General features: G+C 42.7%; 59 protein-coding genes and 2 tRNA genes (1 of these 61 running past the window's edge). 5 read left to right on the plus strand and 56 right to left on the minus strand.

Translation table 11 applies throughout. The features are described 5' to 3' along the window. The 9 genes from AC5FEC_RS03500 to AC5FEC_RS03540 form a co-directional block, all read right to left on the minus strand. Positions 1–852, minus strand: an 852-nt coding sequence (locus tag AC5FEC_RS03500; RefSeq protein ID WP_493661318.1) for an ISL3 family transposase, incomplete at its 3' end; no start/stop codon positions are given. 152 nt (positions 853–1004) lie between these two features. Then, positions 1005–1090 (minus strand) — tRNA-Leu (locus AC5FEC_RS03505). Between the two features lie 145 nt (positions 1091–1235). Further along, the gene (locus tag AC5FEC_RS03510) at positions 1236–1721 is read right to left on the minus strand and encodes a sigma-70 family RNA polymerase sigma factor (RefSeq protein WP_217472211.1); all 486 of its coding nucleotides are present in this window, start codon (positions 1719–1721) and stop codon (positions 1236–1238) included. Positions 1722–1961: 240 nt separating this feature from the next. Then, positions 1962–2888 carry an ATP-binding cassette domain-containing protein gene (locus AC5FEC_RS03515; protein ID WP_037616160.1) on the minus strand — a complete coding sequence of 309 codons (927 nt, stop codon included), beginning with the start codon at positions 2886–2888 and terminating at the stop codon, positions 1962–1964. 10 nt (positions 2889–2898) lie between these two features. Beyond that, complete coding sequence (locus AC5FEC_RS03520) at positions 2899–3966, minus strand: ABC transporter ATP-binding protein (RefSeq protein WP_493661319.1); 1068 nt, start codon at positions 3964–3966, stop codon at positions 2899–2901. Between the two features lie 8 nt (positions 3967–3974). Beyond that, positions 3975–4901, minus strand: a complete 927-nt coding sequence (oppC, locus tag AC5FEC_RS03525; RefSeq protein WP_037616155.1) for an oligopeptide ABC transporter permease OppC — start codon at positions 4899–4901, stop codon at positions 3975–3977. Beyond that, entirely contained in the window at positions 4901–6397 is a 1497-nt protein-coding gene (locus AC5FEC_RS03530) for an ABC transporter permease (protein ID WP_037616153.1), read from the minus strand. The genes oppC and AC5FEC_RS03530 overlap by 1 nt, the downstream gene beginning before the upstream one ends. 65 nt (positions 6398–6462) lie before the next feature. Then, a complete protein-coding gene (locus AC5FEC_RS03535) occupies positions 6463–8439 on the minus strand; it encodes a peptide ABC transporter substrate-binding protein (RefSeq protein WP_037616151.1) in 1977 nt (658 codons plus the stop codon). 173 nt (positions 8440–8612) lie between these two features. Further along, entirely contained in the window at positions 8613–10571 is a 1959-nt protein-coding gene (locus AC5FEC_RS03540) for a peptide ABC transporter substrate-binding protein (protein WP_493661320.1), read from the minus strand. A 279-nt stretch (positions 10572–10850) separates the two neighbouring features. On the opposite strand from AC5FEC_RS03540, the gene pbp3 reads away from it, so the two are divergent. Beyond that, positions 10851–12155, plus strand: coding sequence for a D-alanyl-D-alanine carboxypeptidase PBP3 (gene pbp3, locus AC5FEC_RS03545; protein WP_493661321.1), 1305 nt, complete (start codon positions 10851–10853; stop codon positions 12153–12155). A gap of 193 nt (positions 12156–12348) precedes the next feature. Here pbp3 and sufB read toward each other — a convergent pair whose 3' ends face one another. From sufB to AC5FEC_RS03590, 9 genes are all read right to left on the minus strand, one after another. Continuing rightward, entirely contained in the window at positions 12349–13761 is a 1413-nt protein-coding gene (sufB, locus tag AC5FEC_RS03550) for a Fe-S cluster assembly protein SufB (RefSeq protein WP_493661322.1), read from the minus strand. Between the two features lie 17 nt (positions 13762–13778). Further along, on the minus strand, positions 13779–14216 hold the full coding sequence (gene sufU, locus AC5FEC_RS03555; RefSeq protein WP_493661323.1) for a Fe-S cluster assembly sulfur transfer protein SufU: 438 nt from the start codon (positions 14214–14216) through the stop codon (positions 13779–13781). Then, complete coding sequence (locus tag AC5FEC_RS03560; RefSeq protein ID WP_493661324.1) at positions 14203–15435, minus strand: cysteine desulfurase; 1233 nt, start codon at positions 15433–15435, stop codon at positions 14203–14205. Before AC5FEC_RS03560 ends, sufU begins: the two co-directional genes overlap by 14 nt. 40 nt (positions 15436–15475) lie before the next feature. Further along, on the minus strand, positions 15476–16738 hold the full coding sequence (gene sufD / locus AC5FEC_RS03565; protein ID WP_493661325.1) for a Fe-S cluster assembly protein SufD: 1263 nt from the start codon (positions 16736–16738) through the stop codon (positions 15476–15478). A 41-nt stretch (positions 16739–16779) separates the two neighbouring features. Then, positions 16780–17550, minus strand: a complete 771-nt coding sequence (sufC, locus tag AC5FEC_RS03570; RefSeq protein ID WP_234549838.1) for a Fe-S cluster assembly ATPase SufC — start codon at positions 17548–17550, stop codon at positions 16780–16782. A 223-nt stretch (positions 17551–17773) separates the two neighbouring features. Next, positions 17774–18940: a glycosyltransferase family 4 protein gene (locus AC5FEC_RS03575; protein ID WP_037616137.1), complete on the minus strand. Its 1167-nt coding sequence runs from the start codon at positions 18938–18940 to the stop codon at positions 17774–17776. Next, complete coding sequence (gene mecA / locus AC5FEC_RS03580; RefSeq protein WP_234549837.1) at positions 18931–19680, minus strand: adaptor protein MecA; 750 nt, start codon at positions 19678–19680, stop codon at positions 18931–18933. The genes AC5FEC_RS03575 and mecA overlap by 10 nt, the downstream gene beginning before the upstream one ends. Before the next feature lie 113 nt (positions 19681–19793). After that, positions 19794–20636: an undecaprenyl-diphosphate phosphatase gene (locus AC5FEC_RS03585; RefSeq protein WP_037616134.1), complete on the minus strand. Its 843-nt coding sequence runs from the start codon at positions 20634–20636 to the stop codon at positions 19794–19796. Positions 20637–20724: 88 nt separating this feature from the next. Beyond that, complete coding sequence (locus AC5FEC_RS03590; protein WP_493661326.1) at positions 20725–22620, minus strand: DUF2207 family protein; 1896 nt, start codon at positions 22618–22620, stop codon at positions 20725–20727. A 127-nt stretch (positions 22621–22747) separates the two neighbouring features. Between AC5FEC_RS03590 and AC5FEC_RS03595 the strand changes: the two genes are divergently transcribed. Together AC5FEC_RS03595 and AC5FEC_RS03600 are read left to right on the plus strand one after the other, a co-directional pair. Further along, the gene (locus AC5FEC_RS03595; RefSeq protein ID WP_493661327.1) at positions 22748–24313 is read left to right on the plus strand and encodes an ABC transporter substrate-binding protein/permease; all 1566 of its coding nucleotides are present in this window, start codon (positions 22748–22750) and stop codon (positions 24311–24313) included. Further along, a complete protein-coding gene (locus AC5FEC_RS03600; RefSeq protein ID WP_037616127.1) occupies positions 24310–25050 on the plus strand; it encodes an amino acid ABC transporter ATP-binding protein in 741 nt (246 codons plus the stop codon). The genes AC5FEC_RS03595 and AC5FEC_RS03600 overlap by 4 nt, the downstream gene beginning before the upstream one ends. A 90-nt stretch (positions 25051–25140) precedes the next feature. Here the strand turns inward: AC5FEC_RS03600 and AC5FEC_RS03605 are convergent, their stop codons facing one another. The 32 genes from AC5FEC_RS03605 to AC5FEC_RS03760 all read right to left on the minus strand — a co-directional run bounded on the left by AC5FEC_RS03605 (position 25141) and on the right by AC5FEC_RS03760 (position 50466). Further along, positions 25141–25356, minus strand: a complete 216-nt coding sequence (locus AC5FEC_RS03605; RefSeq protein ID WP_001130035.1) for a capsule biosynthesis transcriptional regulator — start codon at positions 25354–25356, stop codon at positions 25141–25143. A 105-nt stretch (positions 25357–25461) separates the two neighbouring features. Beyond that, positions 25462–26361 carry an SPFH domain-containing protein gene (locus AC5FEC_RS03610; RefSeq protein ID WP_037616125.1) on the minus strand — a complete coding sequence of 300 codons (900 nt, stop codon included), beginning with the start codon at positions 26359–26361 and terminating at the stop codon, positions 25462–25464. A 93-nt stretch (positions 26362–26454) separates the two neighbouring features. Continuing rightward, positions 26455–27705 (minus strand): threonine ammonia-lyase IlvA, encoded by a 1251-nt coding sequence (ilvA, locus tag AC5FEC_RS03615; RefSeq protein WP_493661328.1) that lies wholly within the window; start codon positions 27703–27705, stop codon positions 26455–26457. A gap of 66 nt (positions 27706–27771) precedes the next feature. Continuing rightward, a complete protein-coding gene (gene ilvC / locus AC5FEC_RS03620; protein WP_037616121.1) occupies positions 27772–28794 on the minus strand; it encodes a ketol-acid reductoisomerase in 1023 nt (340 codons plus the stop codon). Between the two features lie 65 nt (positions 28795–28859). Continuing rightward, positions 28860–29336 carry an acetolactate synthase small subunit gene (gene ilvN, locus AC5FEC_RS03625; protein WP_037616118.1) on the minus strand — a complete coding sequence of 159 codons (477 nt, stop codon included), beginning with the start codon at positions 29334–29336 and terminating at the stop codon, positions 28860–28862. Further along, a complete protein-coding gene (locus tag AC5FEC_RS03630; protein WP_493661329.1) occupies positions 29329–31029 on the minus strand; it encodes an acetolactate synthase large subunit in 1701 nt (566 codons plus the stop codon). Before AC5FEC_RS03630 ends, ilvN begins: the two co-directional genes overlap by 8 nt. A gap of 277 nt (positions 31030–31306) precedes the next feature. Then, on the minus strand, positions 31307–31906 hold the full coding sequence (locus AC5FEC_RS03635) for a response regulator (protein WP_493661330.1): 600 nt from the start codon (positions 31904–31906) through the stop codon (positions 31307–31309). Further along, entirely contained in the window at positions 31903–33009 is a 1107-nt protein-coding gene (locus AC5FEC_RS03640; RefSeq protein WP_493661364.1) for a sensor histidine kinase, read from the minus strand. The genes AC5FEC_RS03635 and AC5FEC_RS03640 overlap by 4 nt, the downstream gene beginning before the upstream one ends. Positions 33010–33013: 4 nt before the next feature. Continuing rightward, entirely contained in the window at positions 33014–33748 is a 735-nt protein-coding gene (locus AC5FEC_RS03645) for an ABC transporter permease (protein WP_037616110.1), read from the minus strand. Positions 33749–33760: 12 nt separating this feature from the next. Further along, a complete protein-coding gene (locus AC5FEC_RS03650) occupies positions 33761–34636 on the minus strand; it encodes an ABC transporter ATP-binding protein (protein ID WP_493661331.1) in 876 nt (291 codons plus the stop codon). Next, positions 34623–34817 (minus strand): hypothetical protein, encoded by a 195-nt coding sequence (locus AC5FEC_RS03655; protein WP_493661332.1) that lies wholly within the window; start codon positions 34815–34817, stop codon positions 34623–34625. The genes AC5FEC_RS03650 and AC5FEC_RS03655 overlap by 14 nt, the downstream gene beginning before the upstream one ends. Further along, positions 34814–34996 (minus strand): hypothetical protein, encoded by a 183-nt coding sequence (locus AC5FEC_RS03660; protein WP_493661333.1) that lies wholly within the window; start codon positions 34994–34996, stop codon positions 34814–34816. Before AC5FEC_RS03660 ends, AC5FEC_RS03655 begins: the two co-directional genes overlap by 4 nt. A 147-nt stretch (positions 34997–35143) precedes the next feature. After that, positions 35144–35695 carry an SP0191 family lipoprotein gene (locus AC5FEC_RS03665; protein ID WP_037616101.1) on the minus strand — a complete coding sequence of 184 codons (552 nt, stop codon included), beginning with the start codon at positions 35693–35695 and terminating at the stop codon, positions 35144–35146. Between the two features lie 104 nt (positions 35696–35799). Further along, the gene (locus tag AC5FEC_RS03670; protein ID WP_493661334.1) at positions 35800–37464 is read right to left on the minus strand and encodes a DAK2 domain-containing protein; all 1665 of its coding nucleotides are present in this window, start codon (positions 37462–37464) and stop codon (positions 35800–35802) included. Between the two features lie 2 nt (positions 37465–37466). Continuing rightward, a complete protein-coding gene (locus tag AC5FEC_RS03675; RefSeq protein ID WP_037616174.1) occupies positions 37467–37832 on the minus strand; it encodes an Asp23/Gls24 family envelope stress response protein in 366 nt (121 codons plus the stop codon). A 147-nt stretch (positions 37833–37979) separates the two neighbouring features. Beyond that, on the minus strand, positions 37980–38168 hold the full coding sequence (rpmB, locus tag AC5FEC_RS03680; RefSeq protein WP_001140948.1) for a 50S ribosomal protein L28: 189 nt from the start codon (positions 38166–38168) through the stop codon (positions 37980–37982). A gap of 132 nt (positions 38169–38300) precedes the next feature. Next, positions 38301–38966 (minus strand): LiaF transmembrane domain-containing protein, encoded by a 666-nt coding sequence (locus AC5FEC_RS03685; protein ID WP_493661335.1) that lies wholly within the window; start codon positions 38964–38966, stop codon positions 38301–38303. Between the two features lie 5 nt (positions 38967–38971). Further along, positions 38972–39418 (minus strand): LytTR family DNA-binding domain-containing protein, encoded by a 447-nt coding sequence (locus AC5FEC_RS03690; protein ID WP_493661336.1) that lies wholly within the window; start codon positions 39416–39418, stop codon positions 38972–38974. Between the two features lie 175 nt (positions 39419–39593). Further along, positions 39594–39666 (minus strand) — tRNA-Thr (locus AC5FEC_RS03695). A 100-nt stretch (positions 39667–39766) separates the two neighbouring features. Beyond that, positions 39767–40552, minus strand: coding sequence for an ABC transporter permease (locus AC5FEC_RS03700; RefSeq protein ID WP_493661337.1), 786 nt, complete (start codon positions 40550–40552; stop codon positions 39767–39769). Position 40553: 1 nt separating this feature from the next. Continuing rightward, a complete protein-coding gene (locus AC5FEC_RS03705) occupies positions 40554–41372 on the minus strand; it encodes an ABC transporter permease (RefSeq protein ID WP_037616089.1) in 819 nt (272 codons plus the stop codon). A gap of 1 nt (position 41373) precedes the next feature. After that, complete coding sequence (locus AC5FEC_RS03710; RefSeq protein WP_493661338.1) at positions 41374–42366, minus strand: ABC transporter ATP-binding protein; 993 nt, start codon at positions 42364–42366, stop codon at positions 41374–41376. Positions 42367–42567: 201 nt separating this feature from the next. Continuing rightward, positions 42568–43449: a class II fructose-bisphosphate aldolase gene (locus AC5FEC_RS03715; RefSeq protein ID WP_037616086.1), complete on the minus strand. Its 882-nt coding sequence runs from the start codon at positions 43447–43449 to the stop codon at positions 42568–42570. 138 nt (positions 43450–43587) lie between these two features. Beyond that, positions 43588–44679 (minus strand): nucleotidyltransferase, encoded by a 1092-nt coding sequence (locus AC5FEC_RS03720; RefSeq protein WP_493661339.1) that lies wholly within the window; start codon positions 44677–44679, stop codon positions 43588–43590. Position 44680: 1 nt separating this feature from the next. Further along, positions 44681–45415, minus strand: a complete 735-nt coding sequence (locus AC5FEC_RS03725) for a class I SAM-dependent DNA methyltransferase (protein ID WP_493661340.1) — start codon at positions 45413–45415, stop codon at positions 44681–44683. A gap of 74 nt (positions 45416–45489) precedes the next feature. Next, positions 45490–45855, minus strand: a complete 366-nt coding sequence (gene rsfS, locus AC5FEC_RS03730) for a ribosome silencing factor (RefSeq protein ID WP_493661341.1) — start codon at positions 45853–45855, stop codon at positions 45490–45492. 9 nt (positions 45856–45864) lie between these two features. Next, positions 45865–46467 (minus strand): bis(5'-nucleosyl)-tetraphosphatase (symmetrical) YqeK, encoded by a 603-nt coding sequence (yqeK, locus tag AC5FEC_RS03735; RefSeq protein WP_493661342.1) that lies wholly within the window; start codon positions 46465–46467, stop codon positions 45865–45867. Next, positions 46464–47096: a nicotinate-nucleotide adenylyltransferase gene (locus AC5FEC_RS03740; RefSeq protein ID WP_037616072.1), complete on the minus strand. Its 633-nt coding sequence runs from the start codon at positions 47094–47096 to the stop codon at positions 46464–46466. Before AC5FEC_RS03740 ends, yqeK begins: the two co-directional genes overlap by 4 nt. A 28-nt stretch (positions 47097–47124) precedes the next feature. After that, positions 47125–47436 carry a ribosome assembly RNA-binding protein YhbY gene (gene yhbY / locus AC5FEC_RS03745; protein ID WP_002896287.1) on the minus strand — a complete coding sequence of 104 codons (312 nt, stop codon included), beginning with the start codon at positions 47434–47436 and terminating at the stop codon, positions 47125–47127. Positions 47437–47543: 107 nt separating this feature from the next. Then, on the minus strand, positions 47544–48650 hold the full coding sequence (gene yqeH, locus AC5FEC_RS03750; protein WP_493661343.1) for a ribosome biogenesis GTPase YqeH: 1107 nt from the start codon (positions 48648–48650) through the stop codon (positions 47544–47546). Between the two features lie 2 nt (positions 48651–48652). After that, positions 48653–49180 (minus strand): YqeG family HAD IIIA-type phosphatase, encoded by a 528-nt coding sequence (locus AC5FEC_RS03755; RefSeq protein WP_185780854.1) that lies wholly within the window; start codon positions 49178–49180, stop codon positions 48653–48655. 155 nt (positions 49181–49335) lie between these two features. After that, positions 49336–50466, minus strand: a complete 1131-nt coding sequence (locus tag AC5FEC_RS03760) for an ABC transporter ATP-binding protein (protein WP_037616069.1) — start codon at positions 50464–50466, stop codon at positions 49336–49338. A gap of 414 nt (positions 50467–50880) precedes the next feature. Between AC5FEC_RS03760 and AC5FEC_RS03765 the strand changes: the two genes are divergently transcribed. After that, positions 50881–51507, plus strand: coding sequence for a TVP38/TMEM64 family protein (locus AC5FEC_RS03765; RefSeq protein WP_493661344.1), 627 nt, complete (start codon positions 50881–50883; stop codon positions 51505–51507). 112 nt (positions 51508–51619) lie between these two features. Here AC5FEC_RS03765 and AC5FEC_RS03770 read toward each other — a convergent pair whose 3' ends face one another. From AC5FEC_RS03770 to hutI, 6 genes are all read right to left on the minus strand, one after another. Beyond that, on the minus strand, positions 51620–52531 hold the full coding sequence (locus tag AC5FEC_RS03770) for a DMT family transporter (RefSeq protein ID WP_493661345.1): 912 nt from the start codon (positions 52529–52531) through the stop codon (positions 51620–51622). A gap of 87 nt (positions 52532–52618) precedes the next feature. After that, positions 52619–53458 (minus strand): class I SAM-dependent methyltransferase, encoded by an 840-nt coding sequence (locus AC5FEC_RS03775; RefSeq protein ID WP_493661346.1) that lies wholly within the window; start codon positions 53456–53458, stop codon positions 52619–52621. A 297-nt stretch (positions 53459–53755) separates the two neighbouring features. After that, positions 53756–53995 carry a 30S ribosomal protein S18 gene (gene rpsR, locus AC5FEC_RS03780; protein WP_000068664.1) on the minus strand — a complete coding sequence of 80 codons (240 nt, stop codon included), beginning with the start codon at positions 53993–53995 and terminating at the stop codon, positions 53756–53758. 32 nt (positions 53996–54027) lie between these two features. Beyond that, entirely contained in the window at positions 54028–54525 is a 498-nt protein-coding gene (locus AC5FEC_RS03785; RefSeq protein WP_037616061.1) for a single-stranded DNA-binding protein, read from the minus strand. A gap of 12 nt (positions 54526–54537) precedes the next feature. Next, the gene (gene rpsF / locus AC5FEC_RS03790) at positions 54538–54828 is read right to left on the minus strand and encodes a 30S ribosomal protein S6 (protein WP_037616059.1); all 291 of its coding nucleotides are present in this window, start codon (positions 54826–54828) and stop codon (positions 54538–54540) included. Between the two features lie 178 nt (positions 54829–55006). Next, positions 55007–56272 carry an imidazolonepropionase gene (hutI, locus tag AC5FEC_RS03795; protein WP_234550319.1) on the minus strand — a complete coding sequence of 422 codons (1266 nt, stop codon included), beginning with the start codon at positions 56270–56272 and terminating at the stop codon, positions 55007–55009. A gap of 201 nt (positions 56273–56473) precedes the next feature. On the opposite strand from hutI, the gene hutU reads away from it, so the two are divergent. Beyond that, positions 56474–57416 carry the 5' end (the start) of a urocanate hydratase gene (gene hutU, locus AC5FEC_RS03800; protein WP_493661347.1) on the plus strand. The gene runs 1088 nt beyond the window's last position, so the window shows 943 of its 2031 coding nt (coding positions 1–943); its start codon is at positions 56474–56476; its stop codon lies off the right edge, out of view.

Below are 57416 nucleotides of genomic sequence, written 5' to 3' on the forward strand. Positions count from 1 at the left end.
AAAACGTTTATCGCTGAGTTTCCGGCTGTCTTGTTGGATCAGTTTCCAGTAGCGTTTCAGCGCTTTATATTCGTGCGATTTTCGATCCAATTGATTCATGATTTGAACACGAACACGACTCATAGCCTGACTGAGATGTTGTACAATATGAAAGCGATCGAGGACGATTTTAGCGCATGGAAAAAGTTGTCTAGCCAAGTCATAGTAGGGACTAAACATATCCATTGTAATGACTTTAACGCGGTTTCGGACCTGCCTGGAATAGCGCAGAAAGTGATTGCGAATCGTTACTTGTGTCCGTCCATCTAAGATAGCTAGGATCTTTCTTGAATCGAAATCCTGTGCAATGAAGCTCATTTTGCCCTTCTTGAAGCTGTATTCATCCCAGCTCATGTATTCTGGAAGGTAGTTAAGGTCAGTCTTGAACTTGAATTCTTTCAATTTACGAATGACGGTGGAAGTAGAGACAGCCAAGTTTTCAGCGATGTCGGTCATAGAAAGCCTCTCCATCAGTTTTTGAGCGTTTTTCTTCTTGACGATGGTTGCGATTTGGTGGTTCTTCTTGACTAAGGAAGTTTCTGCGACAGCTACTTTCCCGCAATCCTGACAGCGGAAGCGCCGTTTTCTCAACCGAATCAGCGTTTTGTATCCCGCGCACTCTAAATAGGGAATTTTCGATTCTTTTTGGAAGTCATATTTAGCCATTTTTCCTTGGCAGTGAGGGCATTTAGGTGCAGGATAATCTAGCTTGGCGATGATTTCTTTATGGTTTCCAGCATCTAGAACATCCAAAATCGTAATGTTAGAGTCTTTAATTCCCAGTAAGTTTGTGATAAAATTTAATTGTTCCATAAGATTCTTTCTAATGATGGTTTGCTCACTTTTCATTATAGGTCTTATGGGACTTTTTTTACAACAAAAGAGACTCCATAATCCCTGCGGTGGATTTACCCACTACAGAAATTATAGAGCCACAAAAAGCCAGCCGAAGCCAGCTAATCTGATGCGGAGAGAGGGACTTGAACCCTCACGACCTAAAGCGGTCACAGGATCCTTAGTCCTGCGCGTCTGCCAATTCCGCCATCCCCGCGATTGAGTACCTTACTAGTATAACAGGATGACTCTCCCTTGTCAAGAAAATTTTCTTAATTTTTCAAAAATCTTTATCTTTTCTTGGGTTTTTGATATTTTTGAATGGTTTAACTAGAAAATAACTTCTCTAACTCTGGACAGAGCTAGAGAATCGCATTGTTTCTGAACTCTTTCAAATGCTCTTTTAAATCTCGAAGCATAGCTTTTCTTCCTTGAAAGCGTTCATTTCCTATTAATCGTTGATAATTGTTTAAACCTAACGGATCTAGTCCTGCCTTAAATCCTGCTATTAATTCTCTGAAAGCGACTAGTTCATCCAGGAACATTTCACGTGCCTTCAGTTTATGGCCAATCTCACTGACTTCCTCATAACTCTGTTTGTCAAGTTTGCGTTTTTGACTCTCTTGTTTGCGGATAAGATCATGGATATGATTTCGAAATTTAGTTTTGAAATAGCGATAAAGTTTTTCTTCATCATGCTCAATTCCTTCTTGGCTCAGTTGTAACTCATACAAGACCAGCATTCCTTCTTGCTCCCAGTCGCTGGATTCCCAGAGATGAAGGTAATATTCTTTTTGGCACTTGCGAACAATCCACTTTACTTTCTCATAGCTACTTTTAAAATTCATAGCTCCTCCTAAAATTATATTTTGTTGACTCTAGTCTATAGCAAATTTTAGGAGAATGCTTGAACTTATTTTGAAATGCTACTTTTTATCCTCTTTATGTCATGCCATCCTCTCTTTCTGACATCAAAGGGACTGATGTGAGCCTGCTAATCTGACAGATTGCATTATTAAAAGGCAAGCTAGAAAAATAACAAACCCGTCAGGGAGTCTTTCCTAACGGGCTTTAGTGGGTTAAAAGATTTATTTAAACTCTCTCTTATATTTTTCAGCTTCGGCCTTATTTGCCCATACATAATGACCTGGGCGAATCTCAACCATCTGAGGCGCATCTACCGAGTAATCATGCTGATCTGGATCGTAAACTTTCAATACCTTTTTACGTTCCAAAATTGGATCTGGAATCGGAACGGCAGACAAAAGCGATTGAGTATAAGGATGGATTGGATTGTTGAACAGTTCTTCTGTTTCTGCAACCTCAACGATAACACCTTTGTAGATTACAGCAATCCTATCTGAAATAAAGCGAACCACTGATAAGTCGTGAGCGATAAATAGATAGGTCAAGCCAAGTTCTTTTTGGAATTTTTTCAAAAGGTTCAAGACTTGCGCCCGTACAGAAACATCCAGAGCGGAAATCGGCTCGTCTGCAATCACGAAATCAGGTTGCATAACCAAGGCGCGGGCAATACCAATCCGTTGACGCTGACCACCAGAAAATTCGTGGGGATAGCGTGTTAAATGCTCTGCTAAAAGTCCCACTTCATTGATGATTTCTTTAACTTTCTTTTGGCGTTCTTCTTCATTCTCAAACAAATGATAATTGTAAAGACCTTCTGAAATGATATAGTCAACAGTTGCGCGCTCATTCAAACTAGCAGCTGGGTCTTGGAAAATCATTTGAATCTTACGAATCAGTTCTGCTTCTTCTGATTTAGATTTCTTTCCATTGATTTTTTTACCTTCATAGTAAATATCCCCAGCACTTGTATCATTCAAGCCGATAATGGCACGGCCAATCGTTGTCTTACCAGAACCGGATTCTCCTACCAGCGAAAAAGTTTCTCCCTTGTTAATAAAGAAATTTGCATTTTTTACTGCGACAAATTTCTTACTTCCTTCTCCGAAGGAAATTTCTAAATCTTTAATTTCAACTAATTTTTCAGTCATTTCCTTCCTCCTAAGCTTCTAAGTGATTGAAGCCCATTTTTGAACGAATTTTATCATGCAAGTTATTGATAACTTCTGGTTTTTCAACTTTTGGTGCATTCTCATGCAAGAGCCAAGTCTTGGCCCAGTGGGTCTCTGATACCTTGAACTCAGGTGCCTGTTCCTCAAAATCAATTTCCATTGCATAATCAGAACGCAAGGCAAATGCATCACCTTTAATGGTTGAATAAAGAGATGGAGGGGTACCTGGAATGGAATAAAGTTCTCCATCTGCTGAAGCTAATTGCGGTAAGCTTGATAGCAGGCTCCATGTGTAAGGATGTTTTGGATCATAGAAGACTTCCTCGACCATTCCGTACTCAACGATTTCCCCAGCATACATAACCGCAACTTTATCTGCAATACTTGCCACAACACCAAGGTCGTGAGTGATAAAGATGGTTGTAAAATGATACTCTTGCTGAAGTGATTTGAGCAGGTCAATGATCTGCGCTTGAATGGTCACATCCAGAGCCGTTGTAGGCTCATCACAGATTAGAATATCTGGACGACAAGCTAAAGCGATAGCGATAACAATCCGTTGACGCATCCCGCCAGAATATTGAAACGGATACTCTTCAAAACGTTTTTCAGCATCCGGAATCCCAACTTTCGTCATGTAGTCGATAGCCATTTCTTTGGCTTCTTTACTTGTTTTTCCTTGGTGTTTGACGATGACTTCTGTGATCTGACTTCCGATTGTATTGATCGGATCCAAACTAGTCATAGGATCTTGGAAAATAGTCGCGATTTTAGCACCACGGATGGATTCCCAATCTTTATTGCTCTTTAGGGACGTTAAATCGGTTCCTCTATAATCAATGGTTCCTTGTGCTACACGGCCGTTTTCTTCTAACATTCCAGTAAATGTTTTTGTCAAAACAGATTTACCTGAGCCAGATTCACCAACTAGGGCAAGAACTTCCCCTTCAACCAAATCAAGGGAAACGCCTCGAATGGCTGTCAATACTCTGTCACGAACGTCAAATTCCACGACAATATCGCGAGCAGTCAATATTACATTTTTATTTTTTGTCATGTCTACTCCTATCTATGTGTCCGTGGATCACTTGCGTCGGCTAAGTTTTGACCAACTACGAAGAAGGTCAGGGATACCAAAATCAATGTTGTCAATGGAATCCAGAAAAGGTAAGCATTGGTGGTTACGTTTTGTGAATAGTCAGAAATCAAGCGTCCCAAACTTGGTACTGTTACAGGAAGACCAAGTCCAAAGAAGGACAGGAAGGCTTCGTAAGAGATAAAGCTTGGAAGCATTTGAGAAGTCGTGGTCACGATAACAGACACCAACTGTGGCATGATATTCTTGGTAACAATTTTAAGAGTTGGTGTTCCCAAAGTCCGGGAAGCCAAATTGTACTCCAAATCACGGTAACGCATAATCTGAATACGAATTGTATAAGCAATCCCTACCCAACCAGTGATAGTCATAGCGAAGATTAAGTTCCAGAAACCGGCACCAATTGAGTAGGTCAGGACAATAACAATCAGGAGAGCTGGAATATTTGAAATGATATTGTAGACTTCCATCATGACACGGTCAACTGCTTTGGAAATTCCCCAGATCGCACCGACGATAATTCCGATAATTAAATTGATAACTGTTGCGATAATAGAAATCAGGATGGAATTCCGCGCACCAAACCAAACTCCGTCAAACAAAGATTTACCATTGCTGTCTGTACCGAACCAGTACTCCCCGCTGGGCTTGATATAACGCATGCTAAAGTCATTTACCTTGCTCACATCATTGAAATCGAAATCTGAAAACATTGGATAAATGAAACTCATCAGAACAATGGCTATCAGAATGCCTAGCATCACAATCGTTGATTTCTTCTTAAGGAATTGACGCATAACTGAGCGCCAATATGAATAAGCCGGTGCATCAATCGTTTCAGAGGCAAAATCGTCACGTTTGACAAATTGGAATTTACTTTTATCAATTGTAGCCATTATTTACCTCCTTTAGATGTTAATTTAATACGTGGGTCAAGTACTGTCATCAAGATATCACCTAATAAGAGGGCAAAGATTGAAAGACATGTAAAAATAAATACGAGACCGACTACCATGGAGTTATTAGATGCTTTAACGGAGTCAATCAACATTTTCCCCATACCAGGAAAGGCAAAGACTGTTTCCGTCAGGGTAGCACCTGCAATGACACCAACGATAGAAGCTGGAATACTAGATACCAATGGTACCATAGCATTTTTGAAAATATGTTTGTTAGAAATTTCTTTTTCAGAAAGACCTTTGGCACGCGCAAAACGAACAAAGTCTTGAGACTGCAAGTCAATCATATAACGACGGATCCAGACCGCAGTCCATGGTGCACTCAAAAGACCAAGGATAACAGCTGGAAGAACATAAGAGCGCCAATCGCTTGCTCCCAAAATAGGGAAGGAATCGGGAAGACCGACCGTAGAACCAGCTAAGCGAACAATGTAAACAAGCGCGATAGTTGGCAGTGACATCATGAAAGTCAGGCCCCCAGTAGATATACTGTCAAACCAAGTGTTTTTCAAGCGCGCCATATAAGAACCAAGCGGAACAGCAATCAAATAAGAAATCGCCACACCAATCAGACCGATAATCGCCGAGCTGACAATCATTGATGGATTTTGATAGTTGCTTTGAGTCGCTGTATAGGCATCACCTTCACCGTATTTCGCAATATCTTGTGAATCCGCTTTGCTCGGTGTTTTATACGTCCGAGAATAGATATTAACGGATGAAGTTTTCTTACCTGTTGGAAATTGAACCTCGGAAGATTTTGTTTGTCCTTGACCTTGTGTGATAACCTGAAGCACAGGAATATTAGCATAGGTAGGATAAGAATTTCCTAAATTAAAAGTAATGAAATTCTGGTGAATATATGGGAATTGTCCGTTGAAGTAGAGCAGGTATTTATGTTTCGTACCTGAACCAACTACAGACCAGCCTACTGCTGGGTCATTTTCAAAGCGAATATAACGTTCTAGATTTGGATTGTCTTTATCTTGAACAACATTAGGATGATCAATTTGGATCAGATTAGCATAAAATTCAAATACGCGTTCATAAACTGGAACTTCACGTACTGCATAGAATTCCTTGCTTTCAGAGAATTGATACAGTTTCCAACCATTTCCAATTTTTGCAATATAGTCTTCGTAAATCTTTTTATTTGCATCTGTTCCTTCAGTAGTAACTGCTGGATTCTCTTTACTTGCTTTTTCTTGTAATTCCTTAGTATCGTAATAATCAACATAGCCCATGCGTTCAAAGATGGTATTTTCATAGTTTGCCTTCTTATCTTTCGTAGTAGCTATCTTGTTATAATTGGGGTCTTGTCTAAAAATCAACCTTCTTGGAACCATGGTATAGATGATGGTATAGGTCAGGGTCGTTACCAAGAAAATCGACACGATTGAGCGTAAAATACGCATTAAAATGTATTTTTTCATTTATCGTTTCCTTTAAATTTCAAAAGAACTTTCTCTCGCTATCAGAGAAAGTTCTAGTGAACGATTTATTCTACATGACTTTCGAGATCTTTTTGTGCTTTCGCATTTGACTCTTCTTTTTCTTTCAGCCATTTTTCACGAGCTGAATCATAGTCTTTCTTAGTAACAGCATCTGACTTCAGTTTCATATACTTAAAGTATGTGGAAGACGTCTTGTTACCAGTTTGCGCATAGGCACCAGAGAATGGCTCAACACGTGATAGGAATGGTGCTGCTCCAGGATTTGCCATCAACGGAACAACCAGAGAATTATCTGTCAGCCATGCTTGAGCTGCTGCATATTTTTCGTAGCGAGTTGCAACATCTGATGTTTCTTTGCCGGCTTCATCCACCAAGCGGTCAAATTCTTCCATACCGACTTGTTTAGCTGCCGCATTGTCAGCTCCTTCAAAACCAAGGTAGGTCTTTGTCGTTTCAGCTGCTGTAGTTTTCAAAATGTCCAAATAAGTTGATGGATCTTGATAGTCAGGATTCCAACCAACTGCCGTTGAGATATCCCAGTCTTCGCCAGCAGCATTTGGCGCGTAATAAGTAATGTTATAGAGATCATCTTCTGACATTTGTTGAATATCTACAACAACATTCTCAGCTCCCAAAGTCTTTTCAACAGATTGTTTGAGTGACTGCGCACGGTTAACCATTGGTTTAGAAGTCTGAGCCACTGGAAGATCCAGATGGATTGGGAATTCTACTCCCTCTGCTTGCAGGGCAGCTTTTGCTTTTGCAAACTCTGCTTTTGCCTTCTCAGCATTAAAGAGACCATCTTGGCCGTCGTCTAAGTTAACACCTTTCCACTCATCCCCCAAGGCTGCAACTTTTTCTTCAACAACATCACCAAAGGATTTTTCTCCGACTTGGACAAATGTAGGTGGTACATAAGTATTGCGGACGGCATAAGGAGCACCCTCTTCACCATTGATTTGTGCTGAGTATGATGTACGGTCGATGGCAAAGTTCAAGGCTTGACGGAAGTCTTTATTGAGGATAGCTTTCTTGGTAGCAGCTTTCTGCGCATCTGATGTCTTGCTAGTATGGTTGTAGCTTTGACGGTCAATATTGACACCCATAACTGCTACACCAGCACTTGGTGGCGTGAAGAAGATATTGTCTTTGAATTCTTTTTCCACACCTGCATAGTTTGAGCTGGTCGGATAGAGACGTGCTACTGTATAGACACTGTCTTTGAAACTGCGAGCTAAAGAATCTTGGTCCTGTCCATCAAAATAAGACAATTTGATGGTATCGATATGGACATTTTCCTTATCCCAGTAGTTTTCGTTCTTTTGGTACTCAACTGCTGACTTAGCCGTGACAGACTTCATCAAGAATGGTCCGTTATAGAGAATAGAAGTTGGGTCAGTTGATTGACCAAATTTATCACCTTGTTTTGTCAGGAATTCTTCATTAATTGGCCACATGATTTGTGACGTTGTTTTTGAATTCCACTGTGGTTCAGGTTGATTAAGAGTATATTGAAGGGTATGATCGTCAACTGCTTTGACTCCAACAGTAGAGAAGTCCGTTGTTTTGCCATTCACATAGTCATCCAAACCTTTTACAGATTGTTGAACGAGATAAAGAGCTTCGGATTTCTTGTCAGCAGCGTGTTTCAAACCAGTCACAAAGTCCTGAGCTGTTACATTTGCGTATTCTTCTCCTTCTGAAGTATACCATTTAGCATCTTTACGGATTTTATAAGTATAAGTCAAGCCATCTTTAGACACAGTCCATGACTCAGCAACAGAAGGAACAAAGTTTCCATACTGGTCATTTTCTAGCAGACCGTCCACGCCATTTGTCACGAAGTCAGCTGTAGATGCTTTACCAGATGTCACATAATCCAGTGTTTCTGGGTCCGCAGTATATACATAGTTATAGGCAGTTGATGCACCTTTTGATGAATTTGAACTTGAACAAGCAGCCAAGACTCCTACTGCAAGAAGACTTACTCCAGCTAATGCCAGAACTCTACTTTTACGCATAATCGCTCTCCTTTAGTGAGTGTTTTTTAGATTTATTTAAGATTATATCATATCTAAATTCAAAAGTAAACTTAATTTTCTGAACATTCACGCCAAATGCGTTGAGTTCACTTTCTCTATTGCCACAAAAAGAACCTCATCATTGCATTGCGAATGATGAGATTCTGGAGGCTTTATTTCACATGGTCTTCTAATTCTTTTTGGGCTTTAAGATTAGATTCTTCTTTTTCTTTTTCCCATTTTTCCAAAGCTTTTTGATAATCTGTTACCGTCAAGATCTTATCTTGAAGCTCCATTCCCTTAAATACATAGATATCCCCTTTAATACCTACATAAGAGTAAGCTTTAGTAAACGGCATAACTTTTTGAACCATTGGAGAACCACCGCCAGAGATGGATGGAATCACAACTGAGCTGTCGGTCAACCAAGCTTGAGCAGCTGCATATTTGGTGTAACGAGCATTGGTGTCTTGCTTTTCTGCATCCGCTTGATCCAAAAGGGTCTTGTACTCATTCAAGCCAACTTTAGAAGCGATATCTTGACTTTGACCTTTTGTCAGACCAATGTTATCCAAGATATCCCCTGTTTCTGGGTTAAAGATATTGAGATAAGTAGATGGATCTTGGTAATCTGCTGACCAGCCAGACATGTTTAGATCGTAGTCTTTTTGAGCAGCTGTTTCAGCGAAATAAGTTGAGTTATCAAAATCATCTGTTGACATCTGGTGCACATCGATCACAACATTTTCTTGGCCAAGAGATGCTTCGACAGATTGTTTGAAGGAATTGGTCCGCTGCACCATGATTTTATCTGTCTGATCGACTGGTACATCTAGGTGAATTGGGAATTCAACTCCTTGGGCTTGCAAGGTTTCCTTAGCTTTAGCAAATTCTGCCTTAGCCTTGTCCGGATTGTAAATGCTATCCTGCCCATCAGCTAGTTTGACCCCTTTCCATTCATCACCGTAAGAAGTCAACTGTGCTTCAACGACATCTGAGAAGTCCTTGCCATCCACTTGTACAAAACCAGGAGGCACTAGCAGTGTTCTGATAATCTTAGTTGCACCGTCATTTCCATTCATCTGTGCGCCAAATGATGTACGGTCAAAAGCAAAATTGATTGCCTGACGGAAATCTTTGTTTTGAATCGCTTCTTTGCTGGCAGCTTTTTGTGCATCTGTCTTAGAAGTGTGGTTATATGCCTGACGATTTAGGTTAAAGCTATAGAAATAGCTAGTTGAATTTTGTGGAGAAAAGATGATATTGTCTTTATATTTCTTTTCTACTGAGGCATAATTGGAGCTGGTTGGATAGAGGCGAGCCTGAGTATAGGCACCGTCTGTGAAGTTGCGCACCAATGATTCTTGGTCAGAACCATCATAGTAAGTCAGCTTGACATCTTCGATCTTCACGTTATCCTTATCCCAATAGTTTTGGTTTTTAGAATATTCAATAACAGACTTGGAAGTGTAAGCCTTTAAGATATATGGGCCATTGTAGAGGATACCTGAAGGACGCACCGTACCAAAGTCTTTACCTTCTTTATTGAGGAAGTCTTCGTTGATTGGGAAGAGAATCCCCATCGTCGTCTTAGAATTCCAGTAGCTTTCTGGCTGGTTCAAGGTATATTCTACGGTATGATCATCGATTGCTTTGACACCTACAGTAGAGAAGTCATTATTTTCCCCTTTGATATAAGCGTCTAAGCCCTTGATGGAAGTTTGCACAATTGGCAATGCTTCTGATTTCTCATCTGCAGCGTGCTTGAGCCCCGTTACAAAGTCCTGAGCTTTGACATCAGCGTATTCTTCACCATCTGCTGTGTACCATTTAGCATCCTTACGCAACTTATAAGTATAAGTCAAGCCGTCTTTAGACACAGTCCAGTCCTCAGCCAACGATGGTACGATATTCCCATACTGATCGTTTTCTAAAAGACCGTCTACCAAATTGGCAATAATATCAGATGTAGAAGCACGATTGGAGTTCACATAGTCCAATGTATCTGGATCTGTACTATAGACATAGGAATATGTCTTTGCTGAGCTGGCACCAGAATTACCACAGGCTCCTAAAAAGAGCGCTGATGCAGCAACTAGGCCAGTGATTGCCAACCATTTAGATTTTTTCATGAGCAAATCTCCTTCTCAAGTATTTTGTATTATTATACATTATTTTCAACCAAAAACAAAGAGTAATCTAGGGAATTAGCAAATTTATTTTTCCTATCAAGCCTTTTTAGAGTTGAAATCAAGAGATTGTTAGAAAAAAATTTGAATTTCTCGTCTTCTTTTATAAAAATACGATTTGTTTCATAAATAATAAATCGTCGCAATCTTTTTAAAAATCATTTCTCATACAAGAGCATTTTTTATGATACAATGGAATTAATCTTACGTTAGGGGAAAGAAATGAAAAAATTATTATTGATTTTATTCCTAATCATTGGCATGGGAGCAGCAACTGTTAAAGCAGATGAGTATGACCTCGCCGCCAAGAGTGCCATCGCTGTTGACGCTTCCTCTGGAAAAATATTATACGAAAAAAACTCGACAACTCCAATCGAAGTCGGATCAATTACTCACCTTTTGACAGCTTATTTAGTTTACGAAGCGATTTCAGAAGGGAAATTGAGCCTTGACACTGATGTCGATATTTCCGATTATGCCTATAATCTGACAACAAATCCCTATATTACGAACCTACCTCTTGAGGCCCGCCGCTACACAGTCGAGGAATTGCTGGAAGCATCCCTACTAGTCAGTGCCAACAGTGCTACAATCGCTTTAGCAGAAAAAGTTGCTGGAAGTGAAGAAAACTTTGTCAAAATGATGAAAGACAAACTAAAAGAATGGAAGATCACCGATGCTACCATTTTAAATGCGACAGGCACCGATACCCGATTGCTGGACGGAACAATTGATGAAAATAACACAGAAGATTCAACTGAATCCGCTGAATCAACCGAAACAAGTGAAAAAAAATCCAAAGACAAAAAAGACAAAGACACCGAAAATAAATTCAGCGCTTATGCACTTGCTGTGGTTACCTATCACCTACTAAAAGACTACCCTCAAATTATTGATATCACCTCTAAACCTAAGGGAAATTTTGCAGGAATCGAGCTAGGAAATTACAATCTTATGCTTGAAGGGCTGCCTAGTTTTCGCTCTGGAGTAGATGGGTTAAAAACAGGAGGTTCTAAAAAGGGTGGGGCTTCATTTGTAGCTACCACTACAGAAAAAGGGGTTCGACTCATTACAGTTGTTTTAGGGGTTGAACAGGAAGCCAATGATCCCTATATACGATTCAGCCTTACTTCCAGCCTGATGAGTTACGTCTCTCAAAATTTCGTCCAAACCGTGCTTGTGCAAAAGGGAGAAGCTTATAAGAGTTCCCAAGTAAACATAAAGGATGGAAAGCAGAATACTGAGGTTGCCGTCGCAAGCGAGGACTTCGTTATTATAGAGCGAATCGGTAACCAAGCTGAAGCAAAACTGAAATTTTCTGCTGAACACCCAGAATTTCAAGCACCTATGAAAAAGGGCACTGAGATTGGTACATTGACCTATATAGACCCTGAGCCTATCGGACAAGGCTATTTAGAAAATAAACAACCCTCCATCTCGATGGTAACAGGAAAAAAAGTTGAAAAAGCCATCTTTTTTAAAGTCTGGTGGAATGACTTTGTCCGTTTCGTAAACGAAAAATTATAAAGAACAACCGCGAGTCAAATGATTCGCGGTTATTTATATAGTTTATGGATGTTTAACGCAAACTAGAAAATATCTTTGAAGATTAACTCGCAATCGAGTATTCCGCTACTGTTTAAAAGGTTCTCTGAATCTTTTAAACACTTTGATTAGGCAAAGATTTATCCACAATTTAAAAAGAGTCTAACGTCTTTTTTTAACCAACTGATCCTTCCATTTCATAGCTGATCAGGCGGTTCAGTTCAACAGCATATTCCATGGGCAGTTCTTTAGTGAAAGGCTCGACAAAGCCCATGACAATCATTTCGGTTGCTTCGGATTCAGACAGACCGCGGCTCATGAGATAGTAGAGCTGCTCTTCTGAAATCTTTGAAACTTTAGCTTCATGTTCCAAAGCCACCTGAGAGTTATGAATTTCATTAAACGGAATGGTATCTGAGGCAGACAAGTCATCCATGATAATGGTATCACACTCGATATGGCTGACAGATTTCTTGGAATTCCGAGCAAAAGTCACTTGGCCACGGTAATCTACCTTACCTCCGCCCTTGGCAATAGACTTGGACACGATAGATGAGCTGGTGTGTGGCGCATTGTGGATCATCTTAGCTCCTGTATCCTGATGCTGACCTGCATTGGCAAAGGCAATGGAAAGCATGGTCCCACGCGCCCCAGGCCCATCCAGATAAACTGATGGATACTTCATGGTTGTTTTGGCACCCAAGTTTCCATCAATCCACTCAACAGTCGCATCTTTCATAGCCCGAGCTCGCTTGGTTACGAGGTTGTAGACATTATCAGACCAGTTTTGAATAGTCGTATAACGCATATAGGCGCCGTCAAGAGCAAAAATTTCAACAATAGCCGCATGCAAGCTGTTGCTTGAATAAGTTGGTGCTGTACATCCTTCTACATAATGGACACTTGCTCCTTCATCAACGATAATCAAAGTCCGCTCAAACTGACCTGTGTTTTCATTGTTGATACGGAAGTAGGTCTGGAGCGGAATATCAACCTTGACACCTTTTGGTACATAGATAAAGGTACCACCAGACCAAACCGCTGAGTTAAGGGCTGCCAACTTGTTATCTGTCGGTGACACCAACTTAGCAAAGTATTGTTTAAACAAATCTGGGTATTCCTTGAGAGCTGAATCGGTATCCGTAAAGACAATTCCTAGTTTTTGGAACTCTTCCTTCATATTGTGGTAAACCACTTCTGACTCATACTGGGCTGCTGCCCCAGCGAGGTAAGCCCGCTCGGCTTCTGGAATCCCAATCCGCTCAAAAGTTTCCTTGATCTTCTCAGGTACATCATCCCAGCTTCTAGCCGGCTTATCAGAGGCCTTTTGGTAATAAATCAAGTCGTCAAAATCAATCTCGGACAAGTCCGGTCCCCAAGTCTGCATAGGCATCTTCTTGAATGTCTCATAAGACTTCAAACGAAAATCTAGCATCCATTCTGGTTCATCCTTGGCTGCAGAAAGCTCACGAATGACCGCTTCATTCAATCCCTTCCCTGTCGAGAGAACAGGTTCAACATCGTCATGGAAACCAAACTTGTACTCACCGAGATCAATCGGTTTTGGTTCTACTCTTTCTTCTGACATAATTTCCTTTCACGTTCTTACTTTTTATCTTCTTCAATCGCTCGCTTGAGGGCATTCCAGCCCAAGGTCGCACACTTAATTCGCTGCGGGAATTTGGCAACGCCTGCTAAAAAAGCGGCATCTCCCAATTCTTTCTGGCGACTGTCTTCTTGGCCCTGAACCATCTGCGAGAAGACCTCTGCTAATTCCAGCGCCTGCTCTTTTGTCTTTCCCAGAACCGCATCCGTCATCATGCTGGCCGAAGCCGTTGAGATGGTACAGCCGGAATTTACAAAGGCAATATTCTCAATCTGATTTTCAGCATTAAACTTCACAGACAGACTGATAACATCCCCACAGGTCGGGTTATTGAGAACTACCTGCTCCACATCTTCTAGTTTCCCATGATGATGGGGGTGAGCCGAGTGGTCGGTCACAACCGCCTTGTAAAGACTGTCTAACTTAGAAAGTGCCATTGAAAAACTCCTTTGTCTTTTCTAAAGCATCTACCAGCTTGTCGCAATCCGCATAGGTATTGTAAATGTAAAAACTGGCACGCACAGTCGCTGGTACCTGTAGATAGGTAAGCAAAGGCTGGGCACAATGGTGACCTGCCCGAACAGCCACTCCTTCGTAGTCTAGAGCCGTCGCGACATCATGCGGATGGAGACCATCTAGGTTAAAGGCAATCACGCCCGAACGCTGGGCCAAATCCTGAGAGCCATAAATGGTCAAGCCTTCCACTGCCTGCAGCTTAGGCAATACATAGGCAATCAAGTCCTGCTCATGCTGTGCAATGGCACCCATGCCCAAGTCTTCCAAATAATCAATGGCCGCCGCAAGACCGATTGCTCCTGCCATATTTGGCGTTCCGGCCTCAAACTTCCACGGAAGCTCCTTCCAAGTCGCTTCCTGCTCATAGACAAAATCAATCATTTCACCGCCAAACTCGACTGGCGATATCTGCTCTAGCAGTTTTTCCTTGCCATAGAGAACCCCGATACCAGTTGGACCTGCCATCTTATGCCCCGAAAAGGCGAAGAAGTCTACATCCAAATCCTGTACATCAATCTTCATGTGCGGAATGGATTGAGCCCCATCTACCACCAAAAGCGCTCCTTGCTGATGAACCAGCTGGGCAATCTCCTTGATGGGATTGATGACACCGAGGACATTGGAAGCCTGAGCCAGAGAGACAAACTTGGTTCGCTCATTGAGCTTGGCACGAAAATCTTCCATATCCAGAGCCCCGTCCTTGAGATAGACATAGACCAGCTTGGCTCCAGTCTTCCTACAAGCTTCCTGCCAGGGAATAACATTGGAATGGTGCTCCATGATAGAAATCAGCACTTCGTCACCAGGCTGCAGCCTTTCAGCCGCAAACCGAGCCACCCAATTGAGACTCGTCGTGGTTCCTCGTGTAAAGAGAACCTCTCTGCTAAAAGCTGCATTGATAAAAGCACGAACTCTTTCTCTGGCTGCTTCATAGGCCACTGTTGCCCGCTCAGCTAGTGTATGCACACCGCGGTGGACATTGGCATTGTCTCTAAGATAGTAGTTTTCGATAGCCGCCAGCACCTGCTTGGGTTTCTGGGTTGTCGCCGCATTGTCCAAATAAACCAAAGGCTCATCATTGACAATTTGGTCCAAAATGGGAAAATCTTGCTTGATTGCTTCTGCATTAAATCTGGACATGAAGACTCCTATCTACTTACATGGGACAAGGCCCAGCATTTTATCTTTTTGCGAGAATAATATCGATATTTTCAATCATTTCATCACGGACTTCCTTGACAGGGATTTCCACAATCACTGAGCCTAAGAAGCCACGCACGACCAAGCGCTCTGCTGTCGCCTTGTCAAGACCCCGACTCATGAGGTAGTACATATCTTCTGGATCTACCTGACCGATAGAGGCCGCGTGACCAGCTGTCACATCATTCTCATCAATCAAGAGGATGGGATTAGCATCTGAGCGAGCTTGGTCAGACAGCATGAGAACCCGGCTTTCCTGCTGGGCATCTGCTCCCTTGGCACCTTTGATAATATGGCCGATACCATTGAAGGTCAAGGTTCCTTTTTCTAGGATAACCCCGTGCTGCAGGATATTTCCGATAGAGTTGCAGCCATAGTTAGTTACGCGGGTGTCAATTCCCTGAACCTGCTTACCGCTTGAGAGAGCCACCACTTTCATATCCGCATGGCTGCCCTTGCCATAGAGGTCGCTATCAAAGTCAGCCACGACATTGCCTTCGTTCATAACGCCGATAGCCCAGTCAATCATGGCATCGTTGTCCAGCTTACCGCGACGGCTGATATAAGCTGTTACATTTTCGCCTAGGCGGTCAATGGCTGAAAACTTAATCTGAGCTCCAGCTTGGGCAATGACTTCGACAGTGATGTTGGCTGTTGCTGGAACAGACCCTTTGCCATAAGTTTCTAAACGTTCCAGATAGTTGACCTTTGAGTGCTTGCCTGCGATAATCAAAATATGCTTGTTAAAAGGAACATCGCTTTCGCTGTCCTGATAAAAAATTCCTTCAATCGGCTGGTCAATCTCAACATTATCCGGCACATAAAGCACCGCACCGCTGTTGAAATAGGCCGTATGGTAAGCCGCTAATTTGTCCTCATCATACTTGACTGCGGACATGAAATGCTTCTCCACCAGCTGTGGAATCTCCTCCAAAGCAGAGTGGAAATCAGTGAAGACCACACCTTGCTCTGCCAAATCTGCTGGCAGCTGCTCAAGGACAGTTTGAGTTCCCATTTGGATAAACTTGAGATTGTCTCCGAGAGCCGTAAAATCTGGCACACTGGTCAAAGGCTCGCTATCAGAAATCCGTCCGTCTCCCAGATTCCAGCGGTGAAATTTAACCCGCTCAATAACTGGCAAATCCAGTTGGTCCATCTTGTCAAAAGCCTGCTGACGGAGATTTGCCAACCATACTGGTTCTGCGTGAAGCTGTGAAAATTCGTGAATTAATTCTTTCGTCATGTCATTCTCCTATCTTTTATCAAAGTCAAAAGAATGTTTGACTAAGCTTCCTCAGTGTAGTTGAAGCCCAACTCTTCAGCCAACTTAGCATAGCCTTCTTTCTCCAAGCGGATTGCCAATTCTGGACCGCCAGAAAGAACGACTTTACCATCCATCATGACATGAACCACATCTGGAGTGATATAGTTGAGCAGGCGTTGGTAGTGGGTGATAATCATAGCACCAAAGCCTTCACCGCGCATAGCGTTGACCCCTTTGGACACAACCTTAAGAGCATCGATATCCAGACCTGAGTCAATCTCATCCAAGAGCGCAAAAGTCGGCTCTAGCATGAGCAACTGCAGGATTTCGTTGCGTTTTTTCTCACCACCTGAGAAGCCTTCATTGAGGTAGCGCTCAGCCATTTCTTCTTTCATGTTGAGCAGTTCCATCTTTTCATCTAGTTTCGTGATGAAATCACGGACAGAGATTTTTTCCTCATCTTCTTTGCCAGCATTCATAGCAGCACGGAGAAATTCTGCATTAGTAATACCAGGAATTTCACTAGGGTACTGCATAGCGAGGAAGAGTCCCATACGAGCACGCTCGTCTACTTCCAGTTCCAAGATATTGACCCCATCAAAAAGCACCTCTCCTTGAGTCACTTCATAGTTAGGGTTGCCCATGATGGCTGCAGACAGTGTAGACTTCCCTGTTCCATTTGGTCCCATGATGGCTGCAACTTCTCCTGTTTTCAGGGTCAAGTTGACTCCCTTAAGAATTTTCTTCCCTTCAATTTCAACATGAAGGTCTTTGATTTCCAATACAGACATGATTGTTTTCCTTTCCTTTTTCATACTTTTTGAAGACCAGCTGTTCAATACTTTCTTTCAGATATTTGATTTTCCAACTCCAAATTTCATCAGAAAAGCTAATTTTCGGCATTTTTTAAGATGAAGATCCTCAACGCTGATTTTCATTAAGCATGCTGTTTTATACTCTTTTTAGTATACCAAAAAAAAGCCTGAAAGGCTTTTATTTTGTTTAGAGCAGCTCTTATTGGCGATGTTTTTCCTGCCACTTGCGACGAACCTCTTCACGGTAGGAAGAATTACCTATAAAACGCATAATGTTTAGGAGAGGGGTACGGTTTGGCCCTAAAACACCAACCAATTCTGCTAGCAATTCTACACCCCAAAACAAGCCAAGTATGAGTAAAACTCCACCAATACGGCTCGATACATTGAGCAAGAGAGAAATCATAGCAAAAATCATTGAAATGCCATAAATGACTAAAACAGTTCCTCTATGAGTCAATCCTAGTGATAAAAGTCTGTGATGAAGGTGATGCTTATCCGGAGTATAAAACTTTTGTCCCGATAGAGTTCGGCGAATGATCGCTAAAAAAGTATCGGTAATCGGCACTCCTAAAATAATCATGGGAGTTACTACCGCAACAGCTGTCGCATTTTTCAGCCCTTGTAAGGACAAGACAGCTATCATAAATCCTATAAAAAGGGCACCCGTATCACCTAAGTAAATAATAGCTGGGTGGTAGTTGTAAGGAAAGAATCCAGCGATAGACATCACCAAAACAAAAATTGTCAAAGTTAGAAAGAGATGGTGCCCAGGAAGAAAGAAATAGGAAACAATCCCCATGGTCACCAAAGAAATGATGGAAACTCCGCTGACTAAACCATCCAAACCATCAATCAGATTGACCGCATTGGTAATGGAAATAATCCAAATCACTGTCAAAATATAAGACAACCAAGGAGCAAAATGAAGGAAAGGTCCTCCAAAAGGAATCTTGAAATCATCCAAGCGAAAGTCTGTCAGGAACCATATTAAACTAGCCGCTAAAACAATACCACTCATTTTTAGGGCTGGAGATAGCTCTCTAACATCATCAATCAAGCCCGTAGCAGCAATAATCAGTCCGCCTAAAACAACCGGCCAAACATATTCAAGGTAACTTTGTGCCAAAAGCTGAACTTGAACAATCTGAGGCATAAAAACAAGGGTGGAGACAGTAAAAGCAATAACAATGGCTAGGCCACCACTGCTAGGCATGGGTTTTTTGTTGATCCGCCGGGCATTTGGATAATCGACCGCTCCTATCTTGAAGGCTAACAGCCGAACTAACGGAGTCAGAATGACTCCAATAAAGAAGGTTCCCAGCAAAACCAAAATAAACTTTAAGGGAAAAGTAATCATAGGCATTCAACCTTTTGCAGACTGGAAATCGCATCTGTCACTAATAACAGATAGCCATGCTCTTGCAAGACCGCACGCGTGATAGCTGAGTCTTCCGCAAATTCACGCATCTTGGCCAAAAGCCAAGCTGGATAGCGCTCTGGGAAACCTTCCACATCTACCAAAATCGTTAAATAGTATGCTGAATCATATTTATACAATTCTGAGAGGTCTATTTGATAATCTACTGTTTTAGCAAAAGAGACCGCACTGTTTAAATCCGCAAAACGCAAGATGTAGTAGATATACCGGTCAGCATTTTCAGGTTGAGATTCCTCCCTTACATCGTCAGAAACCGTCTCCTGCTCAGTCTCTACAGCCTCCAAGGATTTAATCGCTTCTAAGTCTTCCTTACTCTTATCAAAAATGCTTTTTTCTAAGGTCTTTAAAAATTCATCCGGAGACATCTGGGATAATTCCGCCATGTCAGGCAAATCGGTCAAGTCTTCAAAATTCAAGTTTTTATCCAATTTAGACTTGGTGACAAAAACATCTACCTTATCTGGCTTAGGCGTCACCCGAAAACTCAACATACCACTGTCAAGGAAACTTTCAGGCATTTCTAGCTCATCTAAGATGGTATAGAAAAATTCCTCTGTTTTTTCTTGAGGGACTAGAAAATCCGCCATTTCCATACCACGTTCTTCTAAGTCTTCTAATTGGATGGTGATTTTAATCGTCGAATCACTAATCTGTTTCATTTCCATGTCGCTACCTCATACTTTCATAGTCTTTCTATTATACTAAAATTTCGCACTTATTTCAAAAAATAGCTAGCAAACTTCACAAAGAAAAGGTCGGGAAATATCCCAACCCATGATTATCCAATAATCGCCTTGATAAGAGCATAAACTATCAACAAAGCTCCCAATCCAATCCGATATTTACCAAAAATAGTAAAATCATGCTTCTTGACATAGTCTGTCAGAAAACGAATCACAACTAAACTGACTCCGAAAGCCACTCCCATCGCTACTAGCAAAAGGAAAAACTGATCCCAGCCTAAAGCATTACCCTTGATGATGAATTTAAGGATTTTCAGGCCGCTGGCACCAAACATAATCGGAATTCCCAGATAGAAGGTAAACTCTGTCACAACGGGCCGGCTGACACCATTTAAAAGACCGCCGACAATCGTCGCACCTGAGCGGCTCGTCCCTGGAAAGAGGGATAAAACTTGGAAAAGGCCGATATAAAGGGCTGTTTGATAGGGAAGCTTACTCAACTCTGTCACAGTTGGTGCTTCTTGCTCCCGCCGCTCCAGATAGATAAAGGCTGCTCCATAGACAATCAGCATAATCGCAACGGATACTAGATTATAAAAATGCGCTTCAAACCAGTCATCTAGGAAAAGGCCAATAAAAGCTGCAGGGAAAGCTGCTACCACTACCTTAGCCCACAACTGCCACGTGCGACGAATTTCCCGCGCAGTTTTACCAGGCTTAAAAGGATTCAGCTTATCAAAATAAATCACAACAACGGCCAAAATAGCTCCCAGCTGGATGACCACATTGAACATCTCCATGAAGGCTGGATTTTCATTTTTATACTTGATAAAATCTTGAATCAGAATCAAGTGGCCAGTGCTCGAAATCGGCAGCCACTCCGTAATTCCCTCAACAATTCCATAAATGATGGATTTCAATATTTCAACGATAAACATATCTAACTCCTAAAACAACTTTAGCACTTATTATACCATATATTGGGGGAGAGGGGAAGTTCTCCCAGAGCCTTTCGCTAGCTTTTTATCAAAAGGCTCCGCCACCTCCGCCTCCGCCTCCGCCAGAGAAGCCACCGCCACCACTACCTCCCGATGAAACCGAGAAATGACTGGCCGTTGAAGCAACATGACCATAATTTGAAAAACTATGGGAACTTGCATAGAAAAGAGGGTGCAGATTATATTGGATATAGCCATCCATCGAAGCATTTCCCAAGGAAATCTGGCGCAGTTTCATCACGCGACTGACACGATCCGCATAACCAAAGAGCGTAGCATAGACCAAGAGACGGTTCCACAGAATGATTCCCTCCACCTCTGTCTTATCTAGGTGAGCAATGTCACGCAGCATATTGGCAAAGCTCTTCCAGAGATAAAAATCGTAGGCTCCTTCTTCACTTAAAATACCATCACGCCGATAGATCTGCAGGTCTTTTATCAGTAGAGAACCCATAAGAAAAGCAAGGCTGCCCAGTGGAATAGAAGACCAGATAATACCATCTAAAGCCAGCAGAAAGGCCAAGAAAGTCAGCAGAGATGTCCCAAAGGAAAGAAAACTAGCAGCCAGCGCTGTTCTAAATAATAATTTTTCTTCTCGGTTTAATGGGCGATAGTGGTTCAGCAAGTTCAGACGTTGAGTCTCCAAGCGTACTTGATCAGACAAGGTCTGTAGATTAGCCGTAAAACGATTTTTAATGCTACTTCCAATTTGGCGGATTCGTGCCTCATCTTTTGCTTTTTTATTTTTATAAAGATCTTCTGAAATCTGATAATCTTCAAACAAATCCGCTACTGCCACTTGTTTATTTGTCCCAAAAGCCATCTTCAGGAATTGACCTTCAAAATCTGACAAACCTTCTTTAGAAAGCAGCTTCAGGACCGGCTTATCGACATCTCCCAAAAGCTGGATATGGCCTCGATCCATCAGATCCAGCAGGCTAGCCTGTACCAGATTTTCAAATTTTAAACAAGCTCGTCCGCCATTTGTCGGATCGACTTCCTCCATATCCACGGCAAAGATATTAGCCGCTAGGACCAGCGGGGCGAGATTTTGCGGAGCTTCATAAAGTCGAGCGTTTTTGGGGAAATTCTTTCTAGGTTGAATCTTAGAACGAAAAATCAGATAACATATTCCCGAAGCTATCAGCAAAAACAAGGCAAAGAGAGGCAGATAAACTTCTCCCGAGCGATGATAAAACTTGGTCTGAGCCACAATCTTCTCTTCAATTTCTTGAAATTTTTTCAGATAGTCAGTTTCCGTCGGATTCTGGGCAACCTGATGTAGGGCCTGCCGATCCCAGTATCCATGCAATTCGACTTTCTTACCACTAGGTAAATGAGAGATCTGAATCCAATAGTCGGCGCCATTCCTCTCTACAACAGTCGGCTGCCCAAAATAGCCTGTATGAGCATACATCTCTGTTGTAGACCAGCTTCCTAGGCCCCAAACCTTAATCCTAACACTTTTAATCTTCTCTTCCCAATCACTGATAGGAGTCCACTTTAGCTCAGCAATATCCTTATGAAGAAAAAGAAGATTACTCAACTTCCAGGTGACTGTTACAGTGACCGTATCCCCTTCTTGGCCCGCATTGTAAATCTTGACCTCATAACCATCTCCTAAATCTGTGATTTGTGGCTCAAAGTTAGACTTTGTGATTCCATTGGTTTTTACGGAAACAGTCGGATCCGAAGCGATAGAAAATCCTTCTGGCATTTTACCAGCAGAGCCCAGCGAAACAATCTGGCCATTGTAATCATCATCAAAATGATAAGTCACCTGCTCTATGTAGGTTGCTGTATTATTAGCTTGGATTTCCAAATCCCCTTGATAGGACTGGATTTGATAGTCCAAAGCCGACACCGTCCCAACAAAGAAAAAACTTAAAAGAAGGACAAAAATTCCAGACAAATACTTTTTCATAACTCAATATCCTTTTTATACTTATCCTATTATAGCATTTTTCTTAAGTAAGGGCTTACTGGGATTGAAAAGCGCCGTATTTTTCGGTAGAATAGAGAAAACAATTTTAGAAGGACTAGGAGAGAATATGAAAAAGTTCATTTTAACCTTATTTACAGCCCTCCTCGTCTGTCTGGGAACCCTCACTGTGGCTCAGGCAGATGACTATCTCCGAATTGGGATGGAAGCGGCCTATGCTCCTTTCAACTGGACACAGGATGATGATTCAAACGGAGCTGTCAAAATCGAAGGAACAAATCAATATGCCAATGGCTATGATGTCCAAATTGCTAAGAAAATTGCTCAGGAAATGGGCAAGGATCCGCTGGTTGTAAAGACTTCTTGGAATGGACTGATTCCAGCCTTGACATCTGGTAAAATCGATATGATTATCGCTGGTATGAGCCCAACGGCTGAACGTAAAAAAGAAATCGCTTTTTCCGACAGCTACTACACCAGTGAGCCTGTTGTGCTGGTCCGAAAAGACGGTGACTACGCCAAAGCCAAGACTCTCGAAGACTTCAAAGATGCCAAAATCACTTCCCAACAAGGAGTTTATCTTTACAATCTGATTTCCCAGCTGCCTGGAGCAAAGCAAGAAACAGCTATGGGAGACTTTGCGCAAATGCGCCAAGCCTTGGAATCTGGCGTCATTGACGGCTATATCTCCGAGCGCCCTGAAGCCCTGACAGCCGAAGCTGCTAATTCTAAGTTCAAAATGATCCAATTCAAGCAAGGTTTTGATGTTAGCGAAGAAGACGCCTCAATTGCCATCGGTATGCGTAAAGGTGACAGTCGAATTGACCAAGCCAATGCTGCCATCGCTAAAATCTCAATGGATGACCAAGTGAAGCTGATGGATCAGATGATCAAAACTCAGCCTGTGGACACCGATACAGACGATGCTGATGATACCTTCTTCAATCAAGTACTGAAGATTTGGAAAGAAAACTGGCCACAGTTTGTACGTGGAGCTGGCTTGACCTTGCTCATTTCCATCACAGGGACAGTTGCTGGTCTACTGATCGGCTTGCTGATTGGAGTTTACCGGACAGCCCCAGTTTCCAAAAATAAAGTTTTAGCTTCCCTACAAAAACTATTCGGTTGGTTCTTGAATATCTATATCGAAGTTTTCCGCGGTACACCAATGATTGTACAGTCTATGGTCATCTACTATGGAACAGCCCAGGCTTTTGGCATTTCGATTGACCGGACAGCTGCCGCTATCTTTATCGTTTCTATCAATACCGGTGCCTATATGAGTGAGATTGTCCGCGGTGGTATCTTTGCCGTTGACAAGGGACAATTCGAAGCGGCTACTGCGCTAGGAATGACCCACGGCCAAACCATGCGTAAGGTTGTCCTGCCACAGGTGGTCCGCAACATTTTGCCTGCAACGGGTAATGAATTTGTCATCAATATCAAGGATACATCCGTCCTGAATGTCATCTCCGTAGTGGAGCTCTACTTCTCAGGAAATACCATTGCAACTCAGACTTATCAGTATTTCCAAACTTTCACCATTATCGCAGTCATTTACTTTGTCTTGACCTTTACCGTCACTCGAATCTTACGTTTCATCGAGCGGAAATTTGACACAGATCATTACACAACAGGTGCCAATCAAATGCAGACGGGAGAATTGAAACAATGACCGAAACAATTTTAGAAATCAAACATCTCAAAAAATACTATGGAGAGAATGAAGTCTTGAAAGACATTTCTCTGACTGTCCGCAAGGGCGAAGTTATCTCCATTATCGGAAGTTCTGGTAGCGGAAAATCAACTTTTCTCCGCTCCATCAACCTCCTCGAAACACCTACTGCTGGCGAAATTCTCTATCGTGGCAAAAACGTCTTGGATGAAAACTATGATCTGACTCATTACCGCGAAAAATTAGGTATGGTGTTCCAAAGTTTCAATCTTTTTGAAAATCTCAATGTGCTGGAAAATACCATCGTAGCTCAGACAACCGTACTCAAAAGAGAGCGTGCTAAGGCAGAAAAGATTGCCAAAGAAAATCTGGAAAAGGTGGGCATGGGAGAGCTCTACTGGCAAGCCAAGCCTAAACAGCTCTCCGGCGGACAAAAACAGCGGGTTGCCATTGCGCGTGCACTTTCCATGAATCCTGATGCTATCCTTTTCGATGAACCAACTTCGGCTCTTGACCCAGAAATGGTCGGTGAAGTCCTGAAAATCATGAAAGAATTGGCTAAAGAAGGCCTGACCATGATTGTCGTGACCCACGAAATGGAGTTCGCCCGTGATGTTTCCAACCGTGTTATTTTCATGGATAAAGGAGTCATTGCAGAGGAAGGCACTCCGCAGGAATTCTTTACCAATCCTAAAGAAGAACGGACAAAAGAATTCCTACAGCGCTTTTTGAAATAAACAATTTACAACACAAGACGGTCAAAACTCAACCGTCTTGTGTTTTTATTTACAAAAACAAAAAAAGCGGGTTTCCCCACTTTTTGAAGATTAGTCTTCAAACTTTTCATGATTTTTGTCGTAGAAATCAATCAAGCCAAGAGCTGTTTCAAAAGAAATATTCTTTACTTTTGCCCGTCCTTGAGCAAGAGCAATAATTGACATTTCACGCGCGTTTGTTTCTTTACTAATACGGTAACCTGTAATTTTTTTGTCACGAACCCAACCAACAACTGATTCTACTTTTTCAAAATTCGATTTAGCCATTTCTTACTCCTCTCTATTTATTTCGATAACTACTATAATTGTTTTTATACAGTTTGTCAACATAAAAAACCATATTCTAACAAATTAAATATTTCTGAAAATTCTTTATTTTGCTTTGAGGGCTGAAAGTATCTGTGTTCTAATACTTTCTACCCCTTCTGGATTCGCTGGAAGGAAAAGCGTATTATTGCCAGGTTTATCTGCAAAATTATTCAGTGTGTCAAGATATTGATTGGTCAACAAAATGGACATGATCTGCTCTTCTGTCAACTCAATATTTGCGCCTTTCAACTCTTTAATAGAATCTGCTAAGCCATCCACAATAGCCTTCCGCTGCTCTGCAATACCAACCCCGTGCAGACGGTCTTTCTCAGCCTCAGCCTCAGCCGCAGTGACGATTTTGATCTTATCTGCTTCCGCCAATTCCTGAGCAGCAACACGCTTGCGCTGCGCCGCGTTAATTTCATTCATGGACTGCTTGACTTCCGCATCTGGCTCAACCTTAGTAATCAAGGTTTTGACAATGATATAGCCATAAGTGGACATTTCTTCAGCCACCTGCTTTTGAACTTCTAAGGCAATCTCGTCTTTCTTTTCAAAGAGCTCGTCTAAGGTCAGTTTAGGAACAGAAGAACGCAGGGCATCTTCGATGTAAGACTTAATCTGTGCTTCTGGCCGCATGAGTTTATAGTAAGCATCTGTGACATTGTGTTCATTTACCCGATACTGGGTCGCAACATTCATGGTCACAAAGACATTGTCCTGAGTCTTGGTCTCAACAATGATGTCACTCTGCAACAAACGCAACTGGACACGAGCGGCAATTTTGTCAATTCCCAAAGGCAAACGGATATTCATCCCACTTGTGCTGGTCTTGTGGTAACGTCCAAAACGCTCAATGATGGCAACAGACTGCTGACGCACAACGTAGAGCGAGCTGAGGACTAGTATTCCAAAGAGAACCAAGAGAATGAGAAAGAAGAAAAAGAATAGACTTAAAAACATAATCACATCTCCTTAATTTAATATAGTATATTCTAGCACACTCCTCAATCGCTTGCAATTAAAAAGCAGAGTTTTGCTAAAATATCTTTAGATTCAGACCAACATATTATAAAGAGTTTCATTTCCGTTCAGATTGATGAAGGATGGGTCAAACTGCTCAATTCGATTAATCAGTGCAGCATAGTCATACTTGTTTGCCAGTGCAATCCCAATCAAGACTGGACCAGTTCCTTTGCTAGCCCGCTTGATATATTCAAATCGGGTGATATCATCATTTGGCCCTAAAATATCATTTACAAATTCACGTAAGGCACCTGGTCGCTGCGGGAAGTTTACCACAAAGTAGTGTTTAATCCCATCATAAATAAGGGCACGCTCTTCCATCTCCGGCATACGGTTAATGTCATTATTACCGCCCGAAATGATACAGCAAATCGTTTTTCCTTTGATATATTCACGCAACACTTCCAAGGCTGCTACACTTGCTGCCCCTGCTGGCTCTGCTACGATTCCCTGCTTCGAATAAAGGTCGATCAGCGTTTCTGAAATCAGACCTTCATCGACGCCGATAAGGGTTTCGACATTTTTTTGCGTTACTTCGTAAGTCAAAGAGCCGACTTTCTGCACCGCAATGCCATCCGCAAATTTATCAATTTCTTTAAGTTTGACTGGACCGCCTGCATCGAAAGCAGCCTTCATGCTACGGGCTCCATTGGCCTCTACTCCAATAATCTCAATCTGTGGCTGGGTCTCCTTAATATAAGTGGATACCCCCGCGATGAGACCACCGCCACCTACTGGCACAAAAACTAGGTCTAAATCAATGGATTCTCGAGCCGCATCATCTAAGATTTCATAGCCAACCGTTCCCTGACCAGCCTGAACATGAACATTATCAAAAGGATCGATAAAGGTCCGATTCTCTACTCGGGTAAATTCCATGGCTGCCCGAGCAGAAGCATCAAAAGTGTCACCTACTAGCTTGATAGTCACAAAGTCCCCACCAAAAAAGCGAACCTGACTAATTTTCTGCTGAGGAGTCGTAATGGGCATAAAAATTGTCGCTGGAATTTTCATTTCATTACAAGTATAAGCTACTCCCTGAGCATGATTACCCGCAGAAGCACAAACAACTCCACGTTCGCGTTCCTCCTTGCTCAACTGAGAAATGGCATAATAGGCTCCACGGATTTTGAAGGAGCGCACACGTTGAGAATTTTCTTTTTTTAGATAAATCTTGGCTCCATACTTCTCCGACAAATAATGGTCATAATCAAGCGGCGTATTGACAACGACATCTTTTAGTACCTTATGGGCACGGATGATATCTTTTGCTGTTAACATTCCTTTTCCTTTCCAAATAGGTTAAACAAACTCAGCTGGCTTGCCAGCTGAGTTTCCCACACGATCTTAGTTGTAGATTTTGAAAGCATCGTCATCGTTTTTACCAACGAATGGCATCGCTTTACGCAATTCAGCACCGACTTTTTCAATTTCAAGGTTAGCCGCTTGTTCGCGATAAGCAGTCAATTTCGGACGACCTGCCTTGTAGTCGTTTACAAAGTCGTTTGCGAATTTACCATTTTGGATGTCAGCAAGAACAGCCTTCATGTTTTCTTTAACTTGCTCTGTAATCACGCGCGGACCAGATACATAATCACCATATTCAGCTGTGTTTGAGATGGATTGGCGCATCTTCTTGAAACCACCTTCGTAGATCAAGTCAACGATGAGTTTCATTTCGTGAAGAACTTCAAAGTAAGCCAATTCTGGTGCATAGCCAGCTTCGGTCAAGACTTCAAATCCAGCTTCAATCAGGGCAGTCAAGCCACCGCAGAGAACGGCTTGTTCACCAAAGAGATCTTCTTCTGTTTCTTCTTTATAAGTTGTTTCAAGAAGTCCAACACGGGCACAACCAACACCCTTACACCAATCCATGGCGATGTCTTTAGCATTTCCAGTCGCATCTTGGTAAACTGCATACAGAGCAGGCACACCAAAGCCTTCTTCAAAGGTACGGCGCACCAAGTGACCAGGTCCCTTAGGAGCACACATGAAGACATCTACATCAGCAGGAACCTTGATAAATTCAAAATGGATATTGAAGCCATGTGCAAAACCAACAGCATTACCAGCCTCCAAATTTGGAGCGATTTCCGCTTCATAAAGCTCTTGTTGGATTTCGTCTGGCGCCAAGATCATGATGACATCAGCCAATTTAGCCGCTTCTGCTACTGTATAAGTCTCAAAGCCATCTTCTTTAGCCTTGTCAAATGACTTACCTGGACGCACACCGATAATCACATCATGGCCAGTATCACGCAAGTTTTGCGCATGGGCATGACCTTGTGAACCATAGCCAATCACGGCAATTTTCTTACCGTCAAGTGCTGCTACTTTTACATCTTTTTCATATTCCATTGTTACTGCCATCTTTTACACTCTTTTCTATCTTTTATTTGCCTTTTTAGGCTGTTATAACGGAGTCATTAGTAAGGTTAGTCTCTCGTAAAACCGATTGCTCCAGTCCGAGCAATGTTGCGGATACCATAAGGACGGATGACACGAAGCAAGGCCTCGCTTTTTTCAGCATCCCCTGTCATTTGAATAGTGATGGAACTCGGTGCGACATCCACGACTGTTGCACGGAAAGGCTGAATAATCGCTAACAGCTCTGCCCGTTTATCTGCAGGAGCCGAGACCTTAACGAGAATCACTTCGCGCTCTAAATGTGGATGGTCGGTGATGTCTCGAACACGGATCACATCAATTTGACGGTTAAGCTGCTTGATAATCTGCTCCACTTCAGCCAGAGAAGCCACATCGATTATAATGGTAATCCGAGAAACATCAGGAGTCTCTGTCGGACCGACTGAGATACTTTCAATATTAACCTGACGCCGAGAAAGGACACCTGTGAAACGATTCAAAACGCCTGAACGGTTTTGGAGTTTAGCTGTTAACATTCTACGCATTAAACTTCACCCCCAACATTTCATGATTGCTCTTGCCAGCTGGCACCATTGGAAGCACGTGCTCTTTGCGGGAAATATCTACTTCGATAAACATCGGCACATCTTCTCGGATGACTTCCAAATCTTGAGTAATGGTTTCTGGATTGTTAAACTTATAAGATTTAACGCCATAAGCCTGAGCCATTAATTGAAAGTCTGGAAGGCTGTCAAAAACTGATTCCGACGTTCTGCCTTCATAAAAGGCTTCCTGCCATTGCCTAACCATTCCTAACGAATGATTATTCAGCATAATCACCTTAATCGGTACTTTATAAATGTTTAGGATGGCCATTTCCTGATTGGTCATCTGATAGCCACCATCCCCGACAAAAAGAACAACTTCTTTATCTGGATTAGCAATTTTAGCACCGATTGCAGCTGGGACACCGAAGCCCATGGTTCCAAGTCCACCAGAAGTGACTAGTTGACGTTCATTTTTATAGGGATAATACTGAGCTGTCCACATCTGGTGTTGTCCAACATCTGTAACAACAATGGCCTCTCCTTTGGTTAGCTTGCCCACACACTCAATGACAGCCTGCGGCTGGACCACACGTTCTTTTTTGTCATAAGAACGAACCCGATTTTTATCTTCGGTTACTTTGTCAATCCACTTTTTTGTATTATTGTGAACGGGATCTTCTGCCAAAAGCATCGTCAAAGCTTTCTTGGCGTCTCCAACAACCGGAATATCGACATTGATAATCTTTCCAATTTCTGCCGGATCGATATCAATATGCACAACCTTTGCATTCTTAGCAAAGGTCTTGGGATTCCCCGTCAAGCGGTCATCAAAACGGCAGCCTATGCTAATCATAAAATCAGCTTCTGTCATAGCAATGTTTGCAGCAAATGAACCATGCATGCCGCCCATTCCTAGGAAAAGCGGATGATCTGTCGCAATCGTTCCCTGTCCTAACAGACTCGTCACAACCGGAATTTGATAACGCTCCGCAAAAGCTACTAATTCTGTCGCTGCTTCCGCATAGCTAACTCCACCTCCTGATACAAGAACAGGTTTTTTAGCTTTGGACAATTGCTTCAAAATCTTCTTGATTTGCAATTCGTTTGGAACAATTGTTGGTTGGTAACTTGGCAAATGAACAGCCGGATCATAAATAAAATCAGTTTCCAAAGCAGAGACATCTTTTGGAAGATCAATGACAACCGGACCTGGACGGCCTGTCGTCGCAATATGAATTGCTTCTGTGATAATCCGCGGAATATCCGCAGTTTCACGAACCTGATAATTATATTTAGTGATAGGAGTTGTAATGCCAACAATATCTGCTTCTTGGAAGGCATCTTTCCCAATTCCAGATTTGGCAACCTGACCAGTGAAAACCAAAAGGGGAACACTGTCACTCATAGCATCTGCGATGCCAGTAATAGCGTTGGTCGCTCCCGGTCCACTAGTCACAACAGCAACACCGATTTTACCCGTTGACTTAGCGTAACCTTCAGCTTCATGGACACAACCTTGCTCATGCCGACCTAGAATATGACGAATGCCTTTAAAACTATAGATAGCGTCATAAAGCGGCAGGACCGCTCCGCCTGGATAACCAAAAATAGTATCAACACCTAAGTTTTCTAAGGTTTCTAAAAGAAGTTCCGAACCTGTCTTCGGAGTTTCCAGTTTGATTTTCTCCATAATTCCCCTTTCTAAAATCGAGAATGTTCAAAACTAAGTGTCTACTTTTATATCATCAGCCAGCAAAGCCCTATTCCTGAAAATGAAATGCTGCCGATTAATTTTGGACAATCAGTCTAATCTCAATTATTAATTTACAATTTTCTAAAAATTCAAAAAGCTTTCTACTATGATAACATTTTTGAAAAAAATTGCAAGTATTGCGTGAAATTTTTTAAATTTTGAACAAAATATGCAACAAAATCTCGCTAAATCCGAATTTAACGAGATAAGTTCTTTATATCCATCCTTGATCTTGAGCGATCCGAACCGCTTCTGTGCGATTGTCGGCTGCCAGTTTGGTCAGGATAGCTGACATATAGTTGCGAATGGTCCCATTTGATAAATAGAGCTTTTCAGCAATTTCTTTATTAGAAAGCCCAGTTGCTGCTGCCTCTAGGACTAGAAGCTCTTGATGGGAGAGGGGATTTTTATGGGTCATCAACACTTCCATAAGTTCAGGCGAGTATTCTTTTTGTCCAGCCAAGACAGTATGGATGGTCTTCATCAGGTCAGCAATACTACGCTCCTTGAGTACGTAGGCATCAACATCCGCCTTGACCGCTCGCTCAAAATAGCCTGGCCGCTTAAAAGTCGTCACAATGATGACCTTGACAGCTGGCTGATACTCCTTCATCCATTCTAGAACATCCAGTCCCGTCTGATAGGGCATTTCCACATCCAAGATAGCCACATCGACTGGATTGGTCTTGAGCAGCTCCATGGCTTCACGTCCATCTGCCGCCTGATGAACTACTTCAACATCTGGCTGCAACTGCAAGAGCTGACAAAGAGCATCCCGAAGCATACTCTGGTCTTCTGCTAATAATACCTTCATCTTTCATCTCCTTTAACCCTATACGGCAAGTGCACGCGAATAATGGTTGGCTTGTGATTGCTGATGACCTCCACGCTACCGTCAAGTCCCTCCAAGCGCTCACGTACCGAATGCAAGTCTTGGCCCGTCACTTGCTTAAAGCCTCGGCCGTCATCTTCAACTTCCAAGATCAAATCTCGGTTCTGACTATACAAATCAATTCTGGACTTCTTGGCCTCCGCATGCTTGATAATATTGGTTGCCAATTCCAACAAAATCATACTAATGGTAAACTGTATTTCCGTAGGAATGCTGGCGACATTGAGCTGATTATGAAGCTCCAAGTCAATATCGCTCATTTCCAGCATGGTTCGGATTGTTGCTAATTCTTCATCCAGCGTCCGCGTCTTGAGATTGTCTACAATTCGTCGAACATCAGCCATGGCCTGCTTACTGATTCGTCGCACTTCCTCCATCTCTTTCTCCGCCTGCTCGTAGGCCTCCATTTGCAGGAATTGCTGGGCCAGCTCCGTCTTGACACTGAGCATAGCAAAGGTATGTCCTAAACTATCATGTAAATCCCGTCCGATTCGATTGCGCTCATTTTCCGCTAAGAAAAGATTGAGCTGAGCATTCTGCTTGCTTTTTTCTTCCTTGAGCTGTTCAGCGACTTGGATCCGATGCAGACCCAGGGTCAAGAAATCCGAAAAGAGAAAGGTCGTTGAGAAAAGAATCAAATCACCTATACTTATTTGATTTTGAATATAAACCCCAAACAAAATAGCCGGTTGGATAGCTAAGAAACTCCAGAAGCGCCAAGATGTAAAGGAAATTTCCTTATAATGATAAATTAGAAGATTTGATAAATAAAAAATATACCACACAAAGCCCCCATTCAGCCAAATGGAAGTGTAAAAAATATAAGCAAGCATGATCCACCAGGACAGCGCCTGGTAGAAAGGCTTTTTCTCCGTGAGGATGGTGTAATAGGCCCCTATAAACAATGCTGTCCAAAGCAAAGTCAAAAGCGGGTACTCACCACTGATGACACCCGCTATTGGAAAGATGATAAAGACCAGAGAAATATGAAACATATGATGTATGTTTTTGAACTTTTCCCACATATAATTATTTAACCTCAATCCGTTTTTTGAGCTGAAGGACTAAAATACTAAAGAAAATGGTATAGGCTAGAACGATTAGCATAGCAGACACATTCCAGTTATGGTGTTCCAAATAGGAAGAGACCACCTGCATGAGCTGATAACTTGGTGTTAGCTTGCCGATGGATCGTAGCCAGTCTGGAAACATAGTCAGAGGAAACCAAAGGCCACCCAAGACCGCTAAAGCCATATAAACGATATTGCCTACGACCGACATGAGCTGGGCACTGGGCAGGAGACTGACCAAGACGCCCATTGCGATAAAGACCAGACTACCGATCAAAAGAATCAGTGCAATCATTAGCCAGTCCATCATGGGCACATTGACTCCACGAACGAAATGGCCGACAGAGAAGACCACGATGATGGAAAGCAGAAAGGTCAGTAAAGTACTAAAAAGCTTTGATACATAATATTCTACCATAGAAACGGGCGAATGCTGAATCAATTTTTGCCAGTTATTGGTCTTGTCCGACTGCAAGGTGCTGGGAATGCTGAAAAAGGCACTAGACATGATACTAAAAAGTGTCATAGAAAAGAGATAGGTTTGGAGCACAAGCACCGGTACATCAGAACCTGACATTATTCCTGAAAAGATCAGATAGAAAACGCTGGGCAGCCCGATAGAGAGCAGGTAGTAGGCCGCCTGCCGCTTCATCAAAATCAGCTCCATTTTCATTAAACTTACCATATTTTTCATGATGCTGCTCCTTTACTCTTGTGTCGTCTCAAAAATACTATCCAGCAGGGTGCGATTGCGGACTTCGATTTCTTCAATCGTACAGCCATGCTCCTGCAGAATTTGCCAGACTTGACTGGCATCCTTGGTCGCAAAAGATAGAGCCTTTTGCTTGATTTCAATCTCTGCCACACCAGCTATCTTTTCCACGATTTCTTTATAGGAAAGTGGCAGGGTGAAGTGTTTTTCCTGCTCTTCCTTGCGCATGGCATAAGGTGTGGTATCGCGGATGAGCTCTCCCTTATGAAGCACCAAAATCCTGTCAGCCGTATGCTCTACTTCTTCAATGTAGTGGGAAGAATAAACAATGGTCACACCTTGCTTCTTGAGCTGGTCCACTATTTCCCAGAAATGCTGGCGGGTCGAAGTGTCCATGGCCGAAGTCGGTTCATCCAAGAAAAGAATCTTTGGACGACCAATCAAGGCTAAGATAAAGGAAAAAAGACGTTTTTGACCACCAGAGAGCTTGGAAGCCAGCTGGTTCCTCTGCTTGTCAGAAAAGCCCAACAAGGCATCGATTTCCTCTTCAGACAGGCTATTAGGATAAATAGAGCGAAAGAAAGCGAGGAGTTCCTTGACTTTCAAATCCCCCACCACTGTATTTTCCTGAGGCAAAATGGCAACCATCTCTTTTAAACGATTATCCGTTGGCTTTAGCCCCTGAACCAGCGCTTGACCGGAAGTCAGGAATTTATCGCCTAGGAGACAGTCCATCAGAGTTGTTTTACCTGCTCCGTTGGGGCCAATCAGAGCCACACAATCCCCTTCTTCAATGTCAAAGGAAATGTGGCGTAAGATTTCCTTCTCCCGAATGCTTTTAGATAACTTTTTCACTTCAATCAATTTCATGACTTGCCTCCTTAATAAAATCATAGATGAACGGCCAGATGACAAAGATAGCTAGAATCAGCCCCCAGATACCTAGATAGAACTGCCGGGGTAGAAATCCCAATAAGAGACCTGTCGTCATCTGAAAACACCATAAAGCAATTGAAAATCCAATGAATAAGATGGATAGAGATTTTTTCATTTCTTCTCTCCCCTCTTGCCTAACTTGGTCGCTTCCTTTAGGACATAACTAGCCATTCCCAAGCTAGCAAAAATCTCCCAAGGAAAGTGGTAAAGTCCCGCTCCGCTCATTCTTGCCAATTGGTGAAACATCATCCCAACAAGACTCAAGACTGTTACTTTTATCAACCACATTTTCATGTATCCACTCCTAATTTCTTCATTTCTTACTTGTATTATAGAACTTCCTCCCTCTTCCGACTAGATGATTTTGTCACTGCCTGATATGACAAATGTCATGGTTTCTAGACAGCAAAAAAGACGAGATGACTCGCCTTTTAAATATTCTTATTCTTCTTTCAAGCCGCCCAATTTCATCCCTAAAATAAACATTTCCGGAGTCGCATCTTTTATATCACTTATGCCAAAGTCTTCGAAGTAAGATAAGTCTTCTACCTTATCCACATTAATTTTCTGTAAATCCAGATCAATCACAACCTGCAATTTTTTATCAGCCGTTACCGAATAATCAGCGGAAAAACCATCTAACCGCTGAGCTTCTACAAAATCCGGGTCTTCTTGCATAGCTTCGCGAATCAGTTTGGTCAGTTCATTTGGGCTCATCGTAGCAGCGACATCTGTTATTTCCTGAGGAAGCTCACTAATCAATTCCATGCGGAGACGCAGCAACTTTTTCCCTTGGTAGGTAATAGTATCTCGGTGTTCTATGCCATCAATCTTCCCAACAAGAACCTTGCTGATGATTTTCTGATTAGTGGGTGATTCTACAGAGGAGGTGCTGCTTGATGTTTGATTCGGTCGATTTGAATGCCTATTCAATAAAGCACAGCCCGACAATAAAACCGAAACTACAGCCAAAAGAAAGGCTAATCTTTTCATATTTTATTACTCCTTTTTATTTTTAGTATAACATAATATCCTTTTCCTGTCTAAGTATTTCCTGCCGCAAAGCAAAAAGGCAATTCAACGATTGCCTAAATGAATTATTCTACACTAAAAATGTATGGATAGACTGGCTGATTTCCTTGATGGATTTCAACTTCTACATCTTCATACTCTTCCATCAGATCTTGAGCCAAACCGTTCGCCAATTCCTCGTTGCCGTCTTCTCCGATATAAATGGAAACAATTTCACTGTCTTCATCCAACATCTTCGCAAAGGTTGCTTTCAAAGTTGCCAGCATATCTGGATTTGACACAACGATTTTGCCATCAACCATTCCCAAGTTGTCATTTTCATGGATTTCCAAGCCATCAATCGTCGTATCGCGAACTGCAGTCGTAATGCTACCGCTGACCACATCACTCAAAGCAGCCGTCATCCGCTCATGGTTCTCTTCGATTGTTTTTCCAGCATCAAAGGCCAAGAGACTCGTCAAACCTTGAGGAAGCGTACGCGTCTCAATCACTGTCGTTGGTTGCTCAAGCACTTCTGCAGCTGATTGAGCCGCCATAAAGATGTTTTTATTGTTTGGCAAGAAAATGATATTGCGCGCATTAACCTGGTCAACAGCCTTGATAAAGTCCTCCGTAGAAGGGTTCATGGTCTGACCGCCAGAAATGACATAGTCCACTCCCTGAGCCTTAAAGATTTCAGCTAGACCGTCACCAGCTACAACTGCAATAATGGCATATTCTTTTTCTTCGGCTGGCTTGGTAGCTTTTTCTTCCTTTTCAAGCTGGGCTTCGTGCTGATTGCGCATGTTGTCCACTTTTACCTTAACTAGACTACCGTACTTAAGTCCTTCTTGCATGACAAGACCTGGATCTTCTGTATGGACATGGACCTTAACAATCTCATCGTCATTGACCACCAAGAGAGAATCCCCTAAATCATTTAAATAATTGCGGAATTCATCATAGTCAAAGTCCTTGACATAGGTTGGACCTTGCTTCAAAGCCACCATGATTTCTGTACAATAACCAAAAGTGATGTCTTCTGTCGCCACATGCCCTGCTACAGACTTGTGGTGTTCAGCATTGATCATCTGGCTCATCGTAGCCGGAGTCGCTTGGAAATCTTCTGATGCAATATACTCGCCAGTCAAGGCAGACAGGAAGCCTTCATAGATAAAGACCAGACCTTGACCACCAGAGTCCACAACGCCGACTTCCTTAAGAACTGGCAACATATCCGGCGTTTTAGCAAGGGCCGTCTTTGCTCCCTCAAGGGCCGCTTTCATGACTTCAACAGCATCATTTGTCGCTTCAGCTTTCTTCTTAGCACCGATAGCCGCACCGCGGGAAACAGTCAAAATCGTTCCCTCAACTGGCTTCATAACAGCCTTATAGGCCACTTCTACACCTGATTGGAAGGCACGAGCCAACTCTTTCCCATCTAACTCATCTTTCCCTTTCACACTTTGCGAAAAACCACGGAAGAGTTGAGAAGTGATAACTCCAGAATTTCCACGCGCACCCATCAAGAGTCCCTTGGCAAAGATAGCAGCCACTTCACCGACCGTAGAAGCTGACTTGTCCGCTACTTCTTTAGCACCATTTTCAATGGTCATGCCCATATTGGTACCTGTGTCCCCATCTGGAACTGGAAAAACATTTAACGAATTGACATATTCAGCCTGTTTATTTAAACGAGTTGATGCTGCCTGCACCATTTCTTGAAATAAACTAGTAGTAATATTTGACACGATTATTCTCCTACAACTTTAATATTTTGGATATAAACATTCACTGTGTGGGCAGTGATTCCGAGTTGATTTTCCAAACTAAACTTGACCCGTTCTTGGATGTTTTTGGAAACTTCACTGATTTTAACGCCGTAACTCAAAACGGTATAAACATCAACTGCAATGCCACCATCTTCAGTCGTTTTCACTACCACACCCTTGGCATAGTTTTCTTTACCCAAAAGTGCTTGAAAGTTGTCTTTAATTGCCTTCTTGCTGGCCATACCAACCACACCAAAAATTTCAGTCGCTGCACCGCCAACGATTGTCGCAATCACATCATCAGTCAGTTCGATTTGACCATCTTTTGTATTGATCTTTACAGTCATCATTTGTACCTCAAAAGTATTTTATAGTTTATTTTACCATATTTTAGACAGGGTGTAAAAGAGGAAGGATAGAAATAAACTGTCTAGCCTGAAAATTAAACCAACAAAAAAAGGAAAGAAAGAAATCTTTCCAATCCCTTTTATACATTAAACGCGTTCAACTTTACCTGACTTAAGCGCGCGAGCTGAAGCCCAAACTTTTTTAGGTTTTCCGTCAATCAAAACAGTAACTTTTTGAAGATTTGGTTTAACAGCGCGTTTTGTTTGGTTCATCGCGTGAGAGCGGTTGTTTCCAGATACAGTCTTACGACCTGTAAAGTAACATACTTTAGCCATTATCGTGTTTCCTCCTATTAGATCTAATATTACGGATGTGCTAGCACCACATACCGTACTATATTACCAAAAAACTCACTATTTGGCAAGTAAATTTTCCCAAACTTTGTAAAATGTGACAATAATCCGTTTTCAAATATAAACAATCTTCAACGTTCCAAAGGCAATGTCGCCTCGTATATACAAGGTTTTATCCTTTTCATTGACATTATGCGGATTAACGACTGTACCGAAAGCATTATCCACATTTAGCTCTACCCGCCAGTTACTTGGAATGTAAAGTGTCGCACTACCGAAAGACAGATCTACTTCAAAAGTTGCTGACTCCTCTACGATGGTTACATTATCAAAGTAAACTGATGCACTGCCAAAAGTACAGTCTAACTTCTCGTAGGTGAAGTTATCTGAGTTAATATAGCGAGTGCCGCTACCAAAGGAAATTTCCCCCTCAGTCGTGGATAGGCCTTTTCTAGAAAAATGACGATAGCACCAAATCTTTCGAGGCTTAAAAATCATATTTAAACCAATACAAGCCAGAATACCGCCCAAAACCAAGGTTCCTGTAGAAATTGCTAAAAAGTGGTAGACAGAATTGGCAATAATCAGGGCAATCATCGACATGACGAGACCAGTGCCAAAATCTCGCTCCAAGAAATTTTCCAAGGAAAAATAGACAAACATACCAATCAAAAGCAGGGGCCAGATATTAAAATTGAACATGGGAATGCCAAAATTTCCCTGTAGCAGAACCCAGCCCGCCAAAACCAAAAAACCGATTCCCAAAATTGTTTTTTTCATGATGATTACCTCACTTCACTTAACTTTTCTTTTAACAACTGATAATAGTGCCTTGAAACATGCACTTTCTTATGCGTTTTAGAAAACTGTACAGAACTGGTGCCTGAGAAAGACTTTTCTAAAGAATAGATTGCCTTAGCATTCACAATGGTTGATTTGGAAATCCTGCAAAAATAGCGGGGAAGTAATTCCTCCAATTCGTAGAGTTTCAACTTGACTTCATAAGCATCGTTGCGAACATGGGCAAATATTTTAGCTCCATCGGTCTCAAAAAAGAGAATCTCCGCTAACTCCACAAAATACTCACTACTTTCCTTATAAAAGAGGATGGTTGGAGCAGCAGATTCTTCTAGAACATCTTGAATTTTTTGAATTCGTTCATCAATCCGAGATACTCGAATCACTAATTCTGTATCAGCTAAACTGTCATCTAGCTCAATCCGAACTTTCATATGCACTTCTCCCCTCTTCCTATTTTTATTATAACAATTCCTTGAAAAGAAACAAGGGATTTTCAGTAAGTGGTTAATATCGACTGGTAAGTGGTTAAATCGACTAGGTGAACATTCCGTTTCTTCACAAGTAAAAAAAGAAACCTTGGCTTAACAAGATTTCCCTTTATAAACATGCCGATTGCAGGGTTCGAACCTGTGACCTACGCGTTACGAGTGCGTTGCTCTACCAACTGAGCTAAATCGGCGATTACCCCTTTAGTATAGCACTCTGAGAATAGATGTCAAGGAAATTTCGTCAAGATTAGCAAAAAACCATCCCAAGACAAGGCTTTGATATTATTCATCTTACGATCCTGCACTTTCGTAGGCGTCTAAGCCCCTGTCCCATAGTTTCAAGGAAATGACAAAGAAGACAAGAGAAATCAGAATCAAACCACCGATATTAAAGAGTCCATCCTTGTTCTGCAAGAAATAGCTGGCAGGATAGTAGGCCGTAAAGGCGAAAGGCACGATGAAACTAATCAACCAACGAAGAAGCGAATGGTAAATCGAAATCGGATACTTGGCAAAATCATTGAACATATAGAAAATGTAGATCATCGCTCCTGATTGCTTGGTCCAAAAAGCAATACTGGCTGTCGCAATTTTCAAGGAAGTATAAATCAAGGTCGCAAAAGGAATACAGACTAGGAAAAGCAGGAATTTGGGAAGAGTCCAAGCAATGCTAGAGACCGTTGTCGCTAGTAGGATTCCACCGACCAAGAGTTCGCCCAAGGCATCAATCTGAAAGGTCTCAACTAGGATGTGAAAGAGAGGATTGATAGGACGCGTCAGGTATTTGTCAAACTCTCCTTTTCGCACCAAGCGTTGCCCCAGTGCCCAGAGATTGTCAAAAAAGAGATGGTCCAAACCCTTGGGAATCAAGGAAAAGCCATAGATAAAGGCAATCTCTTGGAATGTCCAGCCTTCCAAGGAAGGGATGTGTTGGAAGAGCACGTTGAGAAATAAGAGGTTCAAGCCTTGGGTCAAGAAGACACCTAAAACACCAACCACAAAATCAACCTTGTATTCCATGATTTGCTTGATGTATTGTCTGATAAAAATCAGATGCATGCGTTGATATTTTTTCATACTAACCTCCTTGAATGGTGATAAATGACTGGACTCGTTTCCAAATCAACTGAGACAAGCCCGCCATCACTAAGAGCCAGAAGAACTGGAGCAAAAGTGCTTGAAGAATCTGACTAGTATCGTATTTCCCAACGATAATCATAACCGGAGTGTAAATCAAGGATGAAAAAGGCAAAAAGGACAGAATATCTGAAACGATTTTAGGAAAGAAAGCCAAGGGAATCAAACTTCCAGACATAAAGGCCACTATTGAAGTCTTGAGTAAATTGGAACCCCATAGATTTTTAAACACAAAGGCTGAAAATCCAAAGCAGATATTAAAGAAAAAGTTAATCAGGTAGGCTAGCGTTAAGCTAAAGAGATAAAGGACAGTTAATCCCAGCACTTCCAAAATCCCTTGCCCAGATAAGATTTTCATCAAAACAATGACAGTTAAAAATGGCAGCCCTACACTGATAAAAATCAACCACTTGGAACCAAGTTCGGTGAAGAGATAAGAGGCCGCAAAATGCACCGGTCGCAACAAGCGCATGATAATAGAACCATCCTTGACCTCCTCACCAATCATAAAAGAGCTATCCGACCTGGTCAAAAGATTGGTCACAAAACTCATGATGATGTAGAGGGTGATATCTGCCATGCTGAAACCCTGAATCAAGGATTCCTGCGAGGAATCAAAGACAGCCTTCCAGAGATAAAAAGCCACAAAAGCCCCCATGACATCGCCAATCCGATAGAGAATAAAGTTGACTCGATAGGTAATCAACTCCTGAATCCCTGCATTGATAAAGGGTTTATAACGTCTCCACAATTTGACCATCTTAGAGCTCCTTTCGATAGAAGCGACGGATAATATCCTCAATATCCGTATCCATCATCTTCAAATCGCGGATTTCAAAATCAGACAGGGTTTGTTTGATAATATCAGCAGACTGATAGCATGAACTATCAAATTCAATATTGAGGCTGTTTCCTTGTCTATCAATGGTCATATCAGGTAAGCCTTCATAGTGAGAGACGAGATGATTTTGACCTGGCACCAGTTCAAAGGAGAGAGTCTTCATCTTGCTAAAAGTGGCCTTGAGCTGGCTCACCGTTCCATCAAAAATCTCCTGCCCCTTGTCAATCATAAAAATCCGATCACAAAGTTGCTCAATATCACTCAGGTCGTGAGTGGTCAAGAGAATGGTTGTTTCTTCCTCCTGATTGATTTGGGTGATGGCCCGACGAATGTTATCCTTGACCGAAACATCCAAACCAATAGTCGGCTCATCTAAAAAGAGAACCTTGGGATTGTGAAGCAAGGAAGCCGCAATATCAGCCCGCATCCGCTGCCCTAGTGAAAGAGTCCGCACGGGGTCTTTAATAAATTCTTTCAAATCCAAGACTTCATTCAAAAAATCCATGCGTTTATGGAAAAGGGAGTCTGGCACATCGTAAATCTCTTTCAAGACCGTATAGGTCTCTTGCAGAGCCAAATCCCACCATAGCTGAGTTCGTTGTCCGAAGACTACTCCAATATCCTTGACATAGTCTTGGCGATTATCCTGTGGAATTTTGCCATTAATCCGACAAAATCCTGATGTCGGTTTCAAAATCCCTGTCAGCATTTTAATGGTTGTCGACTTCCCAGCACCATTGGCCCCGATAAAACCTAAAATCTGACCCTTGGGAACCTCAAAGGTCAAATCCTTGACCGCTTCAAAGGTCTGCTTCTCAGGATGAATAAAGGAGCGCAAAGCTCCCTTCAATCCCAGTTCCTTGACAGTCTTTACAAAATTTTTCTGAAGATGTTCTACTTCTATCATTGCCATACGTTTCTCAATATCCTATCATTCAATTCATGTTACAGACCTTTTTCCTATCTAACTCAGAAAAATAGAATCTTATCTCCTCACTATACTACCACTTTTACTTCCAAACGAACATAGGTAATTTAAAAATAATTATCATATTTTATCACACACCAAAAAACCCACCCTTACGGGCAGGTTTCTGTTTTGTATATAGCCTAATTAAGCTTTACCTTCTGAACCGAAGACGTCGATACGTTCTTCAACAGATGCTTGGATAGCTTTGACACCTTCAGCCAAGAATTTACGTGGGTCGAAGAGTTTCTTCTTGTCGTATTCTGCTTCATTTGCTTCGTAGTCACGAGCAAATTTGCGAGTTGCGTTAGCGAATGCGATTTGGCATTCAGTGTTAACGTTAACTTTCGCAACACCAAGTTTGATAGCTGCTTGGATTTGATCATCAGGAATACCTGAACCACCATGCAATACGATTGGGAATCCTGGAACTGCTTCTGTCAATTTTTGCAAGTGATCAAGGTGAAGACCTTTCCAGTTTGCTGGGTAAGGACCGTGGATGTTACCGATACCAGCTGCCAAGAAGTCAATACCAGTTGCAACCATTGCTTTAGCATCTTCAATTGGAGCCAATTCGCCATCACCAATGATTCCGTCTTCTTCACCACCGATAGTACCAACTTCAGCTTCTACTGACACGCCGTTTGCATGAGCAAATTCTACAACTTTACGAGCTTTTTCAAGGTTTTCTTCAACTGGAAGGTGTGAACCGTCAAACATAACTGAAGTATAACCAACTCGAATACACTCAAGTGCATCTTCGTAGTGACCGTGGTCAAGGTGGATAGCTACTGGTACAGTAATACCCATTGATTCTACAAGGTTTTCAATGAGAGATTTACATACCTTGTATCCACCCATGTACTTAGCAGCACCCATAGAAGTTTGGATCAAAACTGGAGCTTTTTTAGCTTCTGCCGCACGCAGGATAGCTTGAGTCCACTCAAGGTTGTTTGTGTTGAATCCACCAACTGCGTAACCATTGTCACGAGCTGCTTGGACAAATTTTTCTGCTGAAACGATTGCCATTGTTATCAGGCCTCCTCTTATTTTTTGTGGATTAAACCACTTACATTGTTTATTTTATCACTTTTTCAAGGAAAATGCTAGTTTTTCCTGAAATTTTAAGTAAATATAAAAGGGACGCCATTTCATATAAACATTTTATCAATCAACCTGTATTGGAATTCGCCCAAAATTCTGCTCCATCAGTGCAGCATTTCCCAGCTGATAAACCTTGTCAGCTTGCTGGGTCAGACTATCCCATGGCTCTTTTCCGATTCGACTGACCAGTTCAACCTTTCCCTTCAGCTTAGCCAAATGCTGGCGCCCCTGCTCGGAGAAACTCAAGATATGGATTGCTGACGGAAGCTCTTCCTGTCTAGCTCCGACTAGGATATAGGTCAACAGACGCCGAACCCGAGCCTTGGTATAGCGCTTGGTCGCCACCTGCTCAACTAACTCCTCTATGGTCTCACTGCTTTTCAGGGCCTCTCTAATCCTAACAGCCAATTCCTGATTGACCTGATAAAAGTCTGTCAAATCCGGACAGGTCACTATCTGATAACGGAGATAAGGAAAGAGGTCCGACCAGGTCACCTTGGGTGCCGTCTCAAGCAGCTTATAGCTTGGAGTGAATTTTTTGAGAAAGGCTGGCTGATCCAGATTCTGACGAAGGGCAGTTGCGGAGGCGAATTCCTCATTAGCTGACAAGGAATGATAGCCAGCCCCCTGACGTTGAATCGGACACAGTTTTATAGCCTTTCCCGCCACAGCTTTGGCATAGGCCAAGCCCAATATATGATTGGGAGTAGAGCCTGAGAAATTAAGCCCTGCAAACTCCTGCCACATGGCCTGAGTCTTTTGAGGATAGGATAGAGAATCAGGCAAGCCAGCCAGATAAGCCTCCATCTGCTCTGCCTTTTCACCATAGACCCTAGAAATACTCTCATAGTCCAGCACTTCCTCAGTCCCAAAAGTCAGATAATCAATGCCCAGCCTCTCTAAGATGTCTACCGCTCCCTTAGCGAAAAAATCCGCCGCCTGAACGCTGACCAAGAAAGGCAACTCAACGACCAGATCCGCTCCGGCTTCTAAAGCCATCTGGGCCCGAGTCCACTTGTCCACGATAGCCGGCTCGCCTCGCTGGACGAAATTACCACTCATGGCGATGATTTTCAGACCAGAAGCTTGATCCAGCAGATATTTGTGTCCCTTATGGAAAGGATTAAACTCTGCGATAATACCAGTCACTGTCATCTCATTTCTCCGCCACAAAGAACCAGCGAGCGCTCTTGTCAGTTGGCTCCTTGTCCTCAAAGTCTGCGTAAACTTTGACATTCTTAAAGCCTGCCTGCTCCAGCAAGATATCATAGGTCAAGATCTCATAAGTCCGCTCCTCATGCACTTCATCATAGCGCGTGAAGCGGCCATCCTCCTCTTGGACAAAGAAGGTCAGCTCATGCACGATGGAATGAGGTGCTTCATCCGCATAGGAATCCCAGACCATGGCAAAGGTTTCAGCATTTTCATGATAAGAATAGCCTGGAAAAACCTCGTCAATCTGGTAAATCGAGTGCACGTCAAAGATAAAGCGACCGCCCTCATTTAGATGCTGGTAGACTTGAGTGAAGACCTGACCGACATCAACTTCATCCTCCATATAGCAAATCGAGTCCGAATAACAAGTCACCAAATCAAACTGACCGATGCCACTCAAATCCAGCATATTGCTCTGGATAAAGGGAATGTCCAAACCGGCCTCTCTGCTGCGCTTCTCTGCCAAATCCAGCATTTCCTGACTCAGATCCAGCCCCGTCACCTCAAAACCAGCCTGCTTAAAATAAATGGACTGGATGCCCGTACCACAGGCCAGCTCCAGCAGCTTTTTCTTATCTTTGGGAAAATGACGCAGGCTGAAATCCGTCCACTTCTCATACAAAGAATCATCCATAATCGCATCGTAAACCGACGCGAAGGTTTCATAAGTTGCCATACTTTTCCTTTCAAAAATAGCCCAGCCAGCAGGCTGACTGAGCTAAATTTTGCTTTCTGCCTAAGGGCAAAAAATCACTTGTTTTTTTCTTCCAATAAGGCCGCAACATCCACACCAGTTGCTTCGTGCCAGAGTTTTTCTAGGTTATAATGCGCCCGCATTTCCTCAGAAAAGACATGGACAACGATGCCACCCAAGTCTAAGAGCACCCAGCCGCCAGCTGCGTCACCCTCAACATGGCCAGCAGAAACTCCAGCCACTGCAGCTTTCTCGCGGATATTTTCAGCCACCGCATCCAGCTGACGGCTGTTCATAGAGCTGACGATAACAAAATAATCTGTCACAGTGGTCAGGTCTTGCAAGTCCAAAGCTACAATATCTTCTGCACGCTTTTCATCGGCCGCCTTCACGACCAGTTCCAATAATTCTTGTTCTTTCATAGTTCCTCTTTAATTTTCTTCTATTTCCTTCAAATATCCTACAAAGGCATTGTAGGTCTCCAAGGTCTGCGGATAGATGGGCATCCCTTTGTTAGCCAAATGCTCCACAGTCCTTGCTGTTTCGTAGGCCACAGCTTGATTGAGCGACTGCTGGGCTAACTCTCTGGCCTTGTCTACTCCCGGAAAATCTCGGTTGTGCTCAATGTAGTCGGCGACATAGACGACCTTGTCCAGCTCAGACATGGTGCCACTGCCCACTGTATGAATCTCGATAGCTCGCAGAATCTCTGCATCTTTCATCCCTAGGTCTTCCTGAATCTTGTAAATGCCCACCATGCCATGCCAGACATTATTACCCCAATTTTTCAGGTCAGGATCCAGCTGGTATTTGTCAATCAAGGCCAGAAATTCCTCATCCGAGACCTTTTTCGCATAGTCGTGCAGGAGTCCTGCCAGACCCGCTTTTTCGACGTCAAGACCGAAGCGCTCCGCTAATTCACGGGCAGCTTTTTCCACACCCAGACAATGCCGCAGGCGTTTCTCGGGCATGACTGTTTCCATCTTAGCCAGCAAGGCCTCACGGCTCATACTGATATAGCTTTCATAGGTCATAGGTAAAGCCCTTCTTTCTCGATATAGTCTAAAACTGGCTGAGGTAGCAGAAAATTAGGAGTTCGTCCCTGAGCCAGAAAATCCCGTACCATACTGGAGGAAATATCCATAAGGGGGACATCCACCCAGATGACAGGGTAAGAAGTCCCCGCCTTGTAGCGCGGCCGCTGAACACCGACAAACTGAACCAGCTCAACCAGCTCATCAATGCGGTACCACTTAGGCAGATAGTCTACCATATCCGCACCGATGATAAAGTAATAGTCCGTATCTGGATGTTGCTCTGTCAGTAGCTTCATAGTGTCGTAGGTGTAGGAAATTCCCTTGCGCTCCAGCTCAATGGTTTCAATCCCTAGGCCTTCAATACCCTCGATAGCCAGCTCCAGCATCTTCAGCCGATGCTTTTCCTCAATGGTCTCTTTCTTATCCACATGAGGCGGCTCGTACTCTGGCATGAGCAGGACCTGATCCAAGCCTAACTGTTGCCGGACCTGATCCGCCACAACCAAATGAGCATGGTGGACAGGGTTGAAATTCCCACCTAAAATGCCAATCTGCTTGCGTTTTTTATCTTTAACTTCTGGTTCTAATTCCACCTTGGTAAAGGGGGTCAGTAATTCAATAGCCATAGGCTGATATCTCCACAGAAATTTTTCCTTAAATTTGCTTGACTTTAACAGAGAGTTTGCGATTTTCTTTCTTGCTGGACTGCTTGTAGAGAATCAAGATACGGCCGATTTTCTGCACCGTATCCACTCCGATTTCTTCTTCCAAAATCTCCGCAACCTCATGGATATTCTCATCTGTATTCTGTAAGAGCGTAACCTTGATCAGTTCTCGCGCATCCAGTGCCTGACGGACGCTGGTTTTGATTTGGTCGTTGAGTCCATTTTTCCCTATCTGAATGATAGGTTTGAGACTATGCGCCTGACTGTTGAGAAAGGCCCGTTGTTTTGATGTTAGTGTCATGTTCTTCTATAAGGCTTGATACAGTCAGGATTCACTTTAGTCCCAACCATTCATGGCCTCTTCCTTCCTTATTTTAAGGGGATTTGTTCCCCTTGGTTTCTTGAGTATTATATAATAGCTTTCCGAGTGACAACCGCCACACCCTCTGGCGCCCAGCCAGCTACTCGGGCAGGACCGCTGACGCGAATCCACCCCAGACCAGAGAAGACGATATCTGTCTTGTCCTTGATGGTAAATTCATGCTTGACCAAGTCTGGAAACTCTTCCTTTTCCTTGCCAACCGGTGGCACTAAGAGACTGCCGACATGCTTGTCATAAAAATCGCTAGCACCTTCCAACTTAGTCCGGTGGAGCTTGAGCTCATTGTCAAAATAAGCCGTGAAGCCCTGCTTGTCACCTGCCACAAAGTCAAAGCGGCCTAGGCCACCCAAAAAGAGGGTTTGATTTGGATTAAGCTGATAGGTTTTGGGTTTGATTTCCTTTTTGGGGCTGACATATTTGAGATTCTTAGCAGATAGATAATGAGCCATCTGGTGACGATGGATAATGCCCGGTGTATCATAGATATGACTGCCATCCGCCAAAGGAATCTCGATTTTATCCAGAGTTGTACCCGGGAAACGCGAAGTCGTAATAATATCCTTATCGCCCGTGATTTCTTGAATAATGGCGTTAATCAAAGTGGACTTGCCCACATTGGTCACGCCGACCACATACACATCACGTCCCTTACGGCAGTGCTCAATCTTGTCAATCAAGTCCTTAATGGCCTGCTTGTTCTGAGCAGAGGTTAGGACCACATCGACTGGACGCAGGCCTTCTTCGTGAGCTCGCTCCGTCAGCCATTGGGTCACCTTGCTATCCTTGACCGACTTAGGTAAAATGTCCTTTTTATTCCCGACCAAGAGCACATCATTTCCTGCGACAAAACGAGGTAGTCCAGGAATGACCGAGCCATTAAAGTCAAAAATATCGACAACATTGACGACCAAAGCGTCGCTATCTCCAACTTCGTGGAGAAGCCGCAGAAAGTCATCATCCGTCAGCTGGACATCGCTGATTTCATTATAATGGCGCAGGCGGAAACAGCGCTGACAATAGAGTTCACCCGACTCCAAGCCTTTTTCTAGAGCTGACTGGGGCGTGTAGCCTAGCTGGCTCTTATCTTCTATCTGAATAGTGGCTCCGCAGCCGATGCAGAGAAGTTCTTCCATGCTTAAATTCCTTTTTTGTATTGAATTGGGCCGTATTTTTCAGTAATTTTCTTGAGCACACGGCGTTCACGCGCCCGATTGATCTGGGTCTTGATGGAGTCATGCTCGACCAACGGTTTGACCAAAATCGAGCGAATCCCAGCCCGATGAGCAGCCCGAATATCTGTCATGAGCTGATCGCCCACCATGACCACTTCATTTTTTTCAAAATGAAAAAGCTTGAGCGCTCGGTCAATGCCCCAAGTGAAAGGCTTCATAGCCCAGTAGACATAATCAATATCAAACTTTTCGACAGCCCGCTTAACCCGTTTTTGGTTATTATTGGACACTACGATAATCCGAATGCCCGCATCTCGCAAATCATGGAGCCACTTCTTCATCTCTGGGGTCCCGTCAGGATTATTCCAAGCAATCAGGGTGTTATCCAAATCCACCAAAACCGCTTTGATACCCTGTCTTTTCAAACTCTCTACTGTCAAATCATAAACTGCCTCGACCGCAAAGTCCGGCATATAATCTTCAATCGCCACATCTCTCTCCAAAAATTCGTATTCTCATTATTATAGCAAAAATAACTGTTTTTTGCACCACTGAGTTTATCCATTTATGAAAAATCAGCATTTGCCTTACCTTACTCTACCAATCCAAAAAAACAGCCACTCTCCAGTAGCTGTTTTAGCGTGTTTTAATAAACTGTCTTCTCTGTTTCGAAATCGAAGAAATGCGCCTTGTTCAGGTCAAAGCCAAGGTCAATACCCGCACCTGTCTGCAGGTAATCACGAGCATCTACACGCGCGATAAACTCGCTGTCGCCAACTTGGCAGTAAAGGTGAGACTCAGAACCTAAGAGCTCAGAAACAGAAATTGTCGCATGTACGACAGAGTCTGGGAAAGTCTCTAAGAAGGCAGGTTCGGTATTGATGTCTTCTGGACGAATACCGAAGATTAATTTCTTGCCGTCATAGCCCTTCTCACGCAGAACTTTCAGAGTTCCTTCTGGCACTTTCAAGCACAAACCATCGGCAGTAATTTCATCGCCATTGAGTGTAACCGTGATGAAGTTCATAGCTGGGCTACCGATGAAACCGGCCACAAACTTGTTGACTGGATTGTTGTAAACTTCCTGTGGGCTACCGATTTGCTCCACTCGACCAATCGTTCCAGTTCCAGCAGGGTTCTTGGTTGCAGACATGATAACAATGCGATCCGCAAGCGTCATAGCTTCTGTTTGGTCGTGGGTAACGTAGATGGTGGTAGCTCCGATACGGCGGTGAATCTTGGCAATCTCAGCTCGCATAGATACCCGCAATTTAGCATCCAAGTTTGACAAAGGCTCGTCCATTAGGAAAACCTTTGCATCACGCACGATGGCACGACCCATGGCAACACGCTGACGTTGACCACCAGAAAGGTCTGCTGGTTTACGCTCCAAGAATTCCTTCAAACCAAGGATTTCAGCCGCTTCTTGCACACGTCTATCAATATCTTCTTTGCTGTACTTGCGCAGTTTCAGTCCGAAAGCCATATTGTCATACACCGTCATGTGCGGATAGAGGGCGTAGTTCTGGAAGACCATGGCAATATCGCGGTCTTTCGGTGCGACATCGTTGACAACCTTGCCATCAATCGAAGCTGTTCCTTCTGTGATGTCCTCAAGACCTGCAATCATGCGCAACGTTGTGGATTTCCCGCATCCTGACGGACCGACAAAGACTATAAATTCCTTGTCCTTGATGTCCAAATTAAAGTCTTCAACAGAATAGTGCTCACTGTTTGGATACTTCTTATAAATGTTTTTCAGATTTAATTCAACCATAAGTTCCCCTTTATTTTATATAAAAATAATTGCCTCTGAAACATCCAAGCGTTTCAAAGCGCTTTCATAATGACATTATATCCTTTTTTAAAGATTATTTCAAGTATTTATTCAAACGTTTGCACAATTTTTTAAAATAATTTTTAAAGCCAGCTTAAAGGAAGAAAAAAATGCCTGCCTACTCCTCATCCAACCCACTTTCGACATAAAAATATATGCCCCTTCGGCTAACAAAGCGAAAATAACTTTGTAGCATTTAAATCTAGTTTAAAAAAGTATCTTTACAACTCCTTTTAAGAATTTCTGAAATTTACATTCTTTTAAAATATGATAAAATATGATTAGAAAGTAAATTATATTTATTTCATGATAAATACTGGATAACCTACTTTAAAAACAGTCCCGGAGGAATTTATGTCAGGGAAAAAAAAAAGGATGACGACGGTCTCTCCTTGTTTGCAAAAAATCATCAACTGGTCGTCTATTATTGGTGCTGTTGGTACCCTTGTTTTCTGCATTTGGGCATATTTTGCTGGTGTTCTGGAATCCAAAGAAACCTTGTCTGCCTTTATCCAGCAGGCTGGAGTCTGGGGGCCGCCCCTCTTTATTTTCTTGCAGATTCTGCAGACAGTTGTGCCTGTTATTCCCGGAGCGCTGACCTCAGTTGCCGGTGTCTTTATCTACGGTCATATCGTAGGAACCATTTATAATTATGTCGGCATTGTCATCGGCTGCGCTATTATCTTCTACCTAGCCCGCACCTATGGTCCCGCCTTTGTCCAATCTGTCGTCAGCAAGCGCACCTACGACAAATACATTGGCTGGCTAGATAAGGGCAATCGTTTTGACCGCTTCTTTATTTTCATGATGATTTGGCCCATCAGTCCCGCAGATTTTCTCTGTATGCTGGCGGCTCTGACCAAGATGAGTTTCAAGCGCTATATGACTATTATTCTCATCTGCAAGCCCTTCACCCTTGTCATTTATACCTACGGGCTGACCTATATCATTGACTTTTTTTGGCAGTTACTGTCAAAATAAACCCAGCCAAAGAATTTCTAGAATAATTTAGGAAAACTTTTCAAAGAGTATTAAAAAACGAGTAAATTCTGTTTGGGGATAAAAACCCATTCGAATTTGTTCGTTGTTTGCTTTATAAGAGACCTTTCTTCTTTTCTACAACCAGATCTTTAAGAGAAATCAATAGAACAGCAATTAATATCATGGCCATACCTGCAAAATCAATCAGATAAAAACGCTCATGCATAATCGCAAAAGCAAAGAAAACCGCTGATATCGGCTCAACAGCTGCCAGCAGACTGGATTTTACCGGACCAACCAAACTAGCCCCTTTAAGAAATAAAGTATAAGCAAGAATCGTACCAATCAAGATAATCCCCGCTAAAGATAGATAGACTTCCATTGATAATTTCCAATGAAAATGCAGCAAACCGCTAAAGGGTGTCAGCGCACTTCCTGCCATCATCATCCCAATTCCGATGACTGGAATGCTGCCCCAAGTCTTAATCAGCTGAATCGGAATTAGAATATACAAAGCATAGGTAAAAGCTGCAAAAAGCCCCCAGAAAAGGCCTGCCGGCGTAACTGTCAGCTGATTTAACTGGCCATGTGTCGCTATCAAGAATGTTCCGCCGATTGCTAAAATGATGGATAAAATTTCTGTCAAAGTTGGAGCCACTCGATCTTTGATACAAGTGTAAGCCAAAATCCCAACTGGGCAGACATACTGCAAAACTGTAGCCGTTCCAGCATTGCTTTCGTAAATAGACTTTAAATAAGAAAACTGATTCAGCAGAAGGCCGAACAAGGCAAAAAGCAAAATGGACCCCAGCGTCTGTCTGTCCCTCAGCATGGCCTTTAACTTCTCCCTGTCTGTCAAAAGCAAATACCCCAATAAAAGCCCTCCAGCCAGCAAGAGCCGAATATTAGTCAGGACTAAGACTGGAAATCCCTGTTCCATCAAATATTGACCGCTGGTTCCCGACAGTCCCCAAGCAATTCCGGCAATCAAGGTCAAAATCGTTCCTTTCGTTGTATTTGACATCCCAAATATCTCCTTTTCATCCTAAAATTATAACACAAAAATTCGGCCAAAACGACCGAATTGACTATATTTTGAGGAGCTATTTCTCTAGTCGAAATCCATGCGATTAATAGACAATTGCAGTCCTTGATCAACCAGCTTTGCCAGTAAGCGATGCAAAAAATGAATACCTGGAGTTTTCATATTGTAATATCCCAGCATATACGCTTTTGAAGTCACTTTTATTCTGTCCGACCAGTTCAACTCTTTCTGCGGATTGTTGACATAGAAAAGCCCACTGACATGCGGCATAGCCATATTTTTTAATATTTTTGACATCATTAACTTTAAGCCTAGCTTCCCTACACTATCAAACACTAAACAGCCACCCGAATACCTTTCGGAAAGTTCAATAACCAGCTGCTTGACTTCATTTTTGGGGAAATAGTGAAAAACGCCAGCAGCCAGCAAAATAATTCCTTTAGAAGCATCAATCCTATCCATCCAGGAATAATCTTTTAAGTCACAAGAAATGGTCGTTTCTCGCTCATGCTCTTTCATTAACTGCTTGCGAACAGATATAACATCTGGAAGATCAATATTTACGATGTGACACAAGCCATTATCACATGCTTTGCCCGTCTCATCCAGACCACAGCCAAGGTTTACTACCGTCGCTTCTGGATACTTTTCCAAGTAATGCTGAATCTCCCACATCATGTCTAATTGCCGCATAGCAGCTTCTAAAGCACCGAATTCATAAAAGAAGGAATTTCTCTTTTTCTCCAGTTTAGAAAAATCATAGTCTAATCTCTGGCATAATGTCTGCGCAAATTCATCTCTATAAAGGGCAGGAAATTTTTCCGAGCACATTTTTCTTCCATACAAAGGAATAATCAACGTTTCTTGAACTGTATTTTTCTCGATAACTATCTTTTCTACTGTCATATAAATACCAATTGCACTTATTTAGACTAATGCTACTCTACATTTAGTTATGGTTCGAAAGTGATGGCAGAGGTTCATGCTATCCTCAGAAGCTTCATGACAAGACATTGGCTTCAAAGTTTCCACATTTCCCTTCTCCCTCCCTTATATAAGTAGGATTCGTCGGAAATTATTATACCACTTCTGCGTGTCCTTTTCTACTTCCTATGATACTCCGAGGATCACAAGTCTTTATTGATGCGAAATTCTTTGCAGCAAAAAAGCCGCAAGATAAATTCTTGCGACTTCACAATATAATTAATCTTCATTTACGAAAGGCATCAAAGCCATTACGCGAGCGCGTTTGATAGCTGTTGTTACTTTACGTTGGTTTTTAGCTGAAGTTCCAGTTACACGACGAGGAAGGATTTTCCCACGTTCTGAAACGAAACGGCTAAGAAGCTCAGTATCTTTGTAATCAACATATTCAATCTTATTTGCTGCGATGTAATCAACTTTTTTACGGCGTTTGAATCCGCCACGACGTTGTTGAGCCATATTCTTTCTCCTTTATTATTCTAGTTTTTCCCTTAGAAAGGCAGATCATCATCTGAGATGTCCATTGGATTTGAGTTACCAAAAGGACTCTCATCACGAGAAAAGTTTGGTACTTGGTTAGACAACGAACCAGCGTTACCATAGTTTGGTGCAGAATTCCCGCCGAAGCTATTGCTGCCATACCCACCTGAAGACTGGCCTTCGCGGCTAGCTCGGCTTTCCAGAAGCTGGAAATTGTCCGCTACGACTTCTGTAACATAAACACGCTGACCTTGCTGATTTTCGTAATTACGGGTCTGAATGCGGCCGGTAATTCCAATCAGGGCGCCTTTTTTAGCCCAATTTGCAAGATTTTCTGCCTGCTGACGCCAGATGACAACATTGATAAAATCCGCTTCGCGCTCACCACTTTGGTTTTTAAAGTTGCGATTGACAGCCAAAGTAAAGGTTGCGACCGCTTGATTTTGCGGAGTATAGCGAAGCTCGGCATCTCGGGTCATCCGACCCACAAGTACAACGTTATTAATCATGAGTCTACCTTCTTAAGCGTCAAGTTTGACGATCATGTGACGAAGAATGTCAGTGTTGATTTTTGAAAGACGGTCAAACTCTTTAAGAGCTAGGTCTTCGTTTGTTTCAACGTTTACGATGTGGTAAAGTCCTTCACGGAAATCTTGGATTTCGTATGCAAGACGACGTTTTTCCCAGTCTTTTGATTCAACAACAGTTGCACCGTTGTCAGTCAAGATAGAGTCAAAGCGTGCTACCAAAGCGTTTTTAGCTTCTTCTTCAATGTTTGGACGAATAATATAAAGAATTTCGTATTTTGCCATTGATTTTTCCTCCTTTTGGTCTAATGACCCCGAGACTTTGCAAGGGGTAAGTGAGGTTTGCTCACAAATAATAATTATAACAGACTTTCAGAGGAATGGCAAGAGAAATTTTTGAGATTGATAAAACTCTCCCTGTCACCAGAGAGAGTCCGAAAAATACGATTCGATTGTATAGTGATTAGACAATCCGACCTTGGTCAACGACTAGTTTTCCAGCCTTGTAGACCTGATGGGTCAGGTTGGTAGCAAAGAAGTAGAGTGGGTAGTCGATATTCTTTGCATCCAAGATAGTGATGTCGGCCTGCTTGCCAGTGTCAAAGCTACCAATCTTATCTTGGCGGTTGACTGAGTATGCAGCATTGATGGTTACAGCATTTAGAACTTCCACCGGTGTCAGGCGCATCATAAAGCACCCTAGCTGCATCACAAACTGCAGGTTAGCCGTTGGGCAGGAGCCCGGATTACTGTCGGTGGTCAAGGTAATAGCCATGCCAGCCTCCAGCATCTTGCGAGCTGGCGCATAAGTATCTTCCATCAGACTGAAGGTCGTTGCTGGCAGAAGATTCCCGATAACCTTGGCTTCTGCCATCTTGCGAATGCCATCATCAGTCGCCATCATCAGATGCTCTGCACTAGTTGCCCCCAGTTCAGCTGCTACATCCACTCCGCCGATAGACTCGATTTCATCAGCATGGATGCGGAGCTTGAAGCCCATTTCCTTAGCTTTCGAAAGCAGGTAACGTGACTCATCAGCTGTAAAGACACCTTTTTCACAGAAAATATCGCAGAACTCAGCTAGATTTTCTTCTTTTACCCGTGGCAGCATTTCTTCGACGATTAGCTCCAGATATTCTTGAGAGCGACCTTTATATTCTGGTGGAACGGCGTGGGCAGCCATAAAGGTCGAAACTAAATCAATATCATGGTCGCGGTCTAGAGCCCCAACAACATCCAGCTGACGCCTCTCTGTTTCCCAGTCCAGACCATAGCCACTCTTAGCCTCAACGGTTGTCACCCCATGCAAAAGCATATAGTCCAGCAGTCTCTTAGACTTATCATAGAGAGTGTCAAAAGAAGCTTCTCGCGTCGCCCGGACTGTGCTGAGGATACCACCACCTTGGGCAAGAATATCCAGATAAGAAACACCAGCTAGCTTCTTAGCAAACTCGTGCTCCCGGCTGCCGCCGTACACTAAGTGAGTGTGACAGTCAATCAAGCCCGGTGTGGCAATCTTTCCTTCAAAAGACTTGATCTGGGTCTCTGGTCCAACCAAGCTGGCATCCGGCTCACCGCTGCCGACGGCTAGGATTTTGCCGTCTTTGACTGCAATATAGCCGTCTTCTAAGACCTGAGCTTCTTTCATCTCTGCACCAAAAAGGGGATGTCCGAGATCCTTGGGACAGAAGACTTGATTAAAGTGAGTTAATAGTAAATCAGCAGTCATGCTTGTTCCTCCGTTTCGTTTTCCAACATACTTGCTTTTCATCATAATACACTATCGTCAAATTATAGTCAAAAGTTTCTAAAAGGCGGTAGACTATATTTTTTTACTGATTTTATCATTTTCTTGACTCTTTATGGACGAGCCTCTTGTATAATAAGCTCGAAACATGTTTTATACCGAAATTTAAAGGAGGATTTTTTCATGTCATACTTTAGTGAAAATGAAATTGCAGCAGCTATGACCGTCAAATTAGACGATGTTCTACCTGAAAAAACGGTTTTCCAAGAAGGTATCCGTCGAGCACCAGACCGGGGCTTCCGTTTGACGCAAGCTCAGACCGAAATTGCTCTTAAAAATGCCCTTCGCTATATTCCTAAAAAATTCCACGAGGAAGTGATTCCAGAATTTTTGGAAGAATTGAAGACTCGCGGACGGATTTACGGCTACCGCTGGCGGCCAAAAGAACGCATCTACGGTAAACCAATTGACGAGTATAAAGGAAACTGTACTGCAGCCAAAGCTATGCAAGTCATGATTGACAATAACCTGAGCTTTGAAATCGCTCTTTATCCTTATGAATTAGTCACTTATGGAGAAACTGGTTCTGTCTGCGCCAACTGGATGCAGTACAATCTAATCATGAAATACTTAGAAGTCATGACCGACCACCAAACCTTGGTTGTAGAATCTGGTCACCCTGTTGGTCTCTTCAAATCTAAACCAGAAGCTCCACGTGTTATCATCACCAACGGTCTTTTAGTCGGTGAGTACGACAACATGAAGGATTGGGAAATTGCAGAAGAAATGGGCGTGACCAACTATGGTCAAATGACAGCCGGTGGCTGGATGTACATCGGCCCTCAAGGTATCGTCCATGGTACTTTCAACACTCTCCTCAATGCTGGACGCTTGAAACTGGGTGTAGCTGATGATGGCGACCTGACAAGCAAACTCTTCATCTCTTCTGGTCTGGGCGGCATGAGTGGAGCTCAAGGGAAAGCAGCCGAAATTGCTAAAGCTGTAGCAATCGTGGCTGAAGTAGACTATTCTCGGATTGAAACCCGCCACTCACAAGGCTGGATTAGCCAATTAGCCGAAAGTCCAAAAGAAGCAATCGACTTAGCTCAGAAAGCTCTGGAAGCTG

Source organism: Streptococcus sp. STC1396 (assembly GCF_058933875.1).

What these genes read in the sequence shown, in the direction of transcription:
- yqeK (WP_493661342.1), bottom strand. Translation starts at nt 46,467, where the DNA reads ATGACCTATGAAAGCTATATCAGTATGAGCCGTGAGGCCTTGCTGGCT.
- yhbY (WP_002896287.1), bottom strand. Translation starts at nt 47,436, where the DNA reads ATGACACTAACATCAAAACAACGGGCCTTTCTCAACAGTCAGGCGCAT.
- AC5FEC_RS03775 (WP_493661346.1), bottom strand. Translation starts at nt 53,458, where the DNA reads ATGACAGTAGAAAAGATAGTTATCGAGAAAAATACAGTTCAAGAAACG.
- AC5FEC_RS03585 (WP_037616134.1), bottom strand. Translation starts at nt 20,636, where the DNA reads ATGTTTATCGTTGAAATATTGAAATCCATCATTTATGGAATTGTTGAG.
- AC5FEC_RS03785 (WP_037616061.1), bottom strand. Translation starts at nt 54,525, where the DNA reads ATGATTAATAACGTTGTACTTGTGGGTCGGATGACCCGAGATGCCGAG.
- rpsR (WP_000068664.1), bottom strand. Translation starts at nt 53,995, where the DNA reads ATGGCTCAACAACGTCGTGGCGGATTCAAACGCCGTAAAAAAGTTGAT.
- ilvC (WP_037616121.1), bottom strand. Translation starts at nt 28,794, where the DNA reads ATGGCAGTAACAATGGAATATGAAAAAGATGTAAAAGTAGCAGCACTT.
- rsfS (WP_493661341.1), bottom strand. Translation starts at nt 45,855, where the DNA reads ATGAAAGAACAAGAATTATTGGAACTGGTCGTGAAGGCGGCCGATGAA.
- AC5FEC_RS03595 (WP_493661327.1), top strand. Translation starts at nt 22,748, where the DNA reads ATGAAAAAGTTCATTTTAACCTTATTTACAGCCCTCCTCGTCTGTCTG.
- AC5FEC_RS03675 (WP_037616174.1), bottom strand. Translation starts at nt 37,832, where the DNA reads ATGACTGTAAAGATCAATACAAAAGATGGTCAAATCGAACTGACTGAT.
- AC5FEC_RS03705 (WP_037616089.1), bottom strand. Translation starts at nt 41,372, where the DNA reads ATGGTCAAATTGTGGAGACGTTATAAACCCTTTATCAATGCAGGGATT.
- AC5FEC_RS03665 (WP_037616101.1), bottom strand. Translation starts at nt 35,695, where the DNA reads ATGAAAAGATTAGCCTTTCTTTTGGCTGTAGTTTCGGTTTTATTGTCG.
- AC5FEC_RS03560 (WP_493661324.1), bottom strand. Translation starts at nt 15,435, where the DNA reads ATGTCCAGATTTAATGCAGAAGCAATCAAGCAAGATTTTCCCATTTTG.
- yqeH (WP_493661343.1), bottom strand. Translation starts at nt 48,650, where the DNA reads ATGGAAGAACTTCTCTGCATCGGCTGCGGAGCCACTATTCAGATAGAA.
- AC5FEC_RS03600 (WP_037616127.1), top strand. Translation starts at nt 24,310, where the DNA reads ATGACCGAAACAATTTTAGAAATCAAACATCTCAAAAAATACTATGGA.
- mecA (WP_234549837.1), bottom strand. Translation starts at nt 19,680, where the DNA reads ATGGAAATGAAACAGATTAGTGATTCGACGATTAAAATCACCATCCAA.
- pbp3 (WP_493661321.1), top strand. Translation starts at nt 10,851, where the DNA reads ATGAAAAAATTATTATTGATTTTATTCCTAATCATTGGCATGGGAGCA.
- AC5FEC_RS03635 (WP_493661330.1), bottom strand. Translation starts at nt 31,906, where the DNA reads ATGAAGGTATTATTAGCAGAAGACCAGAGTATGCTTCGGGATGCTCTT.
- rpsF (WP_037616059.1), bottom strand. Translation starts at nt 54,828, where the DNA reads ATGGCAAAATACGAAATTCTTTATATTATTCGTCCAAACATTGAAGAA.
- AC5FEC_RS03515 (WP_037616160.1), bottom strand. Translation starts at nt 2,888, where the DNA reads ATGACTGAAAAATTAGTTGAAATTAAAGATTTAGAAATTTCCTTCGGA.
- ilvN (WP_037616118.1), bottom strand. Translation starts at nt 29,336, where the DNA reads ATGCGTAGAATGTTAACAGCTAAACTCCAAAACCGTTCAGGCGTTTTG.
- AC5FEC_RS03740 (WP_037616072.1), bottom strand. Translation starts at nt 47,096, where the DNA reads ATGGCTATTGAATTACTGACCCCCTTTACCAAGGTGGAATTAGAACCA.
- AC5FEC_RS03645 (WP_037616110.1), bottom strand. Translation starts at nt 33,748, where the DNA reads ATGAAAAATATGGTAAGTTTAATGAAAATGGAGCTGATTTTGATGAAG.
- AC5FEC_RS03520 (WP_493661319.1), bottom strand. Translation starts at nt 3,966, where the DNA reads ATGACAAAAAATAAAAATGTAATATTGACTGCTCGCGATATTGTCGTG.
- AC5FEC_RS03510 (WP_217472211.1), bottom strand. Translation starts at nt 1,721, where the DNA reads ATGAATTTTAAAAGTAGCTATGAGAAAGTAAAGTGGATTGTTCGCAAG.
- AC5FEC_RS03610 (WP_037616125.1), bottom strand. Translation starts at nt 26,361, where the DNA reads ATGTTTTTAAGTCTATTCTTTTTCTTCTTTCTCATTCTCTTGGTTCTC.
- AC5FEC_RS03770 (WP_493661345.1), bottom strand. Translation starts at nt 52,531, where the DNA reads ATGTCAAATACAACGAAAGGAACGATTTTGACCTTGATTGCCGGAATT.
- hutI (WP_234550319.1), bottom strand. Translation starts at nt 56,272, where the DNA reads ATGACTGCTGATTTACTATTAACTCACTTTAATCAAGTCTTCTGTCCC.
- AC5FEC_RS03760 (WP_037616069.1), bottom strand. Translation starts at nt 50,466, where the DNA reads ATGGTTGAATTAAATCTGAAAAACATTTATAAGAAGTATCCAAACAGT.
- AC5FEC_RS03765 (WP_493661344.1), top strand. Translation starts at nt 50,881, where the DNA reads ATGTCAGGGAAAAAAAAAAGGATGACGACGGTCTCTCCTTGTTTGCAA.
- AC5FEC_RS03710 (WP_493661338.1), bottom strand. Translation starts at nt 42,366, where the DNA reads ATGGCAATGATAGAAGTAGAACATCTTCAGAAAAATTTTGTAAAGACT.
- sufU (WP_493661323.1), bottom strand. Translation starts at nt 14,216, where the DNA reads ATGGCACTTTCTAAGTTAGACAGTCTTTACAAGGCGGTTGTGACCGAC.
- rpmB (WP_001140948.1), bottom strand. Translation starts at nt 38,168, where the DNA reads ATGGCTAAAGTATGTTACTTTACAGGTCGTAAGACTGTATCTGGAAAC.
- sufB (WP_493661322.1), bottom strand. Translation starts at nt 13,761, where the DNA reads ATGTCAGAAGAAAGAGTAGAACCAAAACCGATTGATCTCGGTGAGTAC.
- AC5FEC_RS03715 (WP_037616086.1), bottom strand. Translation starts at nt 43,449, where the DNA reads ATGGCAATCGTTTCAGCAGAAAAATTTGTCCAAGCAGCTCGTGACAAT.
- AC5FEC_RS03540 (WP_493661320.1), bottom strand. Translation starts at nt 10,571, where the DNA reads ATGAAAAAATCTAAATGGTTGGCAATCACTGGCCTAGTTGCTGCATCA.
- oppC (WP_037616155.1), bottom strand. Translation starts at nt 4,901, where the DNA reads ATGGCTACAATTGATAAAAGTAAATTCCAATTTGTCAAACGTGACGAT.
- AC5FEC_RS03530 (WP_037616153.1), bottom strand. Translation starts at nt 6,397, where the DNA reads ATGAAAAAATACATTTTAATGCGTATTTTACGCTCAATCGTGTCGATT.
- AC5FEC_RS03575 (WP_037616137.1), bottom strand. Translation starts at nt 18,940, where the DNA reads ATGCCTATGATTACTTTTCCCTTAAAGTTTATTTTGGTTTTGCTGGGA.
- sufC (WP_234549838.1), bottom strand. Translation starts at nt 17,550, where the DNA reads ATGTCTGTATTGGAAATCAAAGACCTTCATGTTGAAATTGAAGGGAAG.
- AC5FEC_RS03630 (WP_493661329.1), bottom strand. Translation starts at nt 31,029, where the DNA reads ATGGAGAAAATCAAACTGGAAACTCCGAAGACAGGTTCGGAACTTCTT.
- AC5FEC_RS03690 (WP_493661336.1), bottom strand. Translation starts at nt 39,418, where the DNA reads ATGAAAGTTCGGATTGAGCTAGATGACAGTTTAGCTGATACAGAATTA.
- AC5FEC_RS03725 (WP_493661340.1), bottom strand. Translation starts at nt 45,415, where the DNA reads ATGGCAACTTATGAAACCTTCGCGTCGGTTTACGATGCGATTATGGAT.
- AC5FEC_RS03640 (WP_493661364.1), bottom strand. Translation starts at nt 33,009, where the DNA reads ATGTGGGAAAAGTTCAAAAACATACATCATATGTTTCATATTTCTCTG.
- AC5FEC_RS03605 (WP_001130035.1), bottom strand. Translation starts at nt 25,356, where the DNA reads ATGGCTAAATCGAATTTTGAAAAAGTAGAATCAGTTGTTGGTTGGGTT.
- sufD (WP_493661325.1), bottom strand. Translation starts at nt 16,738, where the DNA reads ATGACGAAAGAATTAATTCACGAATTTTCACAGCTTCACGCAGAACCA.
- AC5FEC_RS03650 (WP_493661331.1), bottom strand. Translation starts at nt 34,636, where the DNA reads ATGAAATTGATTGAAGTGAAAAAGTTATCTAAAAGCATTCGGGAGAAG.
- AC5FEC_RS03660 (WP_493661333.1), bottom strand. Translation starts at nt 34,996, where the DNA reads ATGAAAATGTGGTTGATAAAAGTAACAGTCTTGAGTCTTGTTGGGATG.
- AC5FEC_RS03655 (WP_493661332.1), bottom strand. Translation starts at nt 34,817, where the DNA reads ATGAAAAAATCTCTATCCATCTTATTCATTGGATTTTCAATTGCTTTA.
- ilvA (WP_493661328.1), bottom strand. Translation starts at nt 27,705, where the DNA reads ATGTTAACAGCAAAAGATATCATCCGTGCCCATAAGGTACTAAAAGAT.
- AC5FEC_RS03535 (WP_037616151.1), bottom strand. Translation starts at nt 8,439, where the DNA reads ATGCGTAAAAGTAGAGTTCTGGCATTAGCTGGAGTAAGTCTTCTTGCA.
- AC5FEC_RS03720 (WP_493661339.1), bottom strand. Translation starts at nt 44,679, where the DNA reads ATGACAGTGACTGGTATTATCGCAGAGTTTAATCCTTTCCATAAGGGA.
- AC5FEC_RS03590 (WP_493661326.1), bottom strand. Translation starts at nt 22,620, where the DNA reads ATGAAAAAGTATTTGTCTGGAATTTTTGTCCTTCTTTTAAGTTTTTTC.
- AC5FEC_RS03700 (WP_493661337.1), bottom strand. Translation starts at nt 40,552, where the DNA reads ATGAAAAAATATCAACGCATGCATCTGATTTTTATCAGACAATACATC.
- AC5FEC_RS03685 (WP_493661335.1), bottom strand. Translation starts at nt 38,966, where the DNA reads ATGAAAAAAACAATTTTGGGAATCGGTTTTTTGGTTTTGGCGGGCTGG.